The organism is Legionella santicrucis (genome assembly GCF_001468135.1).
Taxonomy (GTDB): Bacteria; Pseudomonadota; Gammaproteobacteria; order Legionellales; family Legionellaceae; genus Legionella; species Legionella santicrucis.
Genome location: NZ_LNYU01000003.1, coordinates 1 through 57,671, shown reverse-complemented (window position 1 = coordinate 57,671; position 57,671 = coordinate 1). Strand labels below are relative to the sequence as shown.

The following is a 57,671-nucleotide window of genomic DNA, read 5'->3' as shown; positions in this document are numbered from 1 at the left end:
TACAAGAGTTCCTCCAAATTAGGTTTTGGATTAAAAGTAAAACCGCGAATTTCAGTTTTTGTCTTACTTTTAGCCTTTTCATCATCCTTGGTGTTCTCCTGAATAGATGGCTTTTTTTCTGCAGCAATCAAACGTGCTACATAGCCACAAAAGGTTTTGTATGAAAATGAGATTTTACCTTCCTCAACTAAGGTTTCCCAGACAAGCTTTATAGACCAGCCGTCAGCTAGAGCTGAAGCGATATCATTTTTTAAAGCAAGAAATGCGGCTTTATTTACAGATTTAGCAGAGGCTTTTCTTACCATTTGCTTTGCTGCGATTCGTTCGCTGAGGGAGTTTCCCATGTCATACCGTCAACTTATTATTGTTCTCTTTCTGATGGTACAAACTATTTTATTGTTATGCAATTAATTAAGTTATTTTCTTTCCTTTTGGCGTAATTAAGCATCATCATAAACGTATAAATATGTAATTTATCGTAATAATTGGTAATTATTCGAAATTAAATTAGTTTTAAAACAAAGGGTCTTGAAATTACATAAAATTACCTGATAGGATGCTATTAAATGAACTTAAAACGCAGGGCAAGATAGGTGAAGTTAGCTAACCAGCAAGCTGGCTACCAAACCTCACGAGTCTTATTCGCACCTCAGGTGCTCAACGAAAAACCTGTGTTTTGAGGTCAAATCAATACCCAAAGGATTGCATAACCACTTAATAAAGAGGTCAGCATCCTTATGGACGATAAGCTTAAAGCACCTACAAGAAAAAATGGTCGTCATCTTCGCGTACCTGTCTTGCCTTCCGAAGAAATTCAAATTAAATCGAATGCAGCCACTGCCGGCCTTTCAATTGCCGAGTACTTAAGACGGATAAGTCTTGGTTATCAAATTCAAAGTAGTGTTGATAAAGATCATATACTGCAGCTAGCCAAAATTAATGGGGACTTAGGACGGCTTGGTGGACTGTTAAAACTATGGTTGACTCAGGATAAACGCGTTGCGCATTTTGACCTACAAACAGTAAAAACATTATTAAATCGTATTCAAACCACCCAGGATGCAATGTTGGAAGTGGTGAAAAAACTATGATTATTCGCCATATCCCTATGAAGAAAACAAGACTTAGTAGTTTCTCGGGTCTTGTTCAATACCTGTGTAATCAACAAAACAAACAGGAGAGAGTGGGAAAAGTCAGATTATCAAACTGTAATAGCCTGGATCCCATTTGGGCTGTTCAGGAGGTATTAGCAACACAAGCTAAAAACCAAAGAGCCACTGGAGATAAAACCTACCATATGCTTATTTCTTTTGCTCCAGGAGAAAACCCTTCCGCTCAAATTTTACGTGAAATTGAAGATAGAGTGGCATTGTCGATTGGATTTAAAGAACACCAAAGAATCTCAGTTGTTCATCATGACACAGACAATCTTCATATTCATGTTGCGATTAATAAAATTCATCCTCAAACCTTTAATATGATTGAACCTTACAGGGCATATAAGACCTTTGCAGAGGTTGCATCCCAGCTTGAAATTGAATTAGGTCTTCAAATAACCAATCATCAAACTCGGAAAAACCATTCGGAAAATCTTGCAGACGATATGGAGCGCCATTCAGGTATTGAAAGCTTGATTAATTGGATGAAGCGTCACTGTAAAGAAAAAATAGAGGCAGCTAGAAACTGGAAGGAGATTCATAGTATTTTGGCAGAACATGGGTTGATTATACGTGCTAAAGTCAATGGTTTTGTTTTCTGCAATGCGCAAGGGATGACTGTTAAAGCTAGTTCTATTTCCAGAAGCTTTTCTAAAAAAAATCTCGAATCCAAGCTAGGTGACTTCGTACAATCCTACTCAGAGGACGGTGCACCTGCTTCTAATGTTTACCGTTATGAACCACTAAATAAAAAAGTACTTGGTACGGCCCTTTATGCCAAATATCTGCATGAAAAGTCACACAATAAACACTTCATTTCAGACAAACTTAAAAACTTGCGAGAGGCCAGAGCCAAACTTATTGAAAAGGCTAAAAAGCGAGGTCGAATTAAAAGAGCGGCTTTGAAATTAATGAACCTTTCTAAAGTACAGAAAAAGTTCCTATATAGTCACATAAATAAAACGCTCCTTAATGAAATTGCTAACATAAGGAAAAATTACGGCAAAGAACGTAGCCGGTTATTAGATTCCTACCAAAACAAAACCTGGGCTGATTGGCTGAAACAAAACGCACAAAGTGGCGACCAGGATGCTTTAGTGACACTGCGTTATCGTAATCGTAAAAATAAGCATGATTACGCTATATCAGGATCAGGCTCTTCTTTTTTTTCCTCTTTAAATTTTGGACAAATCGACTCTGTTACTAAAGAAGGTACTGAGATTTATAAAAAAGATAACAATGTTATTAGGGACAATGGAAAGGAAATTTTCATTTCTAAAGGCGGGTCTATTCCTACGCTTAAAAGAGCCTTGGAAATGGCAAGGCAGCGCTATGGTGACTGTATTTGTGTGAATGGGTCTCCATTATTTAAAAAGATTATCTTGCAGATTGTTATTCAATATCAAATGCCAATCACTTTTGCTGATTTGGATTTGGAAAATCAACGTCAAAAACTAAATTTTGAACAGGAGAAATCCCATGATCAATCAAGAGCAAACCGACAAAGCCATCGAGGAAGAACTTCAGGAGGCTATGAGGCTGCTGGAACAGCCACTGGAAAGAGAAGGGGTAGTACAAAGCCCGACTCTTTCAGCATTAGACAAGGCTCGCCAGCCAAAGATCACAACAGCTTGCGAAACCTGTCCAAATGCGATCTGGTTCAGCTCACCGGAGGAGGTCAAGTGCTATTGCCGGATAATGCACATGCTCACCTGGAGCGGAAAGGATTCAAACTTGATAACCATGTGCGACGGGAAGTTTCTCGATTAAATAAGAATCGTAAGGGTTATAAGAATTGAAATCCTACTGAGATTACACAGCGTTAAATTAGTCGACTATATGCAACTGTATAAAATTTTTTATGTCTGTGTATCTTATATTTAAGATTGTCATTTGTTAGATTCTATAGAAAATTGTTTGTATGGTTTTATTGTCGCTTTTATGTCGTGTTGTTGTCGTGGTTGACAAACCTTACGTTGATACAATAAAAGCCTATTTATTAACCAGTGAGGTAGACAATGACAAACGAACAAAATAATGGTACATACGGTCCCATACCAGGAAAATATCTTGCTTTCTACATTGTACTGTACCGCAAACAGAGAGGGTGGACGCAAGAAACTTTGGCAGAACTCACGAAGCTTAGTGTCAGGACGATTCAGAGAGTAGAAAATGGTAAAAGTTCGAGTCCTGATGTGAGACGAGCTCTGGCCAATGTTTTTGAACTCGGAGATATTGATATATTTAACAGACCTTTCCAGCATCCCGATGAAGCGGCCTTAAGAGAAGAATATGAGCGGTTACAAAAAGAAACTATTACACTTTCTGTAAAAAAAGTCACATGCGGCAGGCAGCTTCGAGAAATGGCTGAGGATGCACAAGCGCATCAGTTTGAAGCAAGGGAGGGTCTTTCAAAGGAAGCTGAACACTGTTTTGCTGAGCTTCAAGATTATCTTCAGGATTGTGACGGGATATATGAGGAAATGACAGCAATACAGAAACTGGAGATCAATGAAGAACTTCAGCGCATGCTTGAACGATTTAATAGTGCAGGAGTAAGTCTTGGTATTGCCGTTAGGCGTCTTAAAATGGGAGACGAAAAAGATCCTTTTTTCATGAGAAGTAATTGTTATATTGCTGCACCCAATGACAGCTTCCCAGAAAAAATTATGTTAAACAAAAGTGTTCGAATGGGTATGTAATCCATTGAGCAGAGCCTTCCGGTTATGCTGGTCGGATGATTATCATACTATATCACTTTGCTTAATAACTTAATGGCGATAATTGGACACATTAATTGTCGCCATTGAAATTGAATCTATAAAATATGAGCCACATTACACTTTTGCGATAATCTCAAGTTGCTGTATCTCTTAGCTATTCTATCAATCTTTGGCTTTATTTGCCGTTTTACCCCTTCAATACCCAGCATGCTTCTATTTCCCAGATCATTAAAATCGCTGAACTGAGCGGGGTTTAATGCCTGTTCGCCTGGTGCAAAAGTTGGGAGAATGACAAAGCCATTGACTGCATCTGCTGCTTCGCCTCCTTTTTCCTTTCCAGGATTGATGCCTTGAGTTAATTCAAGGTGTTTGTCATCGTCTGTGGCCACAATGATTGGGGTATGAGGATATTTTTCATGTAGCGCTTTCGCCACAGACTTGAGGTTTCCAGCATCAAACGCTGAAACGACAGCCGGCAGCTCGGTTGCCTCTTGTATCGTTGCAGCGGTGGCATAACCCTCCGTTATCAGAATAACGGGTACCTCTGCAAGCTTGTCGATACCGCCCAATACATGAAAACAACCTTCTTTTCTTGAATCTTTTGCAAAGCGCTTGGTTCCATCTTCGGCAATATACTGAACAGTCCAAAGTGTTCCTTCGCAATCAGTTGCTGGAATACAGGTTATTTTTTTTTCTTCATCAGTATACACGCCAGAATGAACCTGAATACCTTTGGCCTGCATATAAGGGGTGGGTTCCACAATTTCAGTCATCATGGATAATTTTCGTTCGAGTCTTAATGCCGTACTTTTTTGTTTAGTTTCAAGCTCACGTTGACGAGTTTGTTGATGCTCAAGTGCTTCTGCCTTAAGAGTTGCCTTCTGTTCATCAGTTAAAATGTAGCCCTTACATTTCCAATTAAGCTCAGTACCAGTTCGGTTGTTTTTAATATATCCTGCTGGAATACCATCTAAATGAGCTATATAAAAACCTGCTTTTTCACCGTTTTTATCACCCTCTGTAGCTATGCGATGAGGTTTACCATCCATAATTGGATGCCCACCTGAAACAATAGCACCAATGTTTATTAATGCTGCTTTAAACTCATCCTCAGGGATAAGCGATTTTTCCTGGGTTAATGCCTGATGTTCAGGAAGCCAGGCTTTAATTTTCTCAACAGGAACACCAGGATTTGCATACCAACATTTTTGAACTTTATCCCAGGCAATACCTGGTGTTCCATCAGGTAGTTTTCCTATTGTAGATTTGGCAATCTCTTTTTGTTTGAAGGGGATGCTTAACCAGACCTTTTCAGAAGTGGTGTTGTCAGTCGCCATAAAGATTTCCTCTTTTAGTTTATCATCCTTGATTTCAATAAGTGGTGCCAATTGAATATCTTGAGTTTGCTCTAAAGCACACAGGTGATTCACTATTTTCTCTGCATCTGCGGATGCTCTGAATATTTCTAAGGGCTCATCTTCCAAAACACGAATCCATGATTTGATATATGCCGTGTGTTGAGAAGGGTCATGACCTATACCAAGCTCAGCACCTAAAAGCATGCTTGCAATTTCTGCTCTTAATTCTTCTTTGGCATAGGCATCTGAACCAAAGGGATGGCCTAAATCTCTATCCAGTCTTGAAGGATGACCGCTCCAATGCCCTAGTTCATGCAGGGCAGTAGCATAATAGTTCGCTGCGGATTTAAATTGCTCTTTAGGTGGAAGATGAATGCTATCAGTCGATAACCTATAAAATGCTCTGTCTGCTTCAGAGTGAATAATGGTGGTGCCAGAGTTATGTAGCAGTTTTTCTGCTCTTTCAATCAAGGACCAATCTGGCTCTTTTGCAATGAGTTCAGGCATATTTTCAATTTGCGAAGCATGAAATACTGTTGTATAAAACACTTTAGGTCGTTCAAGATTCACCTGCACTTTTAATGGATTACCATGCTCATCAAGCACAGGTTTACCAGCATCATCGTATTTAGTTTGCTCTTCATGAAATTTCCAATATTGGATTGTGGTTCCTTTTTCTCCCTTGCGAACCTGAGCATCCATACTTTGAGCTTGTTTGTAGGTTAACCAACGGTTGTCATCACTTTGATTTACCATCAAATACAAGACATTGATTCCTCGATAGCGTTTACCTGTGACTGGATTATAAGGAACTTGACCATTACCTGTGCCAGGCTCCCATGGTTTTAACCAGGGTGCGGTTCTTGTTTTCAGGCTTTCAATAATTTGATTGGCAACGACTTGATGGTAGGGAGTTTTAGTCATAAATGGCCTCCATCGCATCTTCTTCATTGAGTGCATTTTCAACAAAAGCTCCCATGATGTCAGCTTCTATCGGGCTGACCTCGACAAGAAAGCCAGGGATTCCTAAATCTTTGAATTTTTCTGAAATCACATCCATTAACTCTGTTTCGTGACTCATGTGGTTTTCTCCCGTTTATTAATTACCCATATGGGTGTGATCATTCCCTTGATTTGTCTTGTGTGAACAAGACCATAATATCGACCATCAAATGACCATTCGCTTTGACTGGTCATGGTCATCACTTCATTTTCTTTAAGCAGATAATCTAAGGTCCTCCATTGAGGTAATGTTCGGTTAATTCCATCCTTTAATTTTGGCTTTGAAAAGGGAAGCAACGTTTGATTTACCAAGACCCCTTCAGGTGTCACAGAAAGAATATCGCCAGATATCGCGACCACTTTTTTCATTAAATAACCATATCCACCACAATTAAGACCATGGTCTATATAGCCTCTGTTCTTGGCTAACCTAAACGACTTCCTGTCATCAGGGCAAAAAATCACATAAGCATTTTTGAGAGACTCTGCACTGATGATGCGATATAAGCCTATAGGTATGGATTCAGTCAGGTTCATCCTAAAACCCATAGCATGGAACAATGCGCCTAAAGCAATAAGACTTATCAAGAAAATAGCGATGAAGACGGACAATTTTTTCATAACTTGATGAGCTCATCGTCACTTAAACGAGCACGCAAAATATCTGAGTATACTGGTGCCTCGACAGATGCTCTGGCTAAGAAAACCGGATCGTTAAAATAAAGTGGTTGTTTCCCATAAATTGCAGGAAAACCTGCAACATAAACCACCATATCACCAGCCTCCCGTATCAAACCATCGGCATCTTTTTTCGGTCCTGGCATACGCAAACACTCATCAACGGTTAAAAGAGGTCTTGATACTTCCTGCACGGTTTTGGAAATTTGATTTAAAAAAGTTGATAAGCGTTTGCCGCTGGTGGTGATGTGTTCTTTAACAATCGTCGTCTGTCCTGTCAGCTTGGAAAGATGTTCTGCCGTTTCAACCCGGTTAGGTGGATAAGCATTTTGAATATGGCAATTAGACGTGATGGTTTCATCAGGACCATAACCACGTTCACGGCTTTTAAGCTGATTAATGTCCTGACAAATTAAGTAAAACTTTAAACCATAACCTGCAACGAACGCTAATGACTCTTGCAGAATATCGAGTTTTCCAAGACTTGGAAATTCATCGATCATGCAAAGCAGTCGATGCTTATACGTTTTTTTCGTTCTGACATAAGATAAACCTTTATCATCAGATACACGCTCAAACTCCATTTTGTCAGCCAATAATCTCACTATCATATTAATCATGACCCTAACCAGAGGCTGAAGCCTTGCTTTGTCATTGGGTTGAGTAACGATATAAAGGCTCACAGGACTTGCATGGTTCATTAAATCGCGGATGCAAAAATCCGAGGCAGAGACGTTATGCGCCACCACTGGATCGCGGTAGAGCGCCAGATAAGATTTTAAGGTGGATAACACAGAACCAGCTTCTTCCTCGGGACGGTCTATCATGTCACGGGCGGAGGCTGAAATAACCGAATGGGTTTTGCCCTCGATATGGGGGTATTGGGTCATTTCAATGAGTAGATCGGCAATATTAATATTGGGATCAACCAGCATACGGTCAATGTTGGGAAATGTGGCGGGTTCCCCCTGGTTGTTTAGTTTGTAAATCGCATGCAGAACAAAACCCACCAAAAGGGCTTGTGAGGTTTTCTGCCAGTGGGTTTCAAGTCCTTTACCATCAGGATCCACTACAAGTGTTGCCAAATTTTGTACGTCACCCACCTCTGATTCCGTACCGACTCTAATTTCATCAAGCGGATTCCAACGGGCTGAACCAGTTAATGTTGCTGGTTCAAAGCGAATCACTTTATTGTTGGCATGCTTTTGTCTCCAGCCGGAGGTCATTGCCCAAAGCTCACCTTTTAAATCGGTAATGACACAGGAGTGCTTCCACGATAAAAGGGTTGGAATCACAAGACCAACACCCTTTCCCGAGCGCGTTGGCGCATAGGTTAAAACATGCTCCGGTCCATTATGGCGCAAATAATGAATTTCTCCCTGCGTATCTTCAATTGCCCCAACATACACACCTTCCTCCTGGTCAAGCAAACCAGCATTGTTCAAATCATTCTTATTCGCCCATCTGGCTGAGCCGTGAAGGTATTCGCTGATGCTTTCTTTTTTAAAATGACGACTTGCAAACATCAGCAGCATTAAAAAAAGACAGTTACTCATCACCACCATGCCAAATGCGGCATTAAAATATTCGGGATGGTAATGATAATCGTTCATGTTCCACCAAAGCAGTTGCCAGGGTAGATAAACATGCGCAAAGGATAAGCCTAAACTATTGTGATAATGAAACTTATAAGCCACATATTGTGTGCCAATTTCCAGACTGATTAAAAACCCCAAAATAATCATTCCAATGAGTCGTATGGTTTTCTTTTTATCCTGTTTTTTCCTTACCTGTGGGCCAATAGATTTATTAGGCTTATTCAGATTCATTGGCTGTCTCCAGATGCTTTTCGATTGACAAAATGGCTGACTTCATCATCATTTTCTCCGGCACTGAAACTTCCTTCTGGAGCGACTATTGAAGTAATATTTTGAAATGCACAATCCTGCTGTTCAGATGTTGATAAATCGTTTTGTGACTCCACTCGTTGATAAATTGCATCTGCAATTTTCCCACCTGTAGTTTCGGCCACTGTAGCAGCGATTGCGTCCTTTACAGCACTTGCCTTTTCGTGAGCCACATCAAATGCTCCTGTGGCTAAATGCGACCCGAACGAACCGGCGAATTTGGAAGCTTGTCCCATGGCTTGTGCCAAACTACCGGTTTTGGAACTGACATTGCCCTCTGAAGCAGAACCTAAATCACCAGTCCCCATACTTTGGGAAGCCGCTTTGAATGCAGCATGAAGAGCGGATAATCCTCCTGCGCTCTGAGCACTAACAGCTCCCGCGCTACTGGCCAAAGCCGCACCTGCAATGCTGGCAGCACCTAAAGCGCCACCCAAGCCAATACCACCGCTGCCTCCGCCACCGCCAGATACAATGCTGGCGAGAACAGGGGGGATTTTATTAATCAATATCAGCAAAAGAATGGCGACAACGAGCATCACAAACATTTCTTTTAACAAAATGTCTTTTGCCATAGCCGCATAATATTGATCGACAAAAGACTTACCAATACCAATAATCAAAATCATCGCAAATGCCTGTAATGCAATACCAAGTACCGTTTTGTAGTATTGAATTGCTATATCGCAAGTCCAGCGTCCGCCACCAAAGCCCAACAAGATGATTCCGCCATAGGTTAAAATCCAGGCAGTAATGAGAATAATCAGCATGTTAATACTGACCAGTGCCAAAACGACCAGAATCACCCCAGCAACGATCAATCCCACTGTAGTTGCTGCAGGAGACCATAGAGACGAGTTATCAATAGCTTTGGAGACAATATCAAAACCTACGTCAATAATGTCAGAGGGGGAAATGTGCGTATCAATTCCGGAAGCCTTAGCTGCGAGTTGTCGAATGGAATCGATGATTGCGCTGGCAATGGCAGGTCCATTATCCAAAATCCAATAGAAAAAACCGACAACCACTAAAAATCGCACCGTTTCAGCCATAAATTCCTGAATATCCGCTCTTCGTAATGACATAAGCCCATAGGTCCATACCATGCTAATTAATGCCAGAGACCAGAAGAGGTATCGAGCATAACTTAATATGGTTTGGCTCCATGTAGAGGCTGTACTGGAAAACCGATAGAGAATATTATCCAGCAAATCCCTGCTGTCCATGCTGCCTTGTGCATGAGCCGACAAGGAAAACCCAATTAAAAGGAATACGATTAAATAAGTGATTGTCTTTTTTTTCATAGGATTACCATTTTGTCCCTGAACTTTTGGAGTAACTTCCGCCTTTAAAACAGGCATCAGCTATTGCCTGCAGCTCATCGGCTGTCCGATTCACTTTGGAACTGTTACACGTTAATGATGCGAGATGCTCTGCCTTTTTTCTTCCTTTCATTTCAGTGCTGTCACAGCCTGTAAGTAAGAATGCTAAAAGCGCTATGGATAATCCTAATCGTTTCATTGTTGTCTTCCTCTTGTTATAAATGAGTTACCATTTTTTACCTGAACTTTTATGGTAGCTGCCTGATCTAAAACGCTCATCACCAGCAGTTTGTATGGCTTCTTTGTTGGCGGCTGCTGCATCTTTTGTGGTTTGTGCGCTTTGTTGTGCTAACAAAAGTCCTCTTATTTGAAGCAGTTGATGGGATTGTTCGCTTGCTAGTTGCGAGGCAGCCTGAAGCGCTTGTTTTTGTCCCTGGGCAGTTTGAGCTTGAGTTTGCAAGGTGCGCAGTTTTACCGAATCATCTTTTAAACTTTGCTGCTGTTTATCAATTCCCTTGAGCATGGCATCGTTAGCGCGTTTTTGAGCAACAGAAGCAGATATTTTACTTTGCCTTATTTTCTGGATTTCTTCGGGACTACAATGGTTACTGCCATTAAAGCAGGGGGTTTTTTGATAATATTCCTGACTTTGATACCTATTCAGGTAACTCTGAAGGCTACCTGCTTCCTGTTTGTAATAATCAATCGTATCGGTGGATTCAAGCAGATTATCTATTACCCCATTGGCATTGTCCCACTGAAACGATGTAAGTGATTTGGTGTTATCCAGCATGTTTTGATATTGCTGAATCTGGTTGTTGTATTGATCAACCTGAGTTTTATACTCTTTAATCTGATTCAGTAGCATTTTTCCATTTTGTACGTAATTGGGTAAATCAAATACAGGCATATTGGAGCAGGCATTAAATGTCCATAAATAAACAAACAGGATTCGAAATTTCATCACAGTTCCTCTTTTTTGTTATCTGAACTGCCGGTAGGGCTTTCTAAAAGTTAAATCTTTGACGACAATGATGTTAAATCGATAACCCGGACGAATGTTTAGAGTCGGTGCTACATTCAGATTTTTTGCCACCAGTTGCGAAGTTACCTCACCCAGCTGTTGTCCTAATGCCTGACTTAATACACTGCCCGCTGTAGGGGGGCTAAATCCATACTGATTGGTCTGATTACTATTTTGACTGTAACTGATTCCCCCAACGATACCGGACATCAAGAGGGCTGAACCATAAATTCGTAAGTAATGATTATTTATTTGATCACGAAAGCCTGCGTAACCTGCACTATCAGCTCCTGGCATGGAGCCAATATCCAAAGCTTTTCCATCTGGAAAAGTAAGACGTTGCCAGGCTACCAGCACCGAACTCTGACCAAAGCTCACCTCACTGGAATAAAGACCAAAAATCTTTGTACCTTGGGGGATTAAAAGATACTTACCGGTCGCCGTATCATAAACGTTCTGGGAGACTTGACCGATGATTTGCCCAGGCAGTTCAGAAGAAATACCGCTTACCATCACTCCAGGAATAACACTTCCGGCTCTTAACTCGTATCTACTGTTGGGATTCTCGAGTCGTGAATTTAAATGCCAGCGCATTTCATTTTCCTCACCACCCAAAGTTTGCGGCATGGGTCTAGCATTTTGTCGTCCCTCGAGCAGTTGCAGTTGCTCTTTAAAGGAACTGCCGCCATCGACATCGAATGGTGCAACAGAATTGGCTCTGTGTGTATTGATACGTTCTCTGCTATTTAAGCGAGGATTATCAACCATAATTGATGTTTTTGCTTTGACTGCTTCTTCAAATGCTTGAGTTTTTTCCTGACGAATTCGTTCCAGCTCCGTATCGGATACATTTTGACTATCCATGTCTTGTTTTTGAAGGAAGTTTCGCTCCACAGGTAACTCAAGTACCGGCTCATGATTGATGATGAGTGCCTCAGGCATTACACCGGTTTTGTGATTCCCAACGACTTCATTGGCCAGACTCATGTTATTTTTTTTCTGTCCCGTGACTTTTATGACTTCTGGGGTTTGGTTTTGTGCATTGGCTCTCTTATGGGCAACAAAGACGATTAACACGACAAAAAGGGTCAACACGCCAATTGCTATCACTAAAGGGAGATTATTCACACGTTTGACCCCTGTTGTTTTGAGTTTTTGCGGTGAACTATTCGGTGATAATAAATCGATGTTTTGGTTCATTTTGTTACTCCTTGTGTGACCATGGGCTGGCTGGAGCGATTTGTTCTTTAGTTTTGACATAGACTCTGCTTAATGTTTGCGAGCCGACATACAGACTGACTCGATAAAAAGAGCCTTTTCGAGCCTCATCTACCACATAAAACAAATTTGCTTTTTGTCTTGGTTGGATGTTTTCAATCACTCCATAACCTTTGTTTCGCATTTCATGAATCAAATTAATGCCAAAGCCATCATTTATTTTTTGACTGATATAAAAGGTATTTTGAGCTGGAGGATAAATCCGTATGAGTTGTGATGTAGCATCCTTCGCCAAATAAATATCTTTGCTCTGAGAGGCGACCGTAAAATTTCCATACTGCATGCTTGCGCAGCTCGACAAAACAATTACCAACAATAGAACACTTAATTTCCTCATCTTTAGCACCTCGTAATGGTAATTTTTTCTTGAGAAGAGCCACTTCCGATAATCAGTATTGCTTTGTCGAACACACTATCAACAATATATCGGCAGCCCTGCAGGCGATAATTGACCATCACCGATTCTGGTTTTTTAAACAAACCACCATTTCTTAAGACCAGTAGTGCAGGGGCTTCGCGTTCAGACATGCTTCCAGGCATTTCAATAATGGTTTTCACACCATTGTTATAAACTCGAACCGGTTTAAATCGGGAATTTCCTTGTATCCTGTAATTGAAATTAAGATCGCCTAAATATTCGTTGGTTTCTGCGAAGGTATTGGCTTGTCGCTGTTGTGCTTGCATGTGCTGAATCAAACGCCATTTTGCTTTTGCATCCTCTGGATAAGTAAAAGAGACATAGGGCATAAAATCATTTTGATCCGACTTCAATCTAAAATGGTAGGTTCTTCTGTCTGTAGTAACGACTAGAGAAGTATCTAGCCCAACATCTTTGGGTTTGATTAACAAGTGGATTTGCTGATCCATACCTGAACCAGTAATAGACGGCTCTACGAGAAAACGTGGATCACCGACATTCATATCGTTAAGTTGCTCGGCTGGCTGCAACGCAATGTCGCAAACCTGTAATGGTGCACATACCACTCTGATTTGACCTGAACCATAAACAAAACTTACCGAGCCATCAGAAGAGTGGAATGGCTTGCTGGTTTTGTCACCCTTCTGCCATTCTTCTGCAATGCTTAAAGCCTGCTTTTCCTGATTCGATAATACAGGGATGCTTTTAGAAAAATAGAAGTTAGCCAGCTCAGTGTTATCCACAGCAAAGCTTGTCAAAGGGAGTAATAAACTAAAGGAAAGAATTATTTTTTTCATGCATTTTCTCCATGCTGAAGATCATAAGACCAATTGAAATCGCGGACATAAATCAGATGAGGGTTTTTTAAAATCGATTCATTAGATACATCATTGAGCTCATTATCTTGATACATCGTCACCATTGCTTTCATCTTGGCGGGCTTTTCTTTGAGGGTGCCATCACGGTTTCTTACGGTCTCCACCCAATCAACCTGCCAGGTATCATTAGACTCTTGCAGGACTGAGCGTATTTCAATGCTGACGATTTCATGAGCTGCTCGTTCAAAGGGATTTAAGTGTTGTTTGTCACTGTAAAATTCCTGAACTTTGGTAAGTGCCGCATCGTTTTGATTCAAATAGGAATAAACTTGGAATACAGCCTTTTTCTGCAGTGCCACATCAACACTGACCATTCGGATGTTTTCAATGAAATGGGCTGCAGCCGCTCGGTAATCATCGATACTTGCCTCACCGACATGGTCTGCACGAGTGACAGAAAGTGTATTGCCGCTGGCATCCTGCTGAAATACCAAGGGGATAAATTTGGACTGACTTCCAATCGTTATGAGCCCGCCAATAGCAGCCAAAGTGATTAAAAGACTACCTAGACTTACCAATTGCCATATCTGTAATGATTTCATAAGACCTGCAGTATGAAAATTCCAGGCTCTTTTGGCATTGAGATAAGGATTATCTGTTACGTTGTTTTTTTTCTTTTTAAGGCTTAACTTTTGTTTTATTTGGTTCATGCTGCTTCTCCAAATTGATTCATCGTAATTCCTTTTTCTAAAAGCCAATATGAAACCCACTCAGCGCCATGTTGAGCCTCAAGCTGTTTCATTCGTTCGATGGAGTCAGGATCTGTGGCACCCACAAATGCTAACGCCAATGGACCTAAAGCCAATTGATACAGACGCTGTCCTTTTTCACTGACGTAGTAGTAATCACGCTTGGGTTGAGCTGATGCAATGATGTCAATCTGACGGGGATTTAATCCCATGCGTTCATAGATCAGGCGTGTTTCAGGATCTCGTGCATACAGATTAGGTAAAAAGATTTTTGTGGCGGTTGATTCAACAATGATGTCTAAAATGTCAGAATTCGCGGCATGCGATAAATGCTGTGTTGCCATAAACACCACGCAGTTTTTCTTGGCCATGGAATCAAGCCATTCAGCAATTTTGTTTTTAAATACGGGGTGCGCTAACATCAGCCATGCTTCATCCAGTAAAATCAGGGTTGGCCTGCCATCCAGTGATGTCTCAATGCGCCGAAACAGATACAACAATACTGGCAAAGCAAATTTCTCACCCAGCCCCATAAGATGTTCAATTTCAAAGGTCATAAATGAGGACAGTCCTAGACCATCGGTTTCGGCATCCAATAAATGCCCCATCAATCCATCGATGGTGTACTGTTTCAAGGTCTCACGGATGGGTTCATCTTGAATGGTCATGACCAATTCAGATAAGGTTTTAGAACCACTCTGATGCATGCTCATAATGGCATGGCCAATTTCATTGCGTTGGGCTGGCGTTGTATTTAATCCATTTAAGGCAAGAATCGTATCTACCCATTCCATAGCCCAGGCTCTATCGCTTTGAGTGGCTAAAAACTGTAAGGGCGCAAATGAAAGATGTGAATTTTTATCTGCAATCGTGTAATGTTCTCCTCCACTGGCCTTACACGTTGGATACATGGACATGCCCTTATCAAAAGAATAAATGCGTGCATCCTTGTAGCGGCGCCAGGAGAGTGCGATTAAGCCCATGTGAGTGGATTTCCCAGAACGTGTGGGGCCAAACATGATGCCGTGGCCTAAGTCTCTCACATGAAGATTTAGGCGAAAGGGCGTATTACCATTAGTGACGCAATGCATCAATGGAGGAGATAAAGGTGGAAACAGTGGGCAAGGGGATTTGTTTTCGCCTGTCCATATGCTGGAAGTAGGTAATAAGTCAGCCAAATTCATGGTATTCACTAAAGGCCGTCTTATATTTTCAACGCCATGCCCTGGAAGACTGCCCATAAAGGCATCCATGGTATTAATGGTTTCTGTTCTTGCCGTAAATCCCAAGGCATTGATGTTCTTTTCAATCAGAAGCGCTGCTTTTTCAACTAAATCACGGTCTTCATTCATTAAAATAACAACCGAGGTGTAGTAGCCTTGACCCACCATGCCTGAGTTGGTTTCTGCAATGGCTGATTGTGCGTCATTCACCATATTGAGCGCGTCTTCATCGATTACACCTGAATTGGTGTTAAACACCTGGTCGAAAAAACCTCTGACTTTTTGTTTCCATTTTTTACGGTATTTGGTGAAATGTGCCACCGCTTCATGTGGATCCATAAAAATAAATCGAGAACTCCAGCGATATTCAACTGGCAATTGAGTTAAGGCAGTTAGAATCCCTGGGTAGGACTCCATTGGAAAACCTTCAATCGCCACACACTGAATGAATTTCCGGCCAATTTTAGGAGTAATCCCCGGTGTTAAATCCTGACCACCAATTAACGCATCAAGGTAAATAGGGTTTTTAGGAAGATTGACCGGATGGTTAAGTCCTGTGACACAATACTGAAGATGCCTTAAGAAATTATCCTGAAGTATGGTATTGTTATATTCATCACTATGCTGTTCGGCTTTCAGACGTTCGAGGTTAAGGGCTGAACTGAGTCGTGATTCAAAATTTTTGCAGGCTTGCTTGAATTCCTCTATCAGTTGATGCGTCTTTGCCTTTTGACTTAAATTCAGTTCTTCGTCATCAAACATCAATTCCACAAAACGCTTTTGGGCAATCACCGGTGGATACCAGGTCAAGGTAATCACAAAATACCCTTCATATAGGGTTTCCATGCTTTCAAAGAGTATCCTTCTTTCCTCATCAATCGCATAGGAAATTGGATCCGGAAAGTGAGAATAAGCACGCTCACTATAACCTGGAGCCGCACGTCTTATAGCATCTACATGAACCATCCAGCCATTGCCCATAGAAGACATTGCCTGATTGATTCTAAACGAGACCATCTCACGAGCCTGATCCGTGGTATTGGCATTGTCTTCGCCATGGTAAAGCCAGGCTGCCATAAAAGAGCCGTTTTTGCCGATAATCACGCCATCATCGACCACTGATGCATAATTGAGTAAATCAGCAGTACCTCCTGAATTATGGCGGTGCTTTTTTAAATGGTATTTACGGCTTTTCAGACGAATTTCCCAAAACAGGACGCTCAAAAGTAAAAGTCCTGTGGTGCTGATTAAAAAGGTGATTAAGGCAATCATTGATAACCTCTTTTATTTATTTTGAAAGGAGTTGAACGGGCGGAATAATAGGCTTTGTAGTGTCTTTGCCTTAAATATATAGCCCTCATATAAGGATCGGATTTGGCCATTAGACGAAGCCCTTTCAGGGTGAGATACCACATGATTAAACCTGCGAAAGCGGCAAGCACATCTTGAGCTGCAAAGATTAGGATTGCTGACAAAAGCCCTGAGAACATGACTAGCTCACGGTCTCCGCCCATAAAGAGACTTGCGCGGTTTCCGCATCGTCGTATGGGGATGGTACGAAGACTCATGGCTGAGTCTCCGTTGCAACGACTCCAACAGATGGTTTAGAAATTTCAGCGCCTTTGCCAGTAATTGCCGTCATGGTATTTTGAGCTGCTACCAGAAATGAGAGCACCAACACAAAAAAGACAAGAGATCGCATAAATCCATTTAATTCACCGCCAAAAATAAGCGTCGCACCTGCTGCAACCAATCCGATGATGGCAGCGCTAAAGGCGAAAGGGCCTGTAATGGATTTTTGAATTTTAGTCAGCCATGAGTCGAAGGGAAGTCCTCCACCTGCAGAGGAAGCAGCGGCTGGATGGGTGATTAACAACAAAAGTAAAACGATTAATCCCATTATCCAGTAGTTTTTCTGATTAAACAGAGTTATTTGATTCATTCATTTTCTCCTAAATAAGTTTTTCGATGATGTAATGACCGTTTTCATAACCATGAACTTTAATGATTTCTTGAATTTGTCGTCCCTGCGGGGCTCTTGAGATGTGTACGACACAATGGACAGCTTCGCCAATTAAAGGTTCGATTTCAGAAGGTGCAGCCGGGTTTCTGGTGATGAGTGATTTCAACCGATGAAGACCTGCAAGACAGTTATTCGCATGCAATGTGGCTGTTCCTCCTTCATGTCCAGTGTTCCAGGCATCCAGCAAGTCAAGCGCTTCACTACCGCGAACCTCACCAACAATGATTCGGTCGGGCCTCATTCTCAGGGTTGTTTTTAAAAGTTGAGTCATACTGACATCAAGTGTTGTATGGTATTGAACACAATTTTTAGCTGCACACTGGATTTCTCCTGTATCTTCAATGATAAAAATACGTTCTTCAGGCGCATGAATAACCATTTCATTGATAATGGCGTTCACCAATGTGGTTTTGCCAGAACCAGTACCACCAATGACTAAAATATTTCTATGTGAAGAGACGGCTTTTTCAATGACCTCACGCTGGGCTTCTGTCATAATTGCCGATTGAACATAGTCATTGAGTGTAAAAACCGATAAAGCTTTTTTGCGGATGGCAAAGGTTGGACTTGAAACAACCGGAGGCAGTTGTCCTGCAAAACGGGAGCCATCTAGAGGCAGCTCTCCTTCCAGCAAAGGTTTCATGCGAGTTACTTCTTTTCCATGAAAACCAGCAACAGTTTTGATGATGGATTCGGCACGAGCTTCAGTGATATTCCCTATATAACGCATGGTATCACCAAGCCGTTCCTGCCAAAGCTTGCCATCCGCATTGAGCATGATTTCAACGGTTTTAGGATCACTTAGCGCTTGTGCAATCATGCCACCCAAGTCACGCCTTAGTTTTTCACAGGCGCGGTCTTTGACTGTCATCCCTTGTTCTTCTTGTGTCTTCATACGATATAAACCTCAGTTGCTGATGATTTTTAAGCAGACTTTAATCCTTGCTTGAATTTGCTAATTAAACGGTCAACGATACTTTCCTTATTGGGAGGAGAGTCATTGAACCATTGATCTTTTTGGCGTTCTCGATAAATGCGTCTTTGAATTTCATCGCGGTGAATCGGAATCGATTGAGGGGCATCAAACCCAAGGCGAACTTCACCATCACGATAACCCACTACAGTACAGTAAACATCCTCACTGATAACAACAGATTCCCCAACTTTTCTTGTTAAAACCAACATATCGTTTCTCCTTCTGTTATTTAAATAAAAAGGCTTTGCACTGCCTGATATTGTCTTCAACCACTTCTTTACTGGCTGGTTGATATTTTTCGGGTGCGGCATAAAAAGCATTTTGCTTTTTGATATCACGACAAAAACCAATCATTTGCGGCAGGGTAGGAGGCATTTCACAATGATCGCGGCAATCAATAATGACCTTATTCAAAATCTCATCACTGAAATGGCTTAAGCCATCCAGCCACTCCTTCTTGGCAAAATCCAAAAACCCATCACTCTTGAACTGACTGCGCCACAAATGCCCGTAGAAGACCGCAAAACGGGTAAACAAGTTCTCAATGCGCTTTTTAGAGCTGTCGGTAGCATTGCAGGTTGATGATATTTGATTGCGAATAATCGTCTCCACCTGTGATTGCTGCATCTCCTGTTTCTGGATTCCAGAATGGATCAATGGCTCTGTTCTTAGTATTTGGGCCGCACTTTTCATTCCTTTTCTCCTGCGTTAATTCAAATTTGACTTCATCTTCCCAGCATTTTTGGGACAACCAGTTGGCTGGAAATTTCCATGCTGGAACCCATTCTCCATGCGCTTCTTGTTCTCTACGGGCTTTGATTTGTTCAGCAAGAGCTTGCAAAATACTTTGCAGCAGAGGCTCATCTGGATTGATTTGTTTAAACATTTCAAAGGCACGTTCACGTGACTTTTTCTCGGGATACATATGCCAGAAATGGTCGAAGCGTTGTAATAAATAAATATAATTATTTTCTTTTATTAGAGGTGTGTCGGCTTTTGGGATTTTATATATGTCGTCTTTTACCTCTGCACCCTCGGAAACCACAGTATTTACAAGGAGCTTTGCGTGTGGCTTTGTGTCTGCTTGCTGTGTCGGGTTTGTGTCGGGTTTATTTTGAACACAATAACTGATATCCGCTAAAAGACATTTTAAAATAAGATGTTTATCGAAAGACTGAATAGCAATAAGTCCTGAGCGTTCAAGCCCTTTAATAGCTCGGCGAATTTGCTGACGGCTAGGACTTCCTGATTCTTTAATCCCTTGATGGGGTTCAATATAAAGCACCTCAGCTAGCGATTGATAACTAATACGTCGCTTAATTCCTACTATGAGTGTATTGCGATCCATGTGAGGTCGAATCCCTCTTAAGTAGGTAATTTGTTGGATGTACGAAAGGCCACAGAGCGCATCCAATTCCTTGTCATTCACTGTAAAGTACATAAATAATCCGTTATTCCTTAACTTAAAGTCTTAGCGACAAATGAAACATGTGATACCATTTTGAGAACTTAAGACTGAAAATGGCTCTTAATGAGTTTAACTACTCGAATCGAGTAGTTAGCAAATCTTAAAATAACACATAACGAGTAGCAGTCAATGGGTAAATGAATTAATTTATTAACCAAACACCGTGGAATGGATATGAACATCAAAGAGAAAATCGGCCAAAGAATCATGAATGAACGAAAGGCGAAAGGATTGACGAGAAAAGCATTGGCTGAGTTGACTAGTGAATTGAAAGTTTCACGTATTAATAATTATGAAAGAGGGGACCGTACCCCTGGCCCAACAGAAATTAAATTGCTGGCTGATGCACTGGAAGTTTCAGCCTCTTATTTGATGTGTTTAACTGATAATCGCGAAGGAAAGATAACGAAATCTCCTGGTATAGGCGCATTGATTCCTGTATTAGATTACAAGCAAGCAGCTGATCCGGTTGCCTGCATCCAAAAAATCAAAGAGTATGTTGATACCAAAGTTGAATTTGTTCCTGTTAGTACAGTTGTTAGTGACAGCATTGGAAAAAATGCTTTTGCGCTACAGATTACGGATGAAAGCATGATGCCCGAATTTCGGATTAATGATGTCCTTATCGTAGATCCTGATACAAGTCCTAAACCTGGCGATTTTGTAGTGGCCTTGATTGAAGGAGAGCAGGAAGTCATTGTTCGCAAGTATAAGCAATTATCGGCTTCTAAAGAAGCTCAGCAGTTTGAGTTAATTGCACTTAATGAGGATTGGGCTGATATAGAGATAGGTAATGTGCAAAAAGGTAAAATTATTGGTTCCATAATCCATTTGAATAGGCTACTTAAATTCAACTCTACAACTTATAAATATTAAAATTAAATTTAATGATCTTTGAATTCAGCTGCAACTCCATTCGATGATAGCTTTTAGATAGATTTTTTGGAGCAAATCTCACTAAAGTCGTCTTTAGTAGACTTGTTATTATCATGAGGTTACTGAGCTTTGAGTGAATTTAGCTTCAAATTTTTCAATATAAAGAAATATATTTAGGTTTTGGAAGTAAAGCGCATAAAAGTCAAATTTTAGTCAATTTGTAAAATTTATAATTTAGTCAATACTTAAAAATAAAAGGGATTGACTAGGTTTTATGAAAAAAACAAGCAAACAGGGTAACCAAGAAAGCCGAAATAGCTCATATCACTCAGATCTAACTTTCATTGTCAATGATGGAGGAAAGACTCTTTTACATCGATTCAAAGCGTTAATTAAAGACGCACAATTTTTTGACAGTCTTGTAGGTTATTTTTATACCACGGGTTTTTTTAAATTATATCCTGTTCTTGAACAAACTGAAAAAATTAGAATTTTAGTAGGAATTAATACCGATCCTAAAACCTTTGAACTCACAAAAGTAGCTGAACAAAACTATCAAACTCTATCTGATGTAGAAACGAAAGAGAAGTTTTCCAGTGTATTAGCTTCGGAATTAGAAATTTCTGAAGATACTGAGTATGTAGAAAAAGGAATTAATAAATTTATCAATTGGATAAATTCAGAAAAGCTTGAAATACGTGCTTATCCAAGAGGAAATATACATTCCAAGCTTTACATTTTTTCATTTAAAGAGGATGACCGCGATCAAGGCCGAATTATAACTGGCTCAAGTAATTTTACTGCTTCAGGGTTAGTGGATAACCTGGAGTTTAATGTCGAACTCAAAAATAATTTTGACTACCAATTTGCAAAAACTCAATTTGAAAAGCTATGGGAAGATGCAGTTCCATTAGAAGAAATTTATACAGAAACCATCCAAACCAAAACATGGCTTAATGACCAAATTACTCCTTATCAACTTTATCTCAAATTTTTATATGAATATTTTAAAAACGAGTTAAATGTCGATGAGGGAATTAATCTTGATTATCTCCCAGATAATTTTAAGAAACTAGAATATCAATCTCAAGCTGTGCTTAATGCAAAAAAAATTCTAGATGAGTACGGTGGTGTTTTTTTATCCGACGTGGTTGGTCTTGGCAAGACATATATGGCTGCAATGTTAGCTAGTCAACTTGATGGAAGAACATTAGTAATTGCTCCTCCTGTACTGCTTACTAAAGAAAATGCTGGATCATGGCCTGATGTTTTTTCGGATTTTAATATCTCTGTTCATTACGAGTCATTAGGCAAACTAGACATACTTTTAAATCAAGGTACAGAAGGATATAAGAATGTTATTGTTGATGAATCCCACCGGTTTCGAACTGAAACTACAATATCTTATGATAAATTAGCTCGTATTTGTCGTAACAAACGAGTAATACTAGTATCTGCAACTCCACTGAATAACACTCCTACAGATCTACTTAGTCAGATTAAATTATTTCAGAATGGGAAAGACAGCAACATTCCTAATGTTCGAAATTTGGAAGTATTTTTTCGAGATCTTGAACAGAAAATAAATAAACTGGATAGACAAAAAGATAGAGAAGAATACCTGCAAACCATCAAAGATAATGCAAATAAGATTCGTGAATCTGTTTTAAAACACATCATGATTAGAAGAACTAGAAAAGAAATTGAAAAATATTTTTCAGATGATCTTAAAACACAGGGGCTTGAGTTCCCAGAAGTTATTCCACCAGAGCCTATTTATTATCAGCTAAACGAAATAGAAAGCCATATTTTTGATAAAAGCTTAGAGCTAGTGACCCAAGAATTTAAATACGCTCGCTATAAATTCATGCGTTATTTCAAAAAAAGAAAAGCACAAGAGGAAATCCAGACGCAAGAAAACTTAAGCAAGTTCATGAAAATATTGCTGATAAAAAGATTAGAAAGTAGTTTTCATGCTTTTAAAAAGACAATTGGCCGTTTTATCAACAATTATGAACTTTTCTTACGGGAGTTTGAAGCTGGACATGTATATCTTAGTAAGAAATATGCCTCAAAAATTTTTGAACTATTGGAAAATGATGACGACGAATCTATCCAACGCTTAATTGAAGAAGATAAAGCCAAGCATTATTCTAGTGAGGACTTTTCAGATAATTTAAAAGAAGATCTGGAAACTGATCTTCAGATATTGTACGAAATTAGAAAATTATGGGGTAAGGTTGAACGTGATCCAAAAATTGATTATTTTGTACATCTACTATCCACCCATCCCATCTTAAAACAACATAAGATTATTGTATTCACAGAATCAAAAGAAACAGCGGAGTATTTGGATCATCAATTAAATATTGTTTTTCCCAATAAAATACTTTTATTCACAAGCAGTACAAAACCAGTTTCTAGACAGTTAGTAGTTGACAATTTTGATGCTCGTGCGAGGGCCCCAAAAAATGATTATAGAATTCTCGTCACAACAGAAATACTGGCTGAAGGCGTAAATTTACACGCATCCAATACAGTCATTAATTATGATATTCCTTGGAATCCTACTCGTCTGAGACAGCGCGTTGGTCGTATCAATCGGGTTGATACCCCATTTAAAAAAATATATAGCTTTAATTTTTTTCCAACTAAACAGTCAAATGAAAAAATTAAATTACAAGAAGCTGCTGAAGCTAAAATTCAATCATTTATAACTTTATTGGGTGACGATGCTCATTTATTAACTGAAACAGAAGTACTTGAATCACATGAATTATTTAGCCAACTAACATATAAAAATATACTTCAAGAAGAAGATGATTCAGACAGTGAGCTTAAATATTTTCAGACTATTCGAGAGGTTCAAAAAAATAATCCGGAACTATTTGAATTAATTAAAGGACTACCTAAAAAGGCAAGGACTGCCAAAGAAACTCAAACTATAAATGGTCTGCTTACTTTTTTCAGAAAAAACAAAATTGAAAAATTTTTCTTAACTACCAACAATAAAACAAAAGAGCTTGATTTTATCGAAGCTGCTAAATTACTTGAATCAAATGTGCAAGAAGAACGCACCCAATTTCCTGATGATTATTTTGACAAACTACATTGTAATAAAAAAGCATTTAAAGAGATTACCGCTGAAAAAATTTTTCAAACTATGCCAAGTAAATCCAGAGACAGCAGTAGCCAATTGTTGAAATATATTAAAGCAATTTTTAGGGATACCAGTCAATTAACAGCAGAGCAAGTTGGTTATATCCATCTAATCCAAAATCAAATTAAAGCAGGAGCATTACCGAAACACACCATAAAACAAGTGCTAGAGGCTTTGAAAAAGCATATTGGAAAAGTCGAACAAAACCTCTTAGGTATTTTGTGTGTACTTAGGGAACACATTCCAAAAGAACTATTAGCAAGCCATTTTTCTGAGCGAACTGATAAAACATCGGCGTATATGGAAGTTATTTTATCTGCCTATTTTAAGGAGTTGCATCCATGAAGAAGAAAGCAGCTATAAAAATAGTAGAAAATACCCTTCACAATCGTTTTGATGAAGCGCGATATTTTGAATTTACAAAAAATATCTTCAAGAAATTTAATATAGTCAATGAATCTATTATCAGTGATTCTGAATATATAAGCAAAATAGAATTACTCGCATCCTATACAGATGTTAACAATAGACACATAGATATTATGGTTGCAAATTTACACAAAACAAGTTCTTTAGAACGAGTAAGAGTAGGTTTACGTAACACTATAGCTAAATTACTTCACAACTCTGATAGAGACGCTGCTTTGGTTGCTTATGTTTCTCCTAGTAATGAGGACTGGCGGCTTTCTTTAGTATCAATTGAATATAGCTTAAATCATGGGAATAGAATTGAACTTGGAACAGCTAATAGCAATACGTTTCTAGTTGGAGAAAATGAAAAATGTCATACAGCTCAAGAACAATTTGTGCCAGTTTTAGAAAATGATATTTGTCCGACTTTGAATACAATTTCAGAGATTTTTAGTAAAGAAAAGGTCACAAATGAATTCTATGATAAATACTTAAATTTATTTTTAACTCTCAAAGAAGAAATCGATAAAATTAAAGATAAGGATGAGGAAGTTAGAAAAGAATTTGAGAAAAAAAATGTTGAAACTCACCTTTTTGCTAGGAAGTTATTGGGACAAATTGTCTTTCTATATTTCTTGCAAAAGAAAGGTTGGTTAGGTGTTAAAGTTAATGAAAATTGGGGTACAGGCTCCAAGAGTTTTCTGAGAGATCTGTTTGATAGAAAGAGAGAAAATCAAAATTTCTTTAATGATATTTTGGAGCCCATGCTATATGAAGCATTGCGATTAAAACGCCACAGTGATTATTATAGATTATTTGATTGTCGGATACCCTTTTTAAACAGCGGTTTATTTGACCCTATTAATAACTACAGATGGCAGAACATAAAGTTATTAATACCAGATGAGCTTTTTTCAAATAAATTACCGGATAAGAAAAATAATATTGGCACTGGGATACTTGATATCTTTGACCTTTATAATTTCACCGTTAAGGAAGACGAACCTCTCGAACATGAAGTAGGCGTAGATCCGGAAATGCTTGGCAAAGTATTTGAAAAGCTCTTGGAAATTAAAGACAGGAAATCTAAATGTGCATATTACACACCTCGAGAAGTTGTACAATATATGTGCCAAGAGAGTTTATCTCTTTATCTGGGGGCAATTTTCAAACATTCCATTCCTAAACGAGAAATTGAACAACTAATTAAGTTACATATTTCTTCTAAAGCTATCCAGAACAATGCCATGCTCATCGATGAAATATTGAAAAACATAAGCATTTGCGATCCAGCAGTAGGATCTGGGGAATTTCTAATTGGCATAATGCATGAAATTGTTAACTTGAGATTGCTGTTGACTAGGTGGATGAAAATAGATGATGAACATTCTTCTTACAATTTAAAATTTAATACAATTCAAAATTGTCTATTTGGAGTAGATATTGATCAAGGTGCTGTAGAAATTGCAAGACTTCGTTTGTGGTTATCGCTAGTAGTCGACGAAGTAGATATAAAACAAGTAAAACCTCTTCCAAATCTTGATTACAAGGTTGTACTCGGAGACTCGCTTTTAAACGTGAAAGATAAGAAATTGGAAATTTCATTATTAAAAAAACTTAAGAACATAAAATTAAAATATTTTAATGAGAATCAATTCAAAATAAAGAAACAATATCAAGAAGAAATATTGGAGTTAATAAATAAAATCACCAATGGCATTAAGAAATTTGATTTTGAGGCATACTTCTCTGAAGTATTTGAGGAGAAAAAAGGGTTTGATATAGTAATCGCGAATCCACCTTACAAAATAGTTTATGATGATCATTTAAAGGAGCAATTAGAGGAGATTTACCCGACGTTTAAGAGGAACAATGACATATCCATCGCTTTCTATGAGTGTGGATTAAACTTATTAGCATATGGTGGAGTATTAACTTATATTTCATCCAATACTTTTTTAAATGGTGACTATTTCAAAGATTTCCGGAAGTTATTGACGAAGCAAATGGTTATAAAGGAAATATTAGATTTTAAAGAATCGCGCATTTTTGAGGATCCTACAGTTTTTGTTTGCACAATCTCTTGTCAGAAGCAAAAAGAAATAGAATTCCCCTATGAGTATTGTCTAAATACTCCAATAAACTCCTTCAGTGAAATATTAAAAAATAAGGTATCCATAAAAGAACCATCAACTAATAATCTTAAGGTTGATAACAGTTTATATCTGAAACTGATGAATCTGAAAAACGTGCGTCAGGCAAAAGAGATTCTACATATCAAAGACGTAGGCTTCAATTATTGGACCAAAGGTAGGGGTAAACAACGTGGGGGAGATTCAATAGGTAATCGTGTATTCTATTCTGGGAATTTAAAAGATAAGCGGGACATTCCTTTTTTAAAAGGCAGGAATATTTTTCGTTATTATATAAAAGAAACAACAAATTTCCTTAAGCATAACTTTGAATCATACTTAAATCCTGAAAAAGACACTTTTAGATTTACTAAGAGTTTATTAGAAACAAACCCAAAGATTATTTATCGTCAAACTGCCAACAAAATTATTGCAACTCTGGATACATCTGGCTATTATCTAGATCGAACTGTTCATTTAATTGCCATAAAGGATAAATATTCCCAAATAGATATAAAATATATCTTGGGTTTGCTTAATTCTAGTCTTTTTAATTACCTATATGCAGACATAGCTCAAGAAGGAGAAAAAAGAACTTTTGCACAAGTTAAAACAACCTACTTAAAAAGACTTCCCATTAAGTTCGAAAAATCAGAATACCAAGAATCCTTAATAGCCCTAGTTGATAAAATAATGGAAATTACTAAAGCTCCTGACTATTTGGAAAACCCAATCAAAATAGATAAAGTCCATACCTGCGAAAAGCAGATTAATATTTTAGTGTATAAGATTTATTCTCTAACTCCTGAAGAAATTAAGGTTGTTGAACTAAGTAACAACCTTATAGAGCATTCTAAAAAATCTATAAAGAAGAAGAGAATTTCAGCAATCTAAAGAAATATATCTATTAGTGGCAAATTATCATAAGAAAATAATGGAATAAGTTATGAGCCTTCTCTGGCCCTAAGAATTCTTTCCCTGCCAAAACTTGGCTGGCTACCAAGGGGCTGACTTCAAGTACTTGGGCTAGTTCTTTACAGTCCAACTCGCTGTAGGAAAGAATATAATCAATCAAATATTTCTGAGTATCTTTTTTTAATTGAAACTTAACATCAATAACAGGTTCTGAAACCTTGATAAAACATTCCATGTAACAACCCCACTTTCATTTATTACGGCATAGTCCAGTCGAGAAACAGTAAACCATAGCTGTGATATCGATAAAATTAGTTTTTTTACATGGAAAAGATCAGAGGTAAAATGCAATTCTGCTCTGTTTTATATCAATTGTTTGCGTTTGATACCTTTTTTATGCGGTTGTTATAGCCTCCGGTAATCCTGAGTCACTTTTCTGCTCAATAACAGTCTTAATTCTTTTGGCGATTAAGTGAAGGAAAACAGCGCCCAATAGTGCCCACATCCCTAACTGGTTAAACACATGCAGATAATCGCCATTGGATAGCAATGGATTCGTGGATTCACCTTTGGTCATGGCATTAGAAAAATAATGTGATAACGATGCTGATACGCCTGATACCATCATCCAGGTGCCCATGAGGACGCCTTGTAATTGTGGTGGGGAAATTCTGCCGATCATGGCATAGCCTACTGGTCCTATCAATAACTCCGCAATTGCTTGCGTGATAAAATGAAGTATCACCCAATAAACATTAATATATCCATCCATATTGGCAGAGAGAATACCACCTGATAACAAAAAGAAGGAACCTGCCAGTATCAGAAAGGCCCAGATAAATTGTTTGGTTACTGATACATTGTATCCTTTTATCTGTAGTCTTGTTATCACTATTGATAATAACGGAGCCCCTATAATTATCACAATGGCATTGATATTCAAAATCCATTGAGTTGCCATTTCATAATGGAACATGTTTTTGTCGACATTGTTTTTAATGAATAGGGTTACGCCCATTGGGCCTGTAAAGTAGATCATCCAGAATAGGATTGATGTTACTGTTAGGATTAGAAAAGTCATAATTTTTTGCTTATCTAAAGTCGATTTTTGTTGGTGGCCAAGATACAAAATGACAAAAAACATAATAACGCTGAAGCCTACTACAACCCCATTACTGAGCTGTGCTTTATGAAAACAAAGCAAAGTGAATGGGATAAGTGATAATATAATTCCCCAACCAATATTTTTTTTGTAATTCAGCGAAGCTTTGCCCTTAACTTTGAGTAGGGAGGTATCACGATCGTTCAGGTTTGCCCAATAACTCCACATAAGGAAAAGCGAGATTACGTTTGGAATTATGCTGGCATAGAGCAGAGTTTGATACTGATTGGAGTAATCAAAAAAGCCGCTGATGATGTAGCCAGCGCAAAAGCCGACGTTCATGCTGGAATAGCTCAAGAAAAAAGCTTTATCTCTGCGGTTATCATCCGGTGCAAAGCGCTGTGTCAGTATGTTGTTGTATGCAGTAGTATTTAAGCCACATCCAACAAGAAATAAACTTAGCCCAAGATAAAGCAGCGACTTAATTGATAGTGCCAAAAGTAAAATACCAATGGTTTGTATGGCTGTGGTAATTAAAAATAAGGATCGGTTACTTAGAAATCGTCCACCAACCACACCACCTAGTAAATGTAAAACATAGTTAAATGCTAGAAATAACCCAACAATGCTGTTTGAAAAGGTATTAGACAATCCTAATTGTTTAGTGAGAAACAGAGATAATGAGGAATATAGAATTGCATAGGAAAAGGTTGAAAAAGCCTGTATTAAATACAGGGACATAATTCCTTTTGGCATTTTTTCTGGTAACAACATAATTTTTTCCCTAAAACTATTTTGGAAAGTGACTCTACCATTAAAAATGGATAAACTTAATCCCTTTCTTCAATTATCCTTCTTTTTAAGAAAGGATAATTGATATTTAATTGCTATATGGTGTTTAGGAATGAACAATATTACTAAAGTTTCATGGGATGAAATCAAACATAAGGTAAAACCAGTCAATGAATCGATATATCGAGTCATTGAAGAAATTAAACCTGGTAAAAAAATACCATTCTTTGTAGCTCGTTATAAATTTGGTGAACATTTCGGTATTAAAAATCATGCCTATCTGCCAACCAGTAGTGGCCAAATGGAAAAGATTGACAGCAAACACACCGATAATGAGTTATTCAATCATCTTGGCTATGGTAAAAATAGTCTGCCTTTGGGATTGATACTGGATAAATTTTGTGAGTGGCATTATTTTGGAGAAGATGAGCGCATCTTTCCAGACTGTGTCCAGGGACCTGGTGCAATTTTTAATATGCAGGTTATTTTTGATGAAGATCAGACTGTAGATAACAATGTGCTGTCTGTTTCTTCTGGTGCGCTTTCATCCTTTTTATTGCCGAATATCGGTTGTAAAAGAAAACATGCTAGAGTCCAGAAATATTTTAATGTTGCTGTATCGGCTCCCAAATCTCCTTATGAACATTACCAGGTATTCAAAGAGATATTAAAGGATAAAAATACTAACGATAATTGGCATAGTGAGATTCTTTATTTTTCTGAGCAGTTTATCAATGAAGTCAAACATAATGATAAATGGCTTAAGCTGAAACTATATTTCTCGGAGTCGTTAAGGAAAAAGCTGACGCAAAATACTTATGATGCTTCCTGTAACGATTTATTCCTCAGTGCCAAAAGTATTAATCGTTTCAGACCTACGCCATTCATCATGGATACAGCAAAATACATTTTTAATATTTGCATGGGCTCAGGTATTGGTGTGAAGCCGGCAATTGATGAGCAGTACTTCCCCGTTAAAACGATTCAGAAAGTTTATAATGAATGTTATGACTTAGAATACACAGCGACCGTAATGGTGCCGTCAACATTAAATGGCCAGTCTGATAGCGTTTATTATCCCTTACAGTGCCCCTTCGCCAAGATTAATACATTTAAAACAAATCAAAGCAACAGCGCTTATAGTGAACTGGAAATGCTAAAAAATGTGTTGTTGGCTTATCAGTCGGAATTTACTGCCGATAATAGTTCCGCGTTTGGAAGTCCACTTTACCATGTGAGTAAACAAACAGAATTTTCTTTTTACCATTATAAATCTTCTAATAATCACAGTATTCTATGCTCTGAAGGTTTAAGGGAGACAGATAACCGATTTGTTTTTTCTTATTGTACTGAGTCAGTACAATTTGCCAGTGACGCTAAGTTATTTAGAGGTTGTGTAAGATTAAGCAAGAATGATTTATAAAATAGTTAATTAGTGTTTATCGACATTAGTAAAATATTTTTTGACATGTGTTAAAAAACTGATTAAAAGTTTATAAATTTTATTCTGAGAGAGAGGAATTGTTATTGTTTGATTAGGATATTTAACAATTTCCATGTATTGTTTGACTCTTTTGAAATTATGCTCATTTACATTGCTACCTGAGCCCAATAACTCTAAAAAGTTAGCACTTACATTTGAAATTTGTTCGAGAGCTTTTAAAGCATCTTTTTTTTGATTATGAATTTTTGTTGACCAGCGATGAAAATAATTAGTTCTTAACCTATGGACGTCAATTAAATTTTTTCTTTCAGTGTCTGAGATTATTTTTGCATGTTGAAGCCATCGAATTCGTAAACTTTGGTCTAAGTTGTTTGCAATGTTAATTAATTTTGTATCTCCTCTACTTCTAATTTTTATCTGATCCTTTGATTCCATGTTACCAATATTATTTATTAATTCATCACTGCTAGTAATGCATAGATAATTTGCTAACATTTCTCCATGCAGTGCACAAAGCTCAATACACGCAAGGTATTCCCCAAACGAAAAAGTTTTCTTTGCCGAACTTAATGTACTAATTAATTTTGTATGGATATTTTCTTGAGTGGTTCCAGCACTTATATTTGTCATTATATCGCAGGCTTCTACATATCTCTCAAGCAAAGCCCTATAAAGTTCTGATGAATCTAATTCAAAAAAAGCACATATCCACTTTCTTTCATTGCAATATGACTGATTATCTAAATCTAAAAGTTGACTTATATCATTTTCATTTAGATGATAACCAAGAACATTAAATTTTAATGTAACATTTTGCATGTCAATACTATCTGTGACCTTTCCCCTAAATTAGTACCACTTCCCTGATGAGATTCGTTATCTTATGCCACTCGCTTTGCATACACAACAGGTGGCATGTAGTTGAGAGAACTATGAGGGCGAACATTGTTATAATGCTCTCGCCATAGAGCAATCTCATATTTTGCTTCATCAAGTGTTCTAAACCAGTGCAGGTTTAAACATTCATTTCTGAATTTTCCATTCAAGCTTTCCACAAAAGCATTTTGAGTAGGTTTTCCTGGTTGGATAAATCCAAGCTGCACCATGGTTTCTTGGCTCCAGAAAAACATTGCCTTGCTGGTAAACTCTGTGCCATTGTCACAAATAACCTTAACTGGTTTGCTACGCTCCTCTATTAATTGATTTAAAAATCGCGCGACTTGCCTACCATTAATTGAGATAGAAACTAATTGACCTACCATCTCTCGGGAATAATCGTCCACAACATTTAATACGCGAAAGCGTCTACCATTACTCAGCTGATCAGAGACAAAATCCATCGACCAGCGTTGGTTGGGGGCAGTGGGTAATTCGATTGGCAGGCGTGGTCGTGTAAGCTTTTTCCGCTTCCTTGTTCGCACCTGAAGCCCTTCCTCCTTGTACAGTCGATAGGTATGCTTTTTATTCGTAACCAAGCCCTCTGCTTTGAGTAAACCATGAAGAAGCAAATAGCCATAGGCAGGATATTGCGTTGCTAATGTTTTAAGACGCGCTCTGACTTCATTATCTGGTCGCGATTTAGGTTGATATCGAAACATCGTTCGGCTCAATCCTGCCAGCTTACAGGCCACACGCTCACTGATTTTAAACTCCGATATAAGGTGTTTGGCTATTGGCTTTCTTTCTGCTGGCTTCACCACTTTTTTGACAATACATCCTTCATCGCTTCAATTTCGAGAAGCTTATCAGCTAGAAGCCTTTTAAGCTTATTATTCTCGGACTCAAGATCACGAAGTCTCTTTGCTTCATTTACTTCGAGGCCGGCATATTTACTTCGCCAATTGTAAAAAGTACCTGAGGAAATCTTGTAATCTCGGCATATGTCATCAACTTTAGTCCCTGCTTCATGGGATTTGATGGCCCTTATAATTTGCTCTTCTGTATAACGTTTTTTCATCTTGAGGTCTCCAATGACGTCATTTTAATGGAAATCTCATCAATGTCATGGTCTTATTTTTTGGGGATAGGTCAATGTTGAGATAAGTTTTTTTGTTTTTTAAGCAACTGCTTTAAGAGTGTTAATTAAATTTCTACGCTATAATTGATAAAAGGCATGCTTCAAGGATGCAGTAATGAATATTACTCGAAACATCATTAATAAAGCTGTGGAAGCAAAGATCATTACCCAAAAACAATCCGAAGAACTTATTGAATTCATTAGAAAGCAACCCGGTCAAAATAAAGGATTTGGGTTAACTAATGTTCTCTACTATTTAGGAGGATTAATAGCAATTGGTGCTATGAGCATATTTATGACTCTAGGTTGGGAGCTTTTTGGAGGTTGGGGTATATTATTTCTCTGTATCTGTTATGCCATATTAGGTTTATCATTATCCGATATTTTTTACAAAAAAGGATTTATTGTTCCCGCTGAAATATGCGCCACATTTGTGGTATGCCTTACTCCCTTAGCAATTTATGGATTACAAAAGGGAATGGGATGGTGGCCTCCAGATGATACTGTTTTCCGTGAATATAATTACTATATAAAATGGCATTGGATATTCATGGAGCTAGGTACTCTTGCTGTTGGTATTATTATGGCTTGGATTTATCGCTATCCTTTCATGATCATGCCCATAGCAATTACATTATGGTATATGTCGATGGATCTTACTGCTATGCTTACTGGCGGAGAAAGCGTTGTTGATCTCAGTAGTAAAGTTTCTATGTATTTTGGACTAATTATGCTGCTCATTGGATTTTGGGTTGATTTTCAATCGAGACAGTCCGAAGACTATGCTTTTTGGTTGTATATATTTGGTGTACTTACATTTTGGGGCGGCTTAAGCGCGCAACATTCAGATTATGAACTGTCTAAATTTATTTATTTATGTATTAATCTCTTACTCATTTTCATCGGAATAATTCTTAGTAGAAAAGTATTTACTGTTTTTGGTGGAATTGGGGTTTGCTTTTATTTGGGACATCTGGCTTATGATATATTTAAGGACAGTTATTTTTTTCCCATAATTCTTACCATTATTGGATTAGGTATCATTTATTTAGGTATTCTTTGGCAGAAACACGAACAAAGGATGACAGTTGCAATACGCAAAATATTACCTAAGTCGCTGCAGGAGCTTTTGCAAGCACGGGATCAATTAATCTAACATCCAACAAAGGTTGAATAAAAAATACACTCGAAGTTGTATTACTTCCGTTTGCTTCGAAAAATAATTTTTTCTAATAACGATAGCTTTTTTCAAATGAGCAGTTTACATTAAAATATATTCATCATTCTGGAGAATCATTTATCATGATTTCAATGACAATATATTGGCAACAATTCAAAGAGTGTATTGATAGCCTTCAAATGTCGACTCAAGATATGGAATACTCAAGACAGATTTCCACAGCTAAGGATTTGATTGAAACTGGCTTAATCATAGAGAAACTCGGGCTCTTGGAAATTCAACAAGTGTCAGAACAATTACATGAAAAAGCAAAACTTTTTCAAAATGAGATTTGCTTTAGAGCTAGTAACCATGAATATACATTTTATTTACCAAAAATAACCAATACACAAAGCTTTATTTTTGCCATTATCTATTATCAACATTTGCTCAATTATCAAAATGTAAGTTATCAAGGAACTATCAATTGGTTTCGAAAAAATGTAATTGATGGCATTAATCAAAAAAAAATCACCACAACTATCCAGGCACAAGCATTACTTCAAGAAATTCGCCAATATTGCCAGAAACAAAATTTAAATGTTGATGAGCTCTTATTTTTAAAAAAAGAGGATGAATCAATAAACGAGTATACTTCAAGACTCACAAAAACTTTTGATTGCCAAGTTGAGCAACCCAAGATTGAAACAAAAGTCCATTTACCACCACTACCACTAGATGAGATAACTACTCTCGAAAAATCGCTTGAATTATTAAACCATAAATGGGATCAATTAAAAATTAAAGCTGACTTAATTGATCAAAAATTATCTGTTTTTAAACAAGCCAAACGAGACTATTTTCAATTAAACAATGAATGGAAAAATAAGTGGTTTTTTACTAAGGCCTTTTATTGGTTCATCTCTTTCTTTATTGAAGTATCAGAGATCAAAAATTTAAAAACAGCACATGGACACCTCACTCAAACCAAAAATGATTTGAAGCAGGAATTACAGAATAATACCTCAAAATCATATTGTGCCAAATTACAAAAACAGCTGCGAAAATTAGAGCATGAGCAAACCAAACTTAAAAGTGAAATTGCCCTTAAGAAGGAAATACAACCCCAAAAAGCACATACACCGAAGCTTGAATTACTTACCCATAAAGAATTAGAAAGAAGTATCGCGTCTGTGTCTAAAGAGAAAGAGCCGTCTCCCTATTTAGAAACTTCGTCCAATAATGATTATTATGGATTTTTTAAAAAGAATCTACCCAGTAGATATACCCTACAGGCTGTTGCTGTGGGTGTTGCGGCCATTGCAATCCAGAATTTATTATAATATAGCGTCATCCACTAAGTTCTAGACAATGAGGTAAAAGAGTAGAAGTACGTGACTGAGCCGAACGAGCTTGCAACGATGCGTAGAACTTAGTGGGTGGCGCTATACGTAAAAGAGTTTGGGGTTTGTTGTTCTAAATAATTTCCATTTTTTATGTACCATGCTTACATGCAGCATATGGTACATAAATTTATATAAAACAATTTCTCCAATACTAAACTTAGAATTCTTTTTACCTACAACCTGGTGTTCTTGCATACTCTAGAGATATACCCTCAGAAGGAGCGTCAGAAGAAGAAGTATAAGAATTCCTATTTGATGTTTGCATAACACCATTAAGAACATTTACTAAAAAATTAACCTTGTCTGACGAAGAAAGATCGCTTGATAGTACCTCTTGGGTAATTCCAGCAAACGCCTCGGATAAAATGGAGGAACTTTTTGCAAGCTTTGTTCCATTTGAATAGGTATTAATAAGTGTTTTACTTATTCCTTCAAGTGCTGAGCCAAGCATTAATGCATTTTGATTTGAAAGCACTATATCCATTTTTACAGTTTCTTCCTTTTGTTTATCAAGCACTTTAACTTTAGCCTTTTTTCTTGGAGAAGAAGAGAAAAAGCTCATTTTTTCCTCTACTGAAATCGAAGGTTTTAAAGGCGTCTCTGCTGAAGAAGTATTACTTTCCATCGAAACTAAAGGTTGTTTTGGAGGATGGCTTCTTTTAAAATTAACTTCTAACCAATTTACTAAGCGAGTAGGATCATCAGTATGAAGGCTATATTTATTATGGTCACATTCCTCTATAATATTCTTTCCCTGCGAAATTCGAGGAACATGCTTTGGAACAACAAAGAACTCTTTTGTTGCTTCAAAGGGGGGTAAAATCTCACCAGGATAAATTATAAAATTGTACCCTAAAGAAGCTGCCAACCACATCACTGCAGGGCTTTCTTCCATAAGATAATCATGGGAACGAAGTCTCCATAGCTCTTCCTCACCATCTTTACCATGGCGCTTAACAAAATTATCTTGTGCCTTACTAATAGACTCTTTAAGCCCCTCTACGGAATCATAAAAATTCATCATTTTATTAATTTTTTCCTGACTCTCATTTTGAGCAACCCAAGTTTGCCAACGGACTATTTCGAAATTTTTTCCTTGTTCATCAGCTAACTGATTGATAATATTAATTATTTCATTAACAGATTTATTGGGATACTTTTCATTGAACTGCTCGATGGTCATATCCAATGGAGTTAAAAAAGCACCTAGATTGGTTAGAAAATAATTATCACCAATCTTAATGGCCTCTTGCTTAAGCAGTTCAACTTCTGATTCGGTAGAGGTCAATTGCTTGATATTATGCCAGTAAATTTCATCAGCGATTAAGAAAGTTGTTTTTCCTTTCGTACCAGAATGATCAATAGGCGTTTGATGAGTTGCAACAGCTTGTTGCACAATAGCGCCTAGATATTCGCCTGCGCAATATTCATTCCCTCGAATACTCAACAAAACTAAATCTTTTGTAGTCTTTAAGGAAGGAAAAATACTTTTCTCTTTTCCATCAAAACTAGCAGTAATCACTTTACCATCTCTGGGGCCTCTAACTTTTGGCATTATATAATCCTCTGCGCTTTTGATTAGCTACGCGTGTAATTCATTGTTTATATTATATTTAATCAAGTTGTAATATATTTGCCATGTATAACCAAAAATTAAACCATGAGCAGATACAAAATTTTGATCACGATTATTGCATAGTATAAATCAAATTGCAAAAAAAATAACCATTTTTCTCATAAATTGGATTATAATAACCAATATCTAAAACTTTATGGTCAAGAATTTTTAACTTCTCTTGACTATACTCAATATGTGGAGTGTTCATTAATATATTGTTTATTTTTAATAAAAACTGTACACTCGCAATACAATAATCTAAAATACACTCTCCTAACATCGGGCACGGTGAAAAATGGATTCAAAAGAAATAAATGAATTACAAAAAATTATTGATGAAAAAAATAATGAAATTCATCAACTCATTCTAAGTCTAGAGGAAGAACGCTCAAAGTTTAAAAATGAATTACAAGCGATTCATGAATATTACGATAATATCATTGCTTTAATGCCAGGACATGTTTATTGGTTAGATAAAAATAATGTTTTTTTAGGATGTAATGATTTGCAAGCTAAAAATGCACAATTAAAATCAAGAAAAGATATTGTGGGAAAAACAAACTTTGATATGCCTTGGAAAGATCAAGCTGAGGAATTAAACAAGGTTAATAAATTAGTGATGGAGACAGGTATACCTCATACTGCAGAAGAGTATGCAGTAATGGCGAATGGAATGGGCATCTATTACTCACAAAAAGTTCCTTTACGCAATCAAAAAAATGAAGTCATTGGTGTTTTAGGGATTTCCCTAGACATAACTGAACGTAAAAAAATGGAAGTTGCTCTGCGTCGCGCCAAAGAAAATGCTGAGGTTGCCAATCAAGCAAAAAATGAGTTCATCGCCAATATGAGCCATGATATTCACACCCCATTAAGCGGGATTGTAGGGATGTCAAAGCTTCTAGAAGAAAAAGAACAAAACCCAGAAAGAAAGCAATATGCACGTTGGATTCATGAAAGTGGTGAACAGTTACTGGAACTACTCAATGGTGTCATGGAAATTGTAGCTACAGATAATCTAAGAGAAGACGATATCCATGAAGAGTTATTCGAATTACGCAAAAATATTCAAGATATAGCTCATCTTGTGCAACCAACTTTGCAAATGAAAAAAATTAAATTAAATATTGAAATTGATGAAACAGTGCCTAACACTATAATCACTGATGCTACAAAAATACATAGAGTGTTATTAAATCTTGTAGGCAATGCCATTAAATTTACTGATAATGGCGTCGTCACCATAAAAGTAGAAGTACTTTCACTCGAAAATAATTACACACAGCTTCGGTTTAGCGTCATTGATACAGGAATTGGCATACCCCCCGAATTACAAAGTAAAATTTTTGATCGTTTTTTTCGTGCTATTCCTTCTTATAAAAGTACTCATAGTGGTTATGGCGTAGGTTTACATATCGCCCAAAAATACCTAAGTCTGTTAGGTGGAGAAATAAATCTGGAAAGCGAAATTGGCAAAGGTTCAACTTTTTATTTTACGCTTACGTTGAAGATTGGCTATAATGATAAACCAACACCCAATGCTATTACTGGATCTGCTCCTCAGGAAGATACCCCCCTTCTCTCCCCCCTTATTCTATTAGTTGAGGATAATATTCTTTCATTGCATATGATAGAAAATATAGTGGAACAAGCAGGTTATGAATTTTACTCTGCAATTGATGGAGAACATGCTCTAGAATTAATAGAAACTAATGATTTCGACCTAATCATTACTGACGTAAACTTATCAAATCTTTCAGGGAATAATCTTGCGCTATGCATCCGTGAACTGGAAAATCAATTGCATAAAAAACCTGTACCGATTATTGGCTTAACGACAAATACCTCAGCTAAAGCAGAAAAAGAGTATTTTCGCTTGGGCATAAATAAAGTACTCTCTAGGCCAATTCATTTAAAAGCACTTCAAACAGTGGTTAATGAATTTTTTTCACCTAAAACAAATAAAATTAACTGAACTCAAACAGCTAGCCATTTCGTGACATTATGGAGTTTCAAAATAATTGTTATCAAAAGGATAACAAATCCAGGTCATAGTAGAACCTCTATAATTTACGTCAATGTATTTAGTATCTAAAGCAGATAAAGTTGGTTGCTTATCCAGATAACAAACTTCTCTTGCTCCATCCAATAGAACATAGTAATAAGAGGTTGTTATTGTGTAACGATTAGGCAAATAATAAAAATTTCCTTGTTTTTCTAGAATAACTGGGTTACCTATAATAGCAATTTTACTTGCATAGGAGGTTATACTAAAAGTCATAAAAAAAGAAATAGCGAATAAAAGTATTTTTTTCATAATAACTTCACTCCTTGAAATAATTGGGCAACTATGACAAGTATAGAACAATTATTTTTAGGTTAAATACTTCATCTAAAATATGAGAAATATATGAATATAATAGATTGGCTGACAAAACTTATCGCTTTTGATACCACTTCTCGTAACTCAAATTTATCGCTTATAGAGTTTCTGGCTAATACTTTGAATGATTATCAGATAAAACCTATTATAATTCATGATATTAAAGAGCCTAAGGCAAATTTATTAGCGACTATTCCTGCTCATAATAACCGTTTTGACGGCGGAATTATCTTATCAGGACATACTGATGTTGTTCCTGTAGATGGACAAATCTGGGATAGTGATCCATTTCAAGCCATTATTAATGATGAGCGTATTTATGGCAGAGGCGCTTGTGATATGAAAGGATTTATCGCTGTAGTTATGAGCCTCATTCCACAATTAAAAGCATTAAAGCTTGGGTTTCCTATACATCTTGCTTTTTCTTATGATGAAGAAATAGGTTGTCGTGGAGCACCACATCTCATTGATAAAATAAAAGCACTTAATTATAAACCCAAAGCATGTATTGTTGGTGAACCAACCTCCATGCAACCCGTCATTGGTCATAAAGGAATACACTCTTATCGTTGCAAAATTCATGGGGTTGCTGCCCATTCATCACTTACTTCCCAGGGATGTAATGCCATAGAACATGCCGCATCTTTGGTCTGTTTTCTTCGAGATTTAGCAAGCCAATTTAAATCCGAAGGACATAAAGATGCCTTATATGATGTGCCTTATACTACAGTTTCCACAAATCTTATCCAAGGTGGAAATGCTTATAATACTATTCCAAATCTATGTGAATTTATTTTTGAAATTAGAAACTTAGCAATAGATGATTCAGATACGATTTATAAAAAAATAATGAATTACATCGAAAAAGAGCTACTTCCTAGGATGCATCAAGAGCAACCAAGTGCCCAAATAATTTTAGAAAACATTGCTAATGCACCGGGTCTTGAAACACTACCTTCAGAAGCAATTGTTCAAGCAGCCCAATCTATTTGCCAAAATCAAAAACAATCAAAAGTAGCCTACGCAACAGAAGCAGGACTATTTCAACATGCCCAAATTCCTACTATAGTTTGTGGTCCAGGAAGTATAGAACAAGCACATCGTGCCAATGAATTTGTCGATCTGGAGCAATTATATCGTTGTGAGCGATTTATTATTGAAATGCTCAAACTCCCTTTTCTTAATGCTTCTGATGTCTGATGATAACGATAAATACCATATGAACAAAAACAAATCATCTTTTGAAAACAAGGGGCACTAATTGTATAATATGAATCGTTTTTAAGCCTTAATAGAGAATGCCTGCATGAAAATTTTATATATCCCTTTCCATGAAGAAAACGATTTGTGTATTGCTGCGATTGATTGGAAAGAAAGGCTTAGTGAGGAAAATATACTTATTATACAACATGGTCAGCCAATTAATTATAATGCGATTAAAAAAGAAGTGGGAACAATCTCTCTTTATATACTAGCACACGGAATGGACAGTTTCAGCCAACCCTTTCATTTAGCAAGTCATTCTAATCTTACCAGTAAAACAACTACGCTTGATATTGAAAAAATTGCTGATCGTTTCAATTCTGATTTTGTGTATTTACATCATAAAATAAACCGCATTAAGCTGTATTTCTGTAACAATAAAGGAAATCAAAAACTCATCGCCGAACGATTCAATAATAATTTAATATTATTTAGTTCATCCATTGATTATTACGCAGGCTTTATAACCCCTCCATGGGGAGATAAAAAAAAATATTCTCTTTTTTATGGGGTATGGTATAGAACTTCCAAAGTTCGTAGTACCTTATATCAAAAAAGAGAACCCCTGGATTTAGATATTAAGCTTACCGTAAAAGAACGGTCTATACTTGAATTTTTAGAAAATGCAAAACAAAAACGCCTAGATGCTGCACTTCAAAGACAACGTAAAGCGCGAGAAGAACGGCTCATGAAAAATAGAAAAGAATACATAGAAAAATACAGATTACATCTTGAAGATACTACACCTAATGAACCATCAAATCACAACCCTAGCTATTTAGGATAAAGAAACAAAAAATTAAATAGAGTACAAAATTGAGCTGATTTTAAACAAAATTTATTTTTTTTTCTTTCTTAATATTTCCTTAATAAATTTTATTTACCATTCCACAAAAAATTAGTAGAGGTATTTACCATGCAAGCAAAAACAGAAAATAACTCAGGTAATCAAGGATTACCTTTTGCGCCAACACCTTATTTTTTAGCAAATTTAGGAATTAAAACAGCAGCAATTTCTTTTTCTGTCTCAGCGCTCACACAACCATTTCAATCAATGCTCACGAAACTTCAGATGAACGCACCGGGTGGGTTTAACGGAGGACTTTTCCGCGGCATGTATCGTGGTTTTCTACCTTACGCAATCGCAGGTCAAAAAAGAGGAGCGGTATCCGTAACAGCAAAGCAAGCAAACAAAGAAGTAATTGAAGAAGAGGAAATAGAAATACCTGGTCGTCAACGATGGATGGGAACATTTCTTTTTTCTCAAGCAGATCTACTCATAAGCAATGCTTTGGGTGGAAAATCAAAATTGGAAAATGCAGGTATTATTACTAAAACAAATTTCAAATGGTCTTTTGCAAATTATTGGAAATTAACCGGTGTTAACTGGGGAGCACGTTCTTTTGCAGGTTTTATTAATTTTTCTGCCTTAGGCTTTGCAGGGGATTACATTAGCTCCTTTTATAAATTCAATAATGATTTTTATAACAAGTTAGCAGGTGGTTCCACTGCGGGTGTAGTCGCAACAGTATTCACAACAATTCCTAACTCTTATGCTGATCGAAAGGTTCTAGCATCAACCGTTGAAAACGGACGTCTATTAACTGTATCACCCTTCACAATGTTTAGCCAAGTGAAATCCCATGTCAAATCAGTTGGTATGAAAGAAGCTTTTTCTCACTTTGTGAAATTTAACTTTTTAAAAGAAGTTTTGGTACGAAGCCCTATGTCTGCTTTGACCTTCGGCATTATTTTCGGCTTGGATGATTTAATGGGAGCTGAACCATTGAAAAAAGTTTGGCCAAATACTGAAGAAGTTGACGCTGAAAAACCAGAAAACAGTCCATCAAAAAGAATGTAATGCAACAAAAAACAAGGATGTTGTTTGAAAACCTAATGAATTGTATATTTCTATTGTTCACTTTAATTCCTGTTTAAATATCAAATATCTTCTAATGAATACAGTTGCATTCGTTAAAATTTCATTTAGAATTAATGATTGATATTTGATAGAATTTGTTAATTATTAAACAGGACGGATATATGATGTCATTTTTCTTAAAAAGTGGATTTAATGTGATTCAAACTGCAATGAAAAGATCATTAATTGATGCAACTAGAAGTGTATCAACAACAGGGATAATATTTGGCGGTTATTATATCTACAACAAAACGGCCCCTTTATTTACTCGTCATCGCTTTTTTAAAAATGATTCTAATACAATAGATATAAAAGAAATTTGTGAATACAATAATAAATCTTCATTTTCAGGCTCATAAAGGAAAGGGGAATAACCTCCTTTTGTCTTAGGAGCTGATCAATGAAGCTTTTGGATATTTTTGTAACGGCTAATCATTCGTTAGCAGCCTTATGCAATTCTGATTTCTTTTTCCTCAAGCTCGTGTTTGGTTGCTTCTTGTAATCGATTTTTAACTGCACTGCTTTTGCCAAATCCAAAGGATTTTCTTTATAGGGTAATATCGACAGTATAAGAAATGGAAACTTAATAATTAATAGACGAGTTTTCAATTTTATAGACAATAAATCAATAGCTATCACTGTTTCTTGAATATTTTTAATTTGAATGGAATCACCGATTTTAAAAGACATTAAAATATTAGAAGAAACGCTAACGAAGTTTGAAGCAGCTGTTTTTGTAGCAAAGCTCAATGCAACCATAGCAATGCCTGCCACACTAAATTACACACAACAATTGAATTATTTATAATCATTTAGTATAATTATGCATCACCTATGTGTGATTAGTAATTTTTAATATTAAAGGGTCCTATTATTTCATGTAATAAGGAATTTCTATACTAGGAATAATAAAAAAACTAGGGAAAGTATGAACTGAGAGATATTATAGTGGAAAGCAAATTTGACGAGAGCATAAAGCAGTTTGACCAAAAGTTACAATTACCAGAGAAACAATTAATTATCTTAATCAATCCTAATAAGAATAAAGATATGGGGGATAGATTAAAATTATTTCTAGATCATGCTATTGCTCGTGGCGACGATTCTAAAATATCAGCTCTAGCTCTTGTTCAAGGCTCGAATCAAATAGAAGTAATAGATGTGAAAACCCAAACAGCTTTGGCATTTAAGGGTGAAGAAGTTAACACATATAAGCCTTTTGTAAAAAAAATAAAGGGAATTCACCCTACTAAAGATTCAGATTCTTTCGATAGTATTCTAATTATAGGTGCAGGAGTCCCAAACGCTAATAGAACTGCCTATAAAAGTATCAACGGTATTAATGATGTTAAAAAATTGATTGAACCTATTGAAGATATCCTTGCCTCCTATTTAAAACCGAATGGCATTGTTAGAGTGCAAATCTGTCATTCCAATACATGTAAAGATCCTGATCAAACTACTACCTTTGCTCAAAAAATTACAAAAGCAGCAATTAATACAAAAAATGCCACATTAAGTGCTCCTGAATCTTTTAGTATAATATCTACGAATGATGCTAGGGTATTTGATGTGACAACTCAAACCAATGCTTTTGAGAAAATGCGTGTCCCTTGCAAGAAGCTCTTAAATAGAAAGTATGATGACTCAGAGATTCAAAGTAAGTTTATGCTATACCTAAATAAAGCCGGACATAATAAGATTATATTTAAAAATGTTTTGCAAAGTGTCAAATTAGTTAATCATAATATTGAAATTTCTTTTAAAGAAGAAGATATAAAAAACGCTCTCGCAGAAGAAAAATTTTTAACAACCAGTAAAGTCTCGTATATGGAAGAAGAGAAAAAGATGGAAATAGACAAAACTTCAGAACATTCATTATCTGACTCTATAGAAACCAATCGAGGTACGAAAGTAAGAGGCAACTACGCTCCATCATTTTTCACTAATAAAGAGACAGGATTGACGCCTGAGCTTAATGAAAAAGTAGCCCAAGAGGATACAACATCGGATAAGATAACCCTACAAGAAGATAAATTGGATTTAGATAGTTTCTTCTCTCATGATATATAGATATCGCTCTTATTGTCTCTCAGAGGGGTGTAAAGCCCCAACTGCTGACAAGATTGTCAACCTTATGGACAGTATAACCGAATAGTTGACAGTATTTTTGGATTTATTTATAGTAGGAGTTATTTTATATGACAAATCATGTTATCTCGTGTCGAAAAATCGATAAACCCCCAAAAGCAGCTTATTATTTTAATTAATCCTACTAAAAATGATGCGATGGGTAGCAAATTAGGCCTTTTTCTAAATCATACTTTGGCTCGTGGCAAATCTCTAAATACGAGTAACTCAGCAGTCATGATCACAAAAAAAGAGGGAACTAATCAGGTTGAAGCATTGGATGTCAAGAGTTATAATTTTATTGACTCTGAATTATTTGCTAAAGATTTTTCTAGAGAAAAAAAGCTCTTGATCGACTTCCAGGATAAAATACATCCATTAGAAATTGCAGCTTCTTATGATGAAATTGTTATTATAGGGTCGGGAGTTCCATTTAAAAGCACCAATACTTATACTTCAATCAATGGATTAAGAAAAAATTTTTTCCCTTCATTAGTTACTTGTATTAAAAATGTAATAAGCACCCATCTTAAAGAGAATGGTCATGTGAGAATCCAAATATGTCACGCTGCGACCAAATCCCCTATAGTCTCATCCGATGAGTCTATGCAAGAACAAAGACCACTTTCTGAATGTATTCAAGTTGAAGGAAAAAATTTTACAATTCATGCTCCATCAAGTTATAGCATCATTTCTCCTAACGATGGAAGAGTCATAGATGTTACATTTCAGGGAACTTCCAATCAGTTTGATGAGTTTGCTAAACATATTAAAAAGTTTTTAAATTATAAAAATAGTAACGATTATGTTACAAAAATGACCCAAATATTTGTATTGGAAAATGAAAAGAAATCTCATTATACTAAACTCATTAAAAATTTGAGTATAGTAAATACCCAACAAGAAGAATTTTTAATTGAAACCTCAGAGGATAAAATTTCCTTTAAGAAAAATAAATTTGGCTTATTTGCCAAAAACAAATCTTGTAAAGAATCCATTTCAGAAGAGCTAGATGCACATCCAGATGCAGAAGAAATGTCATTTGCTCATTTCTTTGGAAGTTGACTACTTTATAAGAGAAATAGCTGGGGCTCAAACCAGCTATTCCCCATCAGAGCTTTAACACAAACATACCTGAAAGAGCGTTGCTAAAACCTTTAATGTTAAACACATTTGAATGGCTCTATCATTAATATATTTTTATCAAACTGTATTCATGTGAAATTTGTATTCTAGCCAAACATGTGAGGGAGATTATATTCAGTAGTCCATTGAGGAATATTGGTTAGCACTATTCCTCAATTTTATAATTTTTAGTTATTAGCTGGGGAAGAATAAAATAATTCGGGGTGATCTACTTTAAATTCCTCAATCGATTCAGCCAATTTACTGTCTGACTTTAATACATCCGCAATCTTTTGGCCAGGTTGCATTTTATCCTCTGTTAAAGGGGATTTTTTATAAAGTTCCAGATATTGAGTAATTGCCGATCTTTCATAAGTATTAAAGTCTCCTTTAAAAATGACAGGGTCATGCATCATCTTTTTTGTAAGAGGACAAATGAATACTTTTGGAATCTTTATTTCTTTTGATTGTGAGTTTACTTTGGGTGCAAACATTCCAATGGAATTTAATGCATTTGCATTAATGATAGGTATACTCGGTGCCTGGGCAGCTTTAATGACCTCAGATTGTGCTGGCTCTGGGATACACTTTATAAATTCCATGCGATTGGATTCATCCAGCATTTTTACTATTGCAATATACGAACTCAGATTTTTTATATAGTTAATGTTATTTTTTGCGGCCTTTAATTTTTGTTGAGGATAAATCATTTTTGGTATTAGATTTAACAATATTGATTCGTTAGAATACATTTCGTTGTTGTTATATCGAACTTTCCCAGTGTGTATATAACCACCATCGATACTTCGTTCACTCCCCAACAAACTGTTTGCCAAGGCAATACCTTCCTGGAAATTATTTTCAATATAACCACATAAAATAGGAACCCAATTATTAGGTTTTAATTCTGGCAAAATAGAGAATACACTAAGATGTGGATTTGCTTTTAAAAATTCATTCACCAAGGTGTTTTTGATTTCCCAGGCATTGCCAAACAGATGAGGTTCAAATAAAGAGAGAATGGAATCCAATGAGTTGACTGTCATCAAGTGTATGTGAGATTTAACAAAGTCAAGCCTGTTTCCATATAACTTATCACCAATTTGTGCGACATCAATACCATCAGTGATAAGATTATCAAATTTTTTTAAAAATTCATCGTTTCTAGAAGGTAAGGCCCCCAAAACCAAAGATAATTTTTTGGCACTATCGATAAAGTGACCGTAATTATTAGCCACTTGCAGAGAGGATTCTTTAGGAAAATACTTTAATAACTGACAGAGGCTATTGCAGTCTGTGATAAATGAATTAGCATTTTCATTTAATAATGAAGTCTTAATCTCAGGGTTTTCTATAACTTTTAAAATAGCTAAAAATTGATCGATTTTGCTCCATTTATTTCGATGTTTATTAAGAAATGCATGGAGATTATCACCATGATAAAATTTAATAAGATCAGCAAAAGAAGGTTTTTTCTCTCTAAGAATAAATTCCTCATCCAATACTTTTAGAATTTGTTCATTCGTAAGGTTTGAAAAAAAAGAGCGGTCAATATATTTTTCCAAAACAGACAATACCCATTTTCTTCGACATAGGGAATATTGCACGTATGGGCTTAGTTCTAAATCTTCTAATCCACCCTGTTTAAAAATATTTTCAAGGATTTTCGATTTTTTTTCGTCAATGTAAGAATTGCTGGATTTCATTTGTGCTCTCTTTTCGCTTTAGTTGGCGCAATTATAATCAAATTGTAAGATTATATTAACTGTCATTAAATTATAGGTATCCGTTCATGCCCTCTGTAACAAGGATGTTGGCGTGGTTGGAAGCAGAGTTCACGGGAACCAATGCCTTGAAAAAGCATAGCAATCCCAACCCGAATACCGATGGAGGAAAAAGAAATCTGGCCCATAAATTCACCTAAATTTAATCTGCAAAGAGAAATAAAACAGGGATTTCTTTTCCCCTCTGCCCAACCTATATATAACAGATGAAAATATAAAAAAAATTAGAAATAGTTAATATTCAAAGTTATGATTGTGCTTTTAAAGCAGTGAAAAGATACTCTGAGATTCTCTGAACCTTATGTGCACCAACCAGTTGCTGTATATAGTGTCACATAATATGCAATACCTGAGAGTAGACTGCAAATCACAAAGTGCTAATGAATTTGGAAAAGCTGTATGTTTCTATTTTTTTGCTATTTGTTATTACTGAGTGCCCACTAGTGTCCCCTCATGGGGGATTCTATAACTTATTGATTCTATTGATAGGCCGTATAGGGATCGAACCTATGACCAAGAGATTAAGAGTCTCCTGCTCTACCAGCTGAGCTAACGGCCCATAACTTGGGGATACAACTACAACATGTCGATAACATGTTTAATAATAACTTATTAAGACAAGCTTTGTCATCTTTCAACTTAAAAAATCCTGCTAAATCATAATAAATCAATATCTAAAAAATCACATATCTATATGAAGATTATTTATTTTAATTAAAATTAATTTAAGCTTCGCTGAGACGTTTTTTTATCTCTGGCGTTGTTCTCGCTCCCAATTTGTCCTGATAAGCCAAGAAAAATATTCCTGTGAAACCTAGAGCCAATGTTATTGGAATAACACCTATTCCGTAAATAAAAGCATTTGCATCACGAATCCCGCCATGGGCATTAATAACAATTCCAATAACCGTATGAAAACCATAGCCAAAAATCATAATGATCATATTAGCAATAGCAGTAGTCAAACCAGCAAGATTATCAGGAACATAAGTAGACACTTTATAAATAGCCAAAATCTGATAAGCACAACACATACCCACTAATATAAAGCATACCGTTATACTTGATACAGTTAACATACCTGTAACAAGCGCAACAAAAACCAAACACATGGTTATTCCTGCAGTAATGATTGTACCTAGATAATATCCCGTTTTTTCTGCAATCAAACTTAACACAGGTGAACCAAAGCACATACCTATGAAAATCATTGAAGGCAAATAATTAGCAACCGAAGGCTCTAAACCATATACCTGTTTTAAAAAACCTGAACCCCATACATCCGAAAATCCCTCTAAAGGTCCAAGCATTAAACCCGAAAAAAAACAAAGTAGCATGACTTTTTTATTAGAAAAAACGGTTTTTACATTAGCAAATACCGAACAATGGTAGGTTGGTTTTTCTTCTGGGACAATCAAATAAGTAATACATGCAAGTATTAACCCTAGAGCAATAAAAATTTCAACAACCACTTTATAACCCAATGTATGAGAGAGATAGCTTACAGGCCCCCCTCCATAGACAGCACCGATTAGACCAATCATGACTGAAAAGCTAAGCATGCGTGAAAAATATTGTTCTTTAAACGACATTCTTATTATTTTAAATGTGCCCAAAATCGCAGCAGAAGACCCTATACCGATCAAAGCCCTACCTATAAGTGGATAAATCCAATTGTCCGCAAAAATAAGCGGTAACAAACCAATCACAGGAAGCAAAATACATACTGTCATCACTCTTTTGGGGCCAAATCTATCGAGCATAATGCCAATAGGTAAATGCATTAAAGAATAACCTAAATAATAGATACCAGAAAATTGTCCAAATACTGTCGCATCAATGTGGAATTGAGAGGTAATATTATCCATCATAATGTTGGGCATAACTCTTAAGACATATTGATAAGCATAAAAAATCGAGGCAACAACCCAAACAAACCAGGCAACAACACGTGAAGCAGACATAATATCCTCAAATAAGAAAACAGTATTTTATGTTCATGATGAACAATTAAACATCATTAACATATTTTAATTCAAATCCTTTGAAATTAAATTGCAAAATTATGTTTTGAAATTATTATTTTTGAATTTTTATTTCAAATAAATATTATTTATTGAAATAATATTCTATAATGTTAATTATTTATATTATTTTCATTGCTTATGGATCGTATTGATAAAAAGATACTTGATATTCTTCAATCAAATTGCAAAATCAACAATCAAGAATTAGCAGACATGGTTGCATTATCCCCTTCTCCTTGTCTTCGCAGAGTCAAGCTACTTGAGGATCATGGCTATATTAAAAAAGAAGTAGCTCTTCTTGATCCAGAAAAAATAGGCTTAAAATTATCAGTGATTGTTTTAGTTGGATTAGATAATCATCAACCTACAGTAATGAGCCATTTCGAAGAAGAGATTCGCTATCTTCCTGAGGTGATTCAATGTTATATGATTACTGGGCAATCCGCAGATTATTTATTAAAAGTCATTGTACCGGATCTTAATGCTTACCAAACATTTTTATTAGATAAACTAACTCGTATCAATGGTGTATCAAGCGTTCAATCAAGTTTTATATTAAGAACAATTTGCGAAACAACGTCCCTACCCCTGAATCATCTTGATTAAAAAACTTTTATAAACTAAACAAAACCAGCAACCAGGATAAACAAGCGTTTCAATAAATAGGAATAAATATAGTCTTCTCCACCTGTAATAATTTACAATATCAAAAATAATGTACAAATAATGAATTATTCATGCTAAGAAGGATTTTCATCTTAATACTATTGATTGAAATAGTAGCAGGCTGCCAGAGAAATGTTGAACACATCTCGACACCACTTAAAAAGTTTCCTTCCAGTACCAAAGCATATAAACCAATAAATAACCTACCTTATACCGCTTGGTGGCAACAGTTTCATGATTTAGAATTGAATCAATTAATTGAAACGGGCTTAAAAAATAATATGGATATTCATATCGCCATAGGAAATGTACAACAAGCTCAAGGAGAACTACAGCAAATCAAGCTCAGCTGGATTCCAACCTTAAAATTATTTGCTGGTTACTCCACTAACCCTGCCTTAGGTGCTCCAGGCGCATTTTATGGCGCATGGCCTTACTATGTTTTAAATATTATGCAACTTTATACCCAGCAAAAGCAGGCCACTTATAATGTACAAGTATATCAAGCCGCTGTTGATGGGGTGCGTTTAGCCTTAATTGGCCAAATTACCTCCTCGTATTTCACTTTAATCGCCCAAATGGAACAATTAAGATTACTGCAGCAACTTGATAAAGATTTAAAATCCTTGATTGCATTGAGCCAACAAGATATCAAGATTGGTTTAGTTAATGAAATTGATTTAGCTCAGCTGCAATCTGATGAACAAATAATTGCGGCACAAATAAAACCCATTTTGCATAATATTGTATTTAGTGAAAATGCACTTCGCTTTTTAATTAACGAAATTCCCGGAAGAGTAAAAAATAAAAATAATTTTGCCGCATTAGATTTTACACGTTTTAAACCGGGTAGCTTACCAGCCACCGTTTTAAATAATCGACCTGATATGAAAATGGCTGAATATGCGTTAAAAGCATCGCGCATAAAGATATCTGTTGCTTACAGTAATTTTTTTCCAGCCTTACAATTAGATGATTTTCTTGGTGAAGTAAACTTACCTCAAAATTCTTTTGCACAAGTAGTGGACAGTTATGTAAATTGGACAATAGCGCCAAGTGTTTTAGGAAATATCGCCGCAAGCAAAGGCGCCTATCATGCAAAAATTGCTGAATTTGATAAAACAGTAAAACGCATTTTAAAAGAAGTAGATACTGGTTATTCGGCAAATAAACGAATGAATGAACAGTTTACCGCTTATTTACATGCGGAAGAAGATTATCGTCGCAAGTATAAATTGCAGCAAGGATTATTAAAAACAGGATTAATTTCTTATAAAGATTTATTACAAAGTAGGATATATTTGGATAACTTGGCGCTTTCAACTAATCAGGCCAAATTAGAACTTGCACTGTCTTTAGTAGCTTTATATCAGGATTTGGCTGGAGGTTATGCCTATCATCTAAAGCCCCAAAAAGTGCAGGAAGAATGATAATCGTGAAGTTTGGGACTCCTCTTTTGAGGGGATGAAAAATTTAAACTAATTTGTTTTTATGAAAAATTTTATTCAATTTCGTACAAAAATTAAAAAAAACTATACTCGCTTAAAACATTCGATTACCTTAGTTAATACAATTATTTTTATAGGTATTTTAACGACTGTTGTTTATATTTTTTCTTATTTATTTCCTTTCACCGATAATGCATTTGTTGTTAATAATGTACGACCCGTTGCCGCTCTTACTAACGGTTATATTACTGATCTTTACGTCCAAAATGGCGATGTTGTTAAAAAAGGACAAAAACTTTTTACCGTGTTTCAAAAACCTTATATCTATGCAGTGGAGCAACTTACTGCAGATTTAGCCAGTGCTCAAGCACAATTAGCAGTATTAGAAACAACTTATGATCGTGATCTCAAGCTCAGTGAAAACGAACAAAGAAATTATATTAAACTCAATCAAGATGATCAAAAATACCGTGAAGGTTATAGAATAAAATCTATCTCCTTAATGACTCTCCAAAATTCCCAACAAGAAACACAAGCAGCAAAAGACAAATGGCAAGCTGCTTTAAAACAATTAGAAATTGATAAAAATCAAATAAAAGCACAAGCAAACGACATTAAATCCATTGATGCACGATTAAAAAATGCAAAAGTCAATTTAGAGTTGACGGATGTCTATGCACAAGGAAATGGAATTATCCAAAATTTATTCTTCACGATTGGGACACCAGTGAATATCAATCAACCACTTTTTTCGTTAGTAGATACTGATAATGTCTACATACAGGCAAATTTTAATGAAACAGATTTACGTGATGTACGTAAGGGTTCAAAAGTTCTAATATTTCCCAGAATGTATCTAAGTAGAAAAATGTTTCATGGTGTAGTGGAGTCCGATTATTGGTCTGCTAATCGGCAATTAGTAGACAATCGAACTCAATTACAAAATGTTATTAATGAAAATCAATGGATTTTATTACCGCAACGACTCCCTGTCATTATTCGAATCACTGATCCTGATCCTCATTATCCACTTCGTGTTGGAACCAGCGCTTATGTCTATATTAAAGTTTAAACAATGGCTTGATGAAGTTGATCCTTATGCTCTTCAACGCATTACACTTTATAAATGTCTTTTTATAGCAACTGTAGAAGTATATGTTTATTGGTTATTTCAACCTGTCAGCTTTATTGCTTTTTTTATACCCTTTCTTTTAGCATCACTTTATGAAGCGCCTGTACTTCCTACTTTTAAAGAAAAAGAGCAATTACTGATTTTTATTACCATAGGGGTAATTCTCATCAGTATTACATTCTATCTCGTTTATCCTTTTCGAGTAATTTTTTTCTTTTTTTCCGTTTTTGTTCTTTCAATCACTTACTTTTGTGTACTAAAGTATTTTTACACTCTAAAAAATTTAACGATGTTACTTATTTCATCAGGCGCTCTCGTTTTAAGTATTGACCCTCCTGCGAATCTTGAAGTGGCATATGGCTTTATTTCATCCATTACATTATCAATGACTTTTATTTTCATTTGTTTAAGAATTTTTCCGAATATGTATTTAATCGTCTGGAACAAAGCACTGCAAAAATTCATTCAATACCTTGAAAAAGATATCGATTACACCATCAATAAAAATGATAAGAAACCGACTTGGGAAGAGATTATGCATTTGGGTGTAGTTAGAAATTACACAAAAATGCTCCCAAAGAAATATATGATCCCTGCCTATCGTATCTCAGTAAACATTCGCAATATCCAACATTCTTTAGATAATCTTTATTATGAAACCATGAATGAAGCATTTTGGTATGGAATTAAAAATAACTTACTCTGGCTTAGGCTGCAAATGCATACTTATTCTCAATGCGGCTTGCCCCAGCTTCCTATAGAGCCTAAAACAAAACTACAACATCATGTTGCCCTTTGCCTGAAACAATCATTTAGTAGCTGGAATAAATTATGCTTACTCAAAATGCGTTAAAAAGAAAGCTTGATTATGCACGATTTGTTCACTTAGCAATCATGTTTATGGCTGCCATGTTGATTTACTTGTTTTCGAACATTCCTCATAAATGGTGGGTTTTGCTCACTGTCATCGTCATCAGCGCTGGAATTGAGCCAGGTTTAATTGTTAAAAGAGCTATTTTTCGCATAGGTGGCACTTTTTCTGCCTTATTGATTCTAATCCCATTACTTTATTTAACACAATTTAATTATCGATTAATCCCCGTTATCTTCATCGTAGCAATTATTGGATTTTCTGTGTCCTCAATTAACACAAATCGCTATGATATTAGTGTTTTTTTTATGACCATTATTGTGTTCTTCTTATTAGCTCAAACTACTGAAATGAACTCTCCTGAAGGTCCATTTGTGATGATGTTAAATCGGGGAATATGTACCTTACTTGGTGTTTCTATAGTTTTAATTGGCGATTACTTTTTATTTCAGACCTATCACTATTCCCAAAAACTTTATTTATTTCATCAGATGATGGTTTACAATTTTTTTAATGATGTGGTGCAACAAATCACCCAAACCAGGTCCCAAAGAATTAACTCTTCTATTTTTGTCGCAAAATTACGCACCCAAGTTATAAAAACCTGCTCACCTATAGTCGTTAGTTCACAAAATTTAAAATTGGAAACAAAAGTAAGTTCACAAACTATAAAGCGAATCGATGCTTTTCAAGAAACAATTTGGGAAATACGAAGAGTACTTTTTGCATTATGTGTTTCTGAGTTTGTGTTACATTCTCCAGCAACGACTCAGAAACATTTACAACGATTTAATATTTTAATGAATAAGGCAAAAAATAATTTTATTTATGCCTAAATAAAATTATTTTGTCAGTTATTTTGAGTATCCTTGAACTATTTGAGGTACACTGATTAACTGTTCTTTCTCTCGAATAATACTATTAAGAATTTTTAATTCAGAAATAGCTCCTGATTTCTTTTTTGTTAAATCTCCAAGACTCTTTGTCAAATGTTCAATCATTAAATCTGATTGATGTATAGGGGTTATAAAGCATAATGACTCTTGATTATAAACTTCCATTGGAGATACACCAATCGATTTTCTTGCAAGAAATCGTTCTGAAGGATCAGTGATGTCATTTAAGGATTCAAGACTGAGCCTAAACTCCTGCTCGCTCAATACCACCGAATCATAAGTGAGATCATGATTATTTTTTTGTTCTTGTAATGTGTGTCGATGTTTAGATTCGGCTACTAAAGTCTGATTGCATTTATCAATTTGGTCTTCTAAATTCTCAAAATGCAGACCATAAAAATGATTTTGTTCGATCAATTGATCTAAGCTCAATTTTTTAAAATATTGACGAAGCTCATAGGGGGTTTTATTTGGAAATCTTGACATCATTACAGCCTATTTAATTAAAAAAGAAATACTATCATCTTATTTTATACAAATAAAATAGTTACTCCTGAATATAATAAGAACTCCTTGGTATTTTTCAAATCTCTAGCTCTCTATGGTCATAAACATAATATTTAAATGGGAATATTGCTATTTTATCGTTTTAAGTATATTAATTTAATATCCTGATGCTTGCGAGATAAGCAATGTTTTTTAATCCTCTTGATAATCGGTATCTTTATAATATTTATGATTTTAATATGCGTTTACTGCAGCCTTATGCCGATTATTGTGAAAATCTGGCAAGACGTTTTCGTAGAGTTTCCGATAATATTGACTTGCCTTATAAAATCCCTTACATCTCTGATGATACACAAGACTCTTTTCGTAAAATATTAGAAGCAACATCGAGTCATTACCGTCGAGTATCAGGTTATGCCTATATTTTTCATATGATTACTAACGTTTATGACAAGCCTAAATTTGATATTAATCAAGTTAAAATTGACGATGAATATTACGACATTCAAGAGGAAATTATTGATAAGCAAAGCTTTTGTAATCTGATTCGTTTTAAAAAAGCGTATGCAGAGCATTTGAATTTACCTAAAATGCTTGTAGTCGCTCCTATGTCAGGACATTATGCTACTTTACTCCGTGATACTGTAATAAACCTATTACCTTTATATGATGTATATATTACCGATTGGAAAAATGCTCGTGATGTTCCCTTAATTGAAGGTTCATTTGATTTGGACGATTATATTGAATATATGATTTCCTATTTTAATTTGTTAGGACCTAATTTAAATGTAATGGCAGTTTGCCAACCCACTGTTCCTGTTTTAGCTGCAGTTGCATTAATGTCCACGAATCATTCAGCTAACTTACCACGGACAGCAATATTGCTAGGTGGACCAATTGATACAAGCCAATCTCCTACCACAGTAAATAATCTAGCTGCATCGCGAGGAGATGATTGGTTTCAGCAAAATGTGATTTCCATCGTTCCCTCTCGCTTTCCAGGAGCAATGCGTCTTGTATACCCTGGATTTATGCAACTTGCTGGTTTTATGAGTATGAATTTGCAACGACATATGGAGTCTTTACAAAGAGCTGTCGACAGATATGCAGAAAATCAAAAAGAAGCCGCATTCAAAATCATTAAATTTTATCTTGAGTATTTTTCAACTATGGACTTGACGGCTGAGTTTTACATGCAAACGATTAATACCGTCTTCCAAGAAAAATTATTAACAACAGGCCGCTATAAATCTCGAGGCCATAATGTACGCTTACAAGACATACAAAAAACAGCCATCTTAGCTATTGAAGGCGAACGAGATGATATAACGGGGGTTGGACAAACAAAATCTGTAATCAGCTTATGTAAAAACTTGCCTGATTCCATGAAGAAATATTTTCTTGCTGAAGAGGTTGGACATTATGGATTATTCAATGGCAAAAAATTCCGCAATATTATCATTCCAGAAATTCATAAATTTACTCAAACATACGCTGATTCATAATCATTGAATCTACATTTAGGGAAAGACAATAAGCGTTACTTCGAGGTCTACCCTCGTTTTGAAAAATTCACCTCTCTCTTAACACAAATTTACAGAATAATTTTTATTTATTTGTTTTTATGTCACTTAAGCTTACTTTAAGACTTATGGTGTAATATTTGCTCACCATGAATCATTTTTATAATTTATATGTTATCTAAATACGTATTTGAAAGTTTTTCAATTAAACCTATATTCAGAAAAAACTTAACTAACAATGAAGAAACTCCTTCATCTTCTTCTGCGGATTCATTTCAATCAGTAAATGATCCAACTCTTTCCCCTCAACATATGGCTCCTATTGGACCAGGAACTACAAATACATGGAATAAAAAAGAACTGATTTTAAGCGAAAAAACACGACTTAAATACAATGTAGCAACTTGCACTGCAGTCGACATTAATGGTATAGGTGCAAAGTGTTTAACTGATGCCTATCATGAGATTCATGGTTTACCTGGATTCGTTCATCGTTTTTTACATGGCAGACCTTCTTTGGAAAGAGCTTTATTTGTACAAGCGCCAGAAATGTATCCAATTTTTGATACACCTTATGATGACTCAAAAACTATATTAATGACCAATCCTGCATACCTTGACGTCAAGAAATTTTTATCTGATTGTGAAAAAGTATCCACTAGTTATGCATTGAAACAATTAAAAAACTCTGAGAATGGTTTAGCTTTAGTTACCTGGTATATTCATCCTGAAGCTTTACCTACTAAATTTCGTAATAGGTCACCCCTAATAAACTTTAAAGAAGTTTATTAGGAGAACTGATCCTCTTTATATTCTAACCAAAGCTACCGCCAAAA

At 36.1% G+C, this 57,671-nt stretch carries 52 protein-coding genes and 1 tRNA gene (1 of these 53 running past the window's edge); 23 read left to right on the top strand and 30 right to left on the bottom strand.

Annotated features, from left to right (window positions below):
* A protein-coding gene (locus Lsan_RS00540; RefSeq protein ID WP_058512597.1) for a TraK family protein crosses the window boundary here: on the bottom strand, positions 1 to 344 show its 5' portion. The gene continues 1 nt to the left of window position 1, outside the view; the window shows 344 of its 345 coding nt (coding positions 1-344); the start codon lies at positions 342 to 344; only part of the stop codon is in view: it crosses the left edge, with 2 bases visible at positions 1 to 2.
* A gap of 393 nt (positions 345 to 737) precedes the next feature.
* On the opposite strand from Lsan_RS00540, the gene traJ reads away from it, so the two are divergent.
* From traJ to Lsan_RS00525, 3 genes are all read left to right on the top strand, one after another.
* The gene (gene traJ, locus Lsan_RS00535; protein ID WP_058512596.1) at positions 738 to 1,091 is read left to right on the top strand and encodes a conjugal transfer transcriptional regulator TraJ; all 354 of its coding nucleotides are present in this window, start codon (positions 738 to 740) and stop codon (positions 1,089 to 1,091) included.
* The gene (traI, locus tag Lsan_RS00530; protein ID WP_058512595.1) at positions 1,088 to 2,956 is read left to right on the top strand and encodes a TraI/MobA(P) family conjugative relaxase; all 1,869 of its coding nucleotides are present in this window, start codon (positions 1,088 to 1,090) and stop codon (positions 2,954 to 2,956) included. Before traJ ends, traI begins: the two co-directional genes overlap by 4 nt.
* A gap of 219 nt (positions 2,957 to 3,175) precedes the next feature.
* The gene (locus Lsan_RS00525; protein ID WP_058512594.1) at positions 3,176 to 3,859 is read left to right on the top strand and encodes a helix-turn-helix domain-containing protein; all 684 of its coding nucleotides are present in this window, start codon (positions 3,176 to 3,178) and stop codon (positions 3,857 to 3,859) included.
* Between the two features lie 116 nt (positions 3,860 to 3,975).
* On the opposite strand, the gene Lsan_RS00520 is transcribed toward Lsan_RS00525, so the two are convergent.
* The 18 genes from Lsan_RS00520 to Lsan_RS00435 are packed head-to-tail and all read right to left on the bottom strand — an operon-like array spanning position 3,976 to position 20,097.
* Complete coding sequence (locus Lsan_RS00520) at positions 3,976 to 6,162, bottom strand: zincin-like metallopeptidase domain-containing protein (RefSeq protein WP_058512593.1); 2,187 nt, start codon at positions 6,160 to 6,162, stop codon at positions 3,976 to 3,978.
* A complete protein-coding gene (locus Lsan_RS22430; protein WP_058512592.1) occupies positions 6,155 to 6,319 on the bottom strand; it encodes a hypothetical protein in 165 nt (54 codons plus the stop codon). The genes Lsan_RS00520 and Lsan_RS22430 overlap by 8 nt, the downstream gene beginning before the upstream one ends.
* The gene (gene traF, locus Lsan_RS00510) at positions 6,316 to 6,861 is read right to left on the bottom strand and encodes a conjugative transfer signal peptidase TraF (protein ID WP_058512591.1); all 546 of its coding nucleotides are present in this window, start codon (positions 6,859 to 6,861) and stop codon (positions 6,316 to 6,318) included. Before traF ends, Lsan_RS22430 begins: the two co-directional genes overlap by 4 nt.
* Entirely contained in the window at positions 6,858 to 8,747 is a 1,890-nt protein-coding gene (locus tag Lsan_RS00505; protein ID WP_058512590.1) for a type IV secretory system conjugative DNA transfer family protein, read from the bottom strand. The genes traF and Lsan_RS00505 overlap by 4 nt, the downstream gene beginning before the upstream one ends.
* A complete protein-coding gene (gene trbL, locus Lsan_RS00500; protein WP_058512589.1) occupies positions 8,744 to 10,129 on the bottom strand; it encodes a P-type conjugative transfer protein TrbL in 1,386 nt (461 codons plus the stop codon). Before trbL ends, Lsan_RS00505 begins: the two co-directional genes overlap by 4 nt.
* Before the next feature lie 4 nt (positions 10,130 to 10,133).
* On the bottom strand, positions 10,134 to 10,346 hold the full coding sequence (locus tag Lsan_RS00495) for a hypothetical protein (RefSeq protein WP_058512588.1): 213 nt from the start codon (positions 10,344 to 10,346) through the stop codon (positions 10,134 to 10,136).
* A 27-nt stretch (positions 10,347 to 10,373) separates the two neighbouring features.
* On the bottom strand, positions 10,374 to 11,111 hold the full coding sequence (trbJ, locus tag Lsan_RS00490; RefSeq protein WP_058512587.1) for a P-type conjugative transfer protein TrbJ: 738 nt from the start codon (positions 11,109 to 11,111) through the stop codon (positions 10,374 to 10,376).
* A gap of 18 nt (positions 11,112 to 11,129) precedes the next feature.
* Entirely contained in the window at positions 11,130 to 12,371 is a 1,242-nt protein-coding gene (locus tag Lsan_RS00485) for a TrbI/VirB10 family protein (protein ID WP_058512586.1), read from the bottom strand.
* A gap of 4 nt (positions 12,372 to 12,375) precedes the next feature.
* Positions 12,376 to 12,786: a conjugal transfer protein TrbH gene (locus tag Lsan_RS00480; RefSeq protein ID WP_058512585.1), complete on the bottom strand. Its 411-nt coding sequence runs from the start codon at positions 12,784 to 12,786 to the stop codon at positions 12,376 to 12,378.
* A gap of 2 nt (positions 12,787 to 12,788) precedes the next feature.
* The gene (trbG, locus tag Lsan_RS00475) at positions 12,789 to 13,664 is read right to left on the bottom strand and encodes a P-type conjugative transfer protein TrbG (RefSeq protein WP_058512584.1); all 876 of its coding nucleotides are present in this window, start codon (positions 13,662 to 13,664) and stop codon (positions 12,789 to 12,791) included.
* Positions 13,661 to 14,395, bottom strand: coding sequence for a conjugal transfer protein TrbF (locus Lsan_RS00470; RefSeq protein WP_058512583.1), 735 nt, complete (start codon positions 14,393 to 14,395; stop codon positions 13,661 to 13,663). Before Lsan_RS00470 ends, trbG begins: the two co-directional genes overlap by 4 nt.
* Entirely contained in the window at positions 14,392 to 16,929 is a 2,538-nt protein-coding gene (locus Lsan_RS00465; RefSeq protein ID WP_058512582.1) for a VirB4 family type IV secretion/conjugal transfer ATPase, read from the bottom strand. The genes Lsan_RS00470 and Lsan_RS00465 overlap by 4 nt, the downstream gene beginning before the upstream one ends.
* On the bottom strand, positions 16,926 to 17,225 hold the full coding sequence (locus tag Lsan_RS00460; protein ID WP_058512581.1) for a conjugal transfer protein TrbD: 300 nt from the start codon (positions 17,223 to 17,225) through the stop codon (positions 16,926 to 16,928). The genes Lsan_RS00465 and Lsan_RS00460 overlap by 4 nt, the downstream gene beginning before the upstream one ends.
* The gene (locus Lsan_RS00455) at positions 17,222 to 17,599 is read right to left on the bottom strand and encodes a TrbC/VirB2 family protein (RefSeq protein ID WP_058512580.1); all 378 of its coding nucleotides are present in this window, start codon (positions 17,597 to 17,599) and stop codon (positions 17,222 to 17,224) included. The genes Lsan_RS00460 and Lsan_RS00455 overlap by 4 nt, the downstream gene beginning before the upstream one ends.
* 10 nt (positions 17,600 to 17,609) lie before the next feature.
* Entirely contained in the window at positions 17,610 to 18,575 is a 966-nt protein-coding gene (gene trbB, locus Lsan_RS00450) for a P-type conjugative transfer ATPase TrbB (protein WP_058512579.1), read from the bottom strand.
* 29 nt (positions 18,576 to 18,604) lie between these two features.
* Positions 18,605 to 18,865 (bottom strand): carbon storage regulator CsrA, encoded by a 261-nt coding sequence (gene csrA, locus Lsan_RS00445; protein WP_058512578.1) that lies wholly within the window; start codon positions 18,863 to 18,865, stop codon positions 18,605 to 18,607.
* 16 nt (positions 18,866 to 18,881) lie between these two features.
* Positions 18,882 to 19,193 carry a hypothetical protein gene (locus Lsan_RS00440; RefSeq protein WP_058512577.1) on the bottom strand — a complete coding sequence of 104 codons (312 nt, stop codon included), beginning with the start codon at positions 19,191 to 19,193 and terminating at the stop codon, positions 18,882 to 18,884.
* Positions 19,194 to 19,209: 16 nt separating this feature from the next.
* Positions 19,210 to 20,097 carry a hypothetical protein gene (locus Lsan_RS00435; RefSeq protein WP_058512576.1) on the bottom strand — a complete coding sequence of 296 codons (888 nt, stop codon included), beginning with the start codon at positions 20,095 to 20,097 and terminating at the stop codon, positions 19,210 to 19,212.
* 201 nt (positions 20,098 to 20,298) lie between these two features.
* On the opposite strand from Lsan_RS00435, the gene Lsan_RS00430 reads away from it, so the two are divergent.
* From Lsan_RS00430 to Lsan_RS00420, 3 genes are all read left to right on the top strand, one after another.
* A complete protein-coding gene (locus Lsan_RS00430) occupies positions 20,299 to 21,000 on the top strand; it encodes a helix-turn-helix domain-containing protein (protein WP_058512575.1) in 702 nt (233 codons plus the stop codon).
* 274 nt (positions 21,001 to 21,274) lie between these two features.
* The gene (locus Lsan_RS00425) at positions 21,275 to 24,505 is read left to right on the top strand and encodes a helicase-related protein (protein WP_058512574.1); all 3,231 of its coding nucleotides are present in this window, start codon (positions 21,275 to 21,277) and stop codon (positions 24,503 to 24,505) included.
* Positions 24,502 to 27,597, top strand: a complete 3,096-nt coding sequence (locus Lsan_RS00420; protein ID WP_058512573.1) for an Eco57I restriction-modification methylase domain-containing protein — start codon at positions 24,502 to 24,504, stop codon at positions 27,595 to 27,597. Before Lsan_RS00425 ends, Lsan_RS00420 begins: the two co-directional genes overlap by 4 nt.
* 13 nt (positions 27,598 to 27,610) lie before the next feature.
* Here the strand turns inward: Lsan_RS00420 and Lsan_RS00415 are convergent, their stop codons facing one another.
* Positions 27,611 to 27,853 (bottom strand): hypothetical protein, encoded by a 243-nt coding sequence (locus Lsan_RS00415; RefSeq protein ID WP_058512572.1) that lies wholly within the window; start codon positions 27,851 to 27,853, stop codon positions 27,611 to 27,613.
* Positions 27,854 to 28,012: 159 nt separating this feature from the next.
* Positions 28,013 to 29,494, bottom strand: a complete 1,482-nt coding sequence (locus Lsan_RS00410) for a peptide MFS transporter (protein WP_058512571.1) — start codon at positions 29,492 to 29,494, stop codon at positions 28,013 to 28,015.
* A gap of 130 nt (positions 29,495 to 29,624) precedes the next feature.
* On the opposite strand from Lsan_RS00410, the gene Lsan_RS00405 reads away from it, so the two are divergent.
* Positions 29,625 to 30,935 carry a hypothetical protein gene (locus tag Lsan_RS00405; protein WP_058512570.1) on the top strand — a complete coding sequence of 437 codons (1,311 nt, stop codon included), beginning with the start codon at positions 29,625 to 29,627 and terminating at the stop codon, positions 30,933 to 30,935.
* A 9-nt stretch (positions 30,936 to 30,944) separates the two neighbouring features.
* Here the strand turns inward: Lsan_RS00405 and Lsan_RS00400 are convergent, their stop codons facing one another.
* Positions 30,945 to 31,775, bottom strand: coding sequence for a hypothetical protein (locus Lsan_RS00400; protein ID WP_058512569.1), 831 nt, complete (start codon positions 31,773 to 31,775; stop codon positions 30,945 to 30,947).
* A 62-nt stretch (positions 31,776 to 31,837) separates the two neighbouring features.
* A protein-coding gene (locus Lsan_RS00395) for an IS3 family transposase (RefSeq protein ID WP_133134420.1) occupies positions 31,838 to 32,913 on the bottom strand; the annotation gives its coding sequence in 2 pieces (ribosomal slippage) (positions 31,838 to 32,664 and positions 32,664 to 32,913; 1,077 coding nt in all).
* A 175-nt stretch (positions 32,914 to 33,088) separates the two neighbouring features.
* Between Lsan_RS00395 and Lsan_RS00385 the strand changes: the two genes are divergently transcribed.
* Positions 33,089 to 34,129 carry a hypothetical protein gene (locus Lsan_RS00385; RefSeq protein ID WP_058512566.1) on the top strand — a complete coding sequence of 347 codons (1,041 nt, stop codon included), beginning with the start codon at positions 33,089 to 33,091 and terminating at the stop codon, positions 34,127 to 34,129.
* A 146-nt stretch (positions 34,130 to 34,275) separates the two neighbouring features.
* Entirely contained in the window at positions 34,276 to 35,475 is a 1,200-nt protein-coding gene (locus Lsan_RS00380; protein ID WP_058512565.1) for a hypothetical protein, read from the top strand.
* 232 nt (positions 35,476 to 35,707) lie between these two features.
* Here Lsan_RS00380 and Lsan_RS00375 read toward each other — a convergent pair whose 3' ends face one another.
* On the bottom strand, positions 35,708 to 37,093 hold the full coding sequence (locus Lsan_RS00375) for a hypothetical protein (protein ID WP_058512564.1): 1,386 nt from the start codon (positions 37,091 to 37,093) through the stop codon (positions 35,708 to 35,710).
* Between the two features lie 358 nt (positions 37,094 to 37,451).
* Here Lsan_RS00375 and Lsan_RS00365 point away from each other — a divergent pair, with 358 nt between their 5' ends.
* On the top strand, positions 37,452 to 39,131 hold the full coding sequence (locus Lsan_RS00365) for an ATP-binding protein (protein WP_058512562.1): 1,680 nt from the start codon (positions 37,452 to 37,454) through the stop codon (positions 39,129 to 39,131).
* A gap of 27 nt (positions 39,132 to 39,158) precedes the next feature.
* Here the strand turns inward: Lsan_RS00365 and Lsan_RS00360 are convergent, their stop codons facing one another.
* The gene (locus Lsan_RS00360; RefSeq protein WP_058512561.1) at positions 39,159 to 39,473 is read right to left on the bottom strand and encodes a hypothetical protein; all 315 of its coding nucleotides are present in this window, start codon (positions 39,471 to 39,473) and stop codon (positions 39,159 to 39,161) included.
* Positions 39,474 to 39,566: 93 nt separating this feature from the next.
* On the opposite strand from Lsan_RS00360, the gene argE reads away from it, so the two are divergent.
* The 4 genes from argE (at position 39,567) to Lsan_RS00340 (ending at position 43,082) form a co-directional block, all read left to right on the top strand.
* Positions 39,567 to 40,739: an acetylornithine deacetylase gene (gene argE / locus Lsan_RS00355; RefSeq protein ID WP_058512560.1), complete on the top strand. Its 1,173-nt coding sequence runs from the start codon at positions 39,567 to 39,569 to the stop codon at positions 40,737 to 40,739.
* 106 nt (positions 40,740 to 40,845) lie between these two features.
* Complete coding sequence (locus Lsan_RS00350; RefSeq protein WP_058512559.1) at positions 40,846 to 41,589, top strand: hypothetical protein; 744 nt, start codon at positions 40,846 to 40,848, stop codon at positions 41,587 to 41,589.
* 129 nt (positions 41,590 to 41,718) lie between these two features.
* Positions 41,719 to 42,663, top strand: a complete 945-nt coding sequence (locus Lsan_RS00345; protein ID WP_058512558.1) for a hypothetical protein — start codon at positions 41,719 to 41,721, stop codon at positions 42,661 to 42,663.
* Positions 42,664 to 42,845: 182 nt separating this feature from the next.
* Positions 42,846 to 43,082 carry a hypothetical protein gene (locus Lsan_RS00340; RefSeq protein ID WP_058512557.1) on the top strand — a complete coding sequence of 79 codons (237 nt, stop codon included), beginning with the start codon at positions 42,846 to 42,848 and terminating at the stop codon, positions 43,080 to 43,082.
* 73 nt (positions 43,083 to 43,155) lie between these two features.
* Here the strand turns inward: Lsan_RS00340 and Lsan_RS00335 are convergent, their stop codons facing one another.
* Positions 43,156 to 43,497 (bottom strand): mechanosensitive ion channel domain-containing protein, encoded by a 342-nt coding sequence (locus Lsan_RS00335; protein ID WP_058512556.1) that lies wholly within the window; start codon positions 43,495 to 43,497, stop codon positions 43,156 to 43,158.
* A gap of 174 nt (positions 43,498 to 43,671) precedes the next feature.
* Here Lsan_RS00335 and Lsan_RS00330 point away from each other — a divergent pair, with 174 nt between their 5' ends.
* Together Lsan_RS00330 and Lsan_RS00325 are read left to right on the top strand one after the other, a co-directional pair.
* Positions 43,672 to 44,796 carry a hypothetical protein gene (locus Lsan_RS00330; protein ID WP_237761997.1) on the top strand — a complete coding sequence of 375 codons (1,125 nt, stop codon included), beginning with the start codon at positions 43,672 to 43,674 and terminating at the stop codon, positions 44,794 to 44,796.
* Positions 44,797 to 45,012: 216 nt separating this feature from the next.
* A complete protein-coding gene (locus tag Lsan_RS00325) occupies positions 45,013 to 45,918 on the top strand; it encodes a hypothetical protein (RefSeq protein WP_237761996.1) in 906 nt (301 codons plus the stop codon).
* A 248-nt stretch (positions 45,919 to 46,166) separates the two neighbouring features.
* On the opposite strand, the gene Lsan_RS00320 is transcribed toward Lsan_RS00325, so the two are convergent.
* The 3 genes from Lsan_RS00320 to Lsan_RS00310 all read right to left on the bottom strand — a co-directional run bounded on the left by Lsan_RS00320 (position 46,167) and on the right by Lsan_RS00310 (position 49,726).
* Entirely contained in the window at positions 46,167 to 47,684 is a 1,518-nt protein-coding gene (locus Lsan_RS00320; protein WP_058512554.1) for a U-box domain-containing protein, read from the bottom strand.
* A gap of 564 nt (positions 47,685 to 48,248) precedes the next feature.
* Positions 48,249 to 48,321 (bottom strand) — tRNA-Lys (locus tag Lsan_RS00315).
* Between the two features lie 166 nt (positions 48,322 to 48,487).
* Positions 48,488 to 49,726, bottom strand: a complete 1,239-nt coding sequence (locus Lsan_RS00310) for an MFS transporter (RefSeq protein WP_058512553.1) — start codon at positions 49,724 to 49,726, stop codon at positions 48,488 to 48,490.
* A 201-nt stretch (positions 49,727 to 49,927) separates the two neighbouring features.
* On the opposite strand from Lsan_RS00310, the gene Lsan_RS00305 reads away from it, so the two are divergent.
* From Lsan_RS00305 to Lsan_RS00285, 5 genes are all read left to right on the top strand, one after another.
* Complete coding sequence (locus tag Lsan_RS00305; RefSeq protein ID WP_058512552.1) at positions 49,928 to 50,395, top strand: Lrp/AsnC family transcriptional regulator; 468 nt, start codon at positions 49,928 to 49,930, stop codon at positions 50,393 to 50,395.
* A 131-nt stretch (positions 50,396 to 50,526) separates the two neighbouring features.
* Positions 50,527 to 51,885, top strand: a complete 1,359-nt coding sequence (locus Lsan_RS00300) for a TolC family protein (RefSeq protein WP_058512551.1) — start codon at positions 50,527 to 50,529, stop codon at positions 51,883 to 51,885.
* A gap of 61 nt (positions 51,886 to 51,946) precedes the next feature.
* The gene (locus Lsan_RS00295) at positions 51,947 to 52,975 is read left to right on the top strand and encodes an HlyD family secretion protein (protein ID WP_058512550.1); all 1,029 of its coding nucleotides are present in this window, start codon (positions 51,947 to 51,949) and stop codon (positions 52,973 to 52,975) included.
* On the top strand, positions 52,956 to 53,888 hold the full coding sequence (locus tag Lsan_RS00290) for a hypothetical protein (RefSeq protein ID WP_058512549.1): 933 nt from the start codon (positions 52,956 to 52,958) through the stop codon (positions 53,886 to 53,888). Before Lsan_RS00295 ends, Lsan_RS00290 begins: the two co-directional genes overlap by 20 nt.
* Positions 53,867 to 54,742: an FUSC family protein gene (locus tag Lsan_RS00285; RefSeq protein ID WP_058512548.1), complete on the top strand. Its 876-nt coding sequence runs from the start codon at positions 53,867 to 53,869 to the stop codon at positions 54,740 to 54,742. Before Lsan_RS00290 ends, Lsan_RS00285 begins: the two co-directional genes overlap by 22 nt.
* Positions 54,743 to 54,760: 18 nt before the next feature.
* Here Lsan_RS00285 and Lsan_RS00280 read toward each other — a convergent pair whose 3' ends face one another.
* Positions 54,761 to 55,288, bottom strand: coding sequence for a hypothetical protein (locus Lsan_RS00280; RefSeq protein WP_058512547.1), 528 nt, complete (start codon positions 55,286 to 55,288; stop codon positions 54,761 to 54,763).
* A gap of 206 nt (positions 55,289 to 55,494) precedes the next feature.
* Here Lsan_RS00280 and phaZ point away from each other — a divergent pair, with 206 nt between their 5' ends.
* Both phaZ and Lsan_RS00270 read left to right on the top strand, forming a co-directional pair.
* Positions 55,495 to 56,817 (top strand): polyhydroxyalkanoate depolymerase, encoded by a 1,323-nt coding sequence (phaZ, locus tag Lsan_RS00275; RefSeq protein WP_058512546.1) that lies wholly within the window; start codon positions 55,495 to 55,497, stop codon positions 56,815 to 56,817.
* Positions 56,818 to 57,006: 189 nt separating this feature from the next.
* The gene (locus Lsan_RS00270; protein ID WP_237761995.1) at positions 57,007 to 57,627 is read left to right on the top strand and encodes a hypothetical protein; all 621 of its coding nucleotides are present in this window, start codon (positions 57,007 to 57,009) and stop codon (positions 57,625 to 57,627) included.
* The last annotated feature ends 44 nt before the right edge of the window (positions 57,628 to 57,671 follow it).

Excerpts from the sequence above, each read along its gene's own strand:
- csrA (WP_058512578.1), bottom strand. The coding sequence starts at position 18,865 with ATGTTGGTTTTAACAAGAAAAGTTGGGGAATCTGTTGTTATCAGTGAG.
- Lsan_RS00375 (WP_058512564.1), bottom strand. The coding sequence starts at position 37,093 with ATGCCAAAAGTTAGAGGCCCCAGAGATGGTAAAGTGATTACTGCTAGT.
- Lsan_RS00270 (WP_237761995.1), top strand. The coding sequence starts at position 57,007 with ATGTTATCTAAATACGTATTTGAAAGTTTTTCAATTAAACCTATATTC.
- traF (WP_058512591.1), bottom strand. The coding sequence starts at position 6,861 with ATGAAAAAATTGTCCGTCTTCATCGCTATTTTCTTGATAAGTCTTATT.
- Lsan_RS00325 (WP_237761996.1), top strand. The coding sequence starts at position 45,013 with ATGGGTAGCAAATTAGGCCTTTTTCTAAATCATACTTTGGCTCGTGGC.
- trbL (WP_058512589.1), bottom strand. The coding sequence starts at position 10,129 with ATGAAAAAAAAGACAATCACTTATTTAATCGTATTCCTTTTAATTGGG.
- Lsan_RS00470 (WP_058512583.1), bottom strand. The coding sequence starts at position 14,395 with ATGAACCAAATAAAACAAAAGTTAAGCCTTAAAAAGAAAAAAAACAAC.
- Lsan_RS00415 (WP_058512572.1), bottom strand. The coding sequence starts at position 27,853 with ATGGAATGTTTTATCAAGGTTTCAGAACCTGTTATTGATGTTAAGTTT.
- Lsan_RS00305 (WP_058512552.1), top strand. The coding sequence starts at position 49,928 with ATGGATCGTATTGATAAAAAGATACTTGATATTCTTCAATCAAATTGC.
- Lsan_RS00480 (WP_058512585.1), bottom strand. The coding sequence starts at position 12,786 with ATGAGGAAATTAAGTGTTCTATTGTTGGTAATTGTTTTGTCGAGCTGC.
- traI (WP_058512595.1), top strand. The coding sequence starts at position 1,088 with ATGATTATTCGCCATATCCCTATGAAGAAAACAAGACTTAGTAGTTTC.
- trbJ (WP_058512587.1), bottom strand. The coding sequence starts at position 11,111 with ATGAAATTTCGAATCCTGTTTGTTTATTTATGGACATTTAATGCCTGC.
- Lsan_RS00285 (WP_058512548.1), top strand. The coding sequence starts at position 53,867 with ATGCTTACTCAAAATGCGTTAAAAAGAAAGCTTGATTATGCACGATTT.
- Lsan_RS00295 (WP_058512550.1), top strand. The coding sequence starts at position 51,947 with ATGAAAAATTTTATTCAATTTCGTACAAAAATTAAAAAAAACTATACT.
- Lsan_RS00345 (WP_058512558.1), top strand. The coding sequence starts at position 41,719 with ATGCAAGCAAAAACAGAAAATAACTCAGGTAATCAAGGATTACCTTTT.
- trbB (WP_058512579.1), bottom strand. The coding sequence starts at position 18,575 with ATGAAGACACAAGAAGAACAAGGGATGACAGTCAAAGACCGCGCCTGT.
- Lsan_RS00410 (WP_058512571.1), bottom strand. The coding sequence starts at position 29,494 with ATGTTGTTACCAGAAAAAATGCCAAAAGGAATTATGTCCCTGTATTTA.
- Lsan_RS00420 (WP_058512573.1), top strand. The coding sequence starts at position 24,502 with ATGAAGAAGAAAGCAGCTATAAAAATAGTAGAAAATACCCTTCACAAT.
- Lsan_RS00525 (WP_058512594.1), top strand. The coding sequence starts at position 3,176 with ATGACAAACGAACAAAATAATGGTACATACGGTCCCATACCAGGAAAA.
- Lsan_RS00400 (WP_058512569.1), bottom strand. The coding sequence starts at position 31,775 with ATGCAAAATGTTACATTAAAATTTAATGTTCTTGGTTATCATCTAAAT.
- Lsan_RS00360 (WP_058512561.1), bottom strand. The coding sequence starts at position 39,473 with ATGAAAAAAATACTTTTATTCGCTATTTCTTTTTTTATGACTTTTAGT.
- Lsan_RS00405 (WP_058512570.1), top strand. The coding sequence starts at position 29,625 with ATGAACAATATTACTAAAGTTTCATGGGATGAAATCAAACATAAGGTA.
- Lsan_RS00460 (WP_058512581.1), bottom strand. The coding sequence starts at position 17,225 with ATGAGTCTTCGTACCATCCCCATACGACGATGCGGAAACCGCGCAAGT.
- phaZ (WP_058512546.1), top strand. The coding sequence starts at position 55,495 with ATGTTTTTTAATCCTCTTGATAATCGGTATCTTTATAATATTTATGAT.
- Lsan_RS00430 (WP_058512575.1), top strand. The coding sequence starts at position 20,299 with ATGAACATCAAAGAGAAAATCGGCCAAAGAATCATGAATGAACGAAAG.
- Lsan_RS00340 (WP_058512557.1), top strand. The coding sequence starts at position 42,846 with ATGATGTCATTTTTCTTAAAAAGTGGATTTAATGTGATTCAAACTGCA.
- Lsan_RS00455 (WP_058512580.1), bottom strand. The coding sequence starts at position 17,599 with ATGAATCAAATAACTCTGTTTAATCAGAAAAACTACTGGATAATGGGA.
- traJ (WP_058512596.1), top strand. The coding sequence starts at position 738 with ATGGACGATAAGCTTAAAGCACCTACAAGAAAAAATGGTCGTCATCTT.
- Lsan_RS00505 (WP_058512590.1), bottom strand. The coding sequence starts at position 8,747 with ATGAATCTGAATAAGCCTAATAAATCTATTGGCCCACAGGTAAGGAAA.
- Lsan_RS00385 (WP_058512566.1), top strand. The coding sequence starts at position 33,089 with ATGAATATTACTCGAAACATCATTAATAAAGCTGTGGAAGCAAAGATC.
- Lsan_RS00485 (WP_058512586.1), bottom strand. The coding sequence starts at position 12,371 with ATGAACCAAAACATCGATTTATTATCACCGAATAGTTCACCGCAAAAA.
- Lsan_RS00435 (WP_058512576.1), bottom strand. The coding sequence starts at position 20,097 with ATGTACTTTACAGTGAATGACAAGGAATTGGATGCGCTCTGTGGCCTT.
- argE (WP_058512560.1), top strand. The coding sequence starts at position 39,567 with ATGAATATAATAGATTGGCTGACAAAACTTATCGCTTTTGATACCACT.
- Lsan_RS00290 (WP_058512549.1), top strand. The coding sequence starts at position 52,956 with ATGTCTATATTAAAGTTTAAACAATGGCTTGATGAAGTTGATCCTTAT.
- Lsan_RS00465 (WP_058512582.1), bottom strand. The coding sequence starts at position 16,929 with ATGATTGCCTTAATCACCTTTTTAATCAGCACCACAGGACTTTTACTT.
- Lsan_RS00380 (WP_058512565.1), top strand. The coding sequence starts at position 34,276 with ATGATTTCAATGACAATATATTGGCAACAATTCAAAGAGTGTATTGAT.
- Lsan_RS00350 (WP_058512559.1), top strand. The coding sequence starts at position 40,846 with ATGAAAATTTTATATATCCCTTTCCATGAAGAAAACGATTTGTGTATT.
- Lsan_RS00520 (WP_058512593.1), bottom strand. The coding sequence starts at position 6,162 with ATGACTAAAACTCCCTACCATCAAGTCGTTGCCAATCAAATTATTGAA.
- Lsan_RS00280 (WP_058512547.1), bottom strand. The coding sequence starts at position 55,288 with ATGTCAAGATTTCCAAATAAAACCCCCTATGAGCTTCGTCAATATTTT.
- trbG (WP_058512584.1), bottom strand. The coding sequence starts at position 13,664 with ATGAAAAAAATAATTCTTTCCTTTAGTTTATTACTCCCTTTGACAAGC.
- Lsan_RS00300 (WP_058512551.1), top strand. The coding sequence starts at position 50,527 with ATGCTAAGAAGGATTTTCATCTTAATACTATTGATTGAAATAGTAGCA.
- Lsan_RS00365 (WP_058512562.1), top strand. The coding sequence starts at position 37,452 with ATGGATTCAAAAGAAATAAATGAATTACAAAAAATTATTGATGAAAAA.
- Lsan_RS22430 (WP_058512592.1), bottom strand. The coding sequence starts at position 6,319 with ATGAGTCACGAAACAGAGTTAATGGATGTGATTTCAGAAAAATTCAAA.
- Lsan_RS00310 (WP_058512553.1), bottom strand. The coding sequence starts at position 49,726 with ATGTCTGCTTCACGTGTTGTTGCCTGGTTTGTTTGGGTTGTTGCCTCG.
- Lsan_RS00495 (WP_058512588.1), bottom strand. The coding sequence starts at position 10,346 with ATGAAACGATTAGGATTATCCATAGCGCTTTTAGCATTCTTACTTACA.
- Lsan_RS00425 (WP_058512574.1), top strand. The coding sequence starts at position 21,275 with ATGAAAAAAACAAGCAAACAGGGTAACCAAGAAAGCCGAAATAGCTCA.
- Lsan_RS00320 (WP_058512554.1), bottom strand. The coding sequence starts at position 47,684 with ATGAAATCCAGCAATTCTTACATTGACGAAAAAAAATCGAAAATCCTT.